This window comes from Pseudomonas sp. PsB, assembly GCF_043658375.1.
Lineage (GTDB): Bacteria > Pseudomonadota > Gammaproteobacteria > Pseudomonadales > Pseudomonadaceae > Aquipseudomonas > Aquipseudomonas putida_Z.
The window spans coordinates 1-56925 of the sequence record NZ_JBIGLU010000024.1; the positions used below are offsets into that span (position 1 = coordinate 1).

Sequence of the window (56925 nt, forward strand, 5' to 3'; positions counted from 1 at the left end):
GGGCAAACCCGCTCCCACAGGGACCGCGACTTCCTCAGGCATGTGCGGTCTCTGTAGGAGCGGCCTTGTGTCGCGAAAGGGCCGCAAAGCGGCCCCGGCGATATGTGCTGCGCAGCTGAAGTCCTGGGGGCGCTTCGCACCCCTTTCGCGACACAAGGCCGCTCCTACAGAACCGCGCAGGGTCAGTAAGCCATGCTCCAGGTCAGGGTGTAGGTACGCCCGCGCCCTTGGTAGTCATACAGGTAAGCCGGCCCGTAAGTCGGCGAGTAGAACAGCGTCGCACGCTGCCCCCAGACCGTGCTGTACTGCTTGTCCAGCAGGTTCTGGATGCCGGCGCTGAAGGTGCCGAAGCCGGTGTCCTGGCTGCCCAGCAGGTCGAAGGTGGTATAGCCGTCGATCTCGTGGTCGGCATCGTCCTTCAGGCTGAAGGCATGGTTGGCCTGCAGCCGTGCACTGCGGCCATCGCCCTTCCAGCCGACGAACGCTGTAGCCTTGGACAACGAGGCATAGCGGGCATCGCGCTTGATCCAGCCACCATCGACATCCTCTTCCTCTGAGCGGGTCAGGTGCAGGGTGCCACCGGCTTCCCAGCCGGTCTGGAAGTGCCGGGTCAGAGCGCCCTCAAAACCGAAGTCGCGGCTTTTCTGGTCTTCCACATTGATGGTCAGGGTCTGCGAGTCGACGTTGATGATCTTGTCCGACCAGATGTAATACAGCGCCGCCTGGGCATCCCAGTCCAGGTCGGCATAACGCCAGCCCAGCTCCACCTGGCGGCTCTTGATGCCGGCCAGCGGGTTGTCGGCCACGCTCAGGCCGGGCTTGCCGTAGTACTTGGCCGGGTCGGGCAGGTCGAAGCCTTCGCCGTAGTTGGTCCATACCTGGTGGCCATTCTTGAAGTCGTAGATGGCACCGACGTTGAACAGGTTGACCTGGTAATCGTTGCTGCCGCCCGGCACACCCTTGAAGTCGCTGACGTCCACGTCCATCTGCTGGCGCCGGGCGCCGCCGGACAGGGTCAGGTTATCGGTGACATGCCAGTCCAGCTGGGCGTACACCGACACGCCATCGACCCGGTAGCTGGGGTAGCGTGCGGCCTTGCTTTCCTTTTCCAGCTCCAGGCCACCCGACTCGGACGACGTCTGGGCGTTGAAGGTGGTCTGTTCGGCATTGAAGCGCTCGCGGTCCAGGTCGACGCCGTAGGTCAGCTTCAGCGCGTCCCACTGCTTGGCGAACAGGCCCTTGAGGCTGGTGACTTCGAAGTTCTGCTGCGAGGCGGCGAAGTACACCCCGCGCGAGCCGGTGGGCGTGGCGCGGTTGTAGTACGGGAACGGGTAGAAGTTGTCGTCTTCCTTGCGGTACGAGGCCTGCAGGTAGAAGTCCTGGCCCAGCACATCGGTGTGGTGGTAGTTGGCGTTCAGCAGCAGGCGCCGGGTGCGCGGCTCCAGGTCCGACGAGTAGCCGCTGCGCAGCTCGGCGTCTTCAAGGTCGGATGGGGCGTTGTGGTTCAGGTTGGGGAAGTAGATACCGGTGCTGCCGTGGTTGCCCGAGTCATAGTACTGGGCCAACAGGTCGAGGCTCTGCTGGTCGTTCAGTTGCATCCCCAAGGTGCCGAGCACGTCGATGGTGCGGTTGTACTGCAGGTCGGTCTGGGTGTTGTCGATGAAGATCTGGTCGCCGGCGCCATCGTAGAAGGCTTCGTTCTGCTCGCCGGAAACCCCCAGGCGGGCGTTGAACCGCTCGTTGCCGCCACTGATCGACTGGGCAAAGCGGGTGGCCAGGTCGTCGCTGTTGTTGAAACCGCTGCTGGCGCCGAGCTGGGTCTCGAAGCGCGCCGGGCCGGGTTCACCCTTTTTGGTCACGATGTTGATGATGCCGCCGGTGGCGCCGCCGCCGTAGATGGCACTGGCGCCAGACAGCACTTCGACGCGCTCGACGTTGAACGGCGAAATGCTGTCGAACTGGCGCGACAGGCCGCGCGAGCTGTTCTGGCTGACCCCGTCGATCATCACCAGCACGTTGCGCCCGCGCATGTTCTGGCCGTAGTTGGTGCGGCCTTCCGGCGCCAGGTCGAGGCCTGGCACCAGCTTGCCGATGGCTTCCTTCAGGCTGACGCCGCTGTCGATCTGCTCGCGCAGCTGCTGTTGGTCGACCACCCACACGGTGCCGGGGATTTCGCTGATCGCGGTGCTGGTGCGCGAGGCCACGCTGACCTCGATCGGCTTGAGGTTGACCGCCTGCGGCGCGGCGTCGGCCTTGCGCAGGGTCACCGTGCGGGCATCGCTGAAGTGCCAGCTCATGCCGCTGCCGGCCAGCAACTGCTGCAGGGCCTGCTCGATGCTGTAGCTGCCCTGCAAGGCCGGGCTGGCCTGGCCGGCGACGTCGCCGGTGGTGTACAGCAGGTGCAGGCCGGCCTGGTCGGCGAAGGTGGTCAGGGCCTGGTCCAGCGGCTGGGCCGGCAGGTCGAGCTGGACCAGGCGGGCCTGGGTCTGGGCCTGTTCGGTGGCGGTCGAGGCAAACGCCTGCAGCGGGCCGACCAGCATGGCCAGGGCACTGCAGGACATCAGGGCATGGTGAAGCGGACCGCGGCGGCGGTGCAAGGGCTTGAGCATCAGAGGCACGAATGAGCTTCCTGACAAGTCGTAAATGAGAATTGGTTGCTGATCAGTCCCACTACGACGATCTGACTTGCAGGAACTTGCAGTGCCAAATGGAAAATATTTTTTATTTCTGTGCCGGCCTCTTCGCAGCACAAGGCTGCTCCTACAGGGATCGCAGTTCGCTGTAGGAGCAGCCTTGTGCTGCGAAGAGGCCGGCACAGGCGAATCAATGAACCACGGCCAACCACGGCAGGTAGGTCACCTTCAGCCCATAGCGCTGCTCAAGGGTCCGCAACAGGGCCTCCGGCTCATCGAGGTCGAACACCCCGCTGACCTCCATCGCCGCCAGCTTGCTATCGGACAACACGATCCGCCCATGCCGGTAACGCTCGAGCTCCGCCAGCAGCTGCCCCAGCGGCTTGCCGTTGAAGATCAGCTTGCCGCGCTGCCAGGCCATCTGCGTGCCGGCATCGGCCGCTACTGCCAGTTCATGCTCGCCAACCTTGGCTTCGCCATGTGCCAATACCACGCGGCCATCGCGACGCACGCTGAAGGTGGCCGCACTCCCCTGCACCCGCTCACCGGCCGTATCGACCACAAAGGGCCGTGAATCATCGGTGGTCTCGAACAAGGCTTCACCAGACTCCAGGACCACCCGCCGCTCACGGTCGCTGAACACTACGCTCAGGGCAGTGGCGCTGTTCAGCGTCACCCGCGTGCCATCGGCCAGGGTCACTACCTGCCGCTCACCCACCCCGGTGTGGTAATCCGCCAGCAGCACCGGCGCCTGCTGCCAACCCGCCACAGCAACGGCCAACACCAGCGCCGCAGCCACGCCCGCCTGTTTGAGCCAGTTGCGGCAATGGCGCAGGGCCTGGCCGATGTATTTCGCCACCATGCTTTCGGAAACCCCCAGGCGTTGCGCGATCTGCGCCTGGGTCAGGCCGTCGACGCGGTTGAGCAACAGCGCCTGGCGGGCATTGTCGGACAGCTGCAGCAGCGCCTGATCGAGGATCTGCAGGCGCTCCCGGGCCAGCAAGGCCGCTTCGGGGGCCGGCGCCGGGCAGGCCACCTCACCTGCCCGCTCGCTGTCGTCGTGGCTGGCGGCAATGCGCTGCTCGCGGCGCAAGGCATCGATCGCCAGGTTGCCGGCCACGCGGAAGATGAAACTGCGCGCGTGCAGCACCGGCACCGCCTGCTGGTCGATGTTCACCAGCCTCAGGTAGGTTTCCTGCGCGACGTCGGCAGCGCGCTGACGGTCGCTCATGCGCCGGGTCAGGAACTGCAGCAGGTCGTCGTAGTGCTCCTGGAAACTTGCCAGCAGGCCCGACGCGGGAGAGGTCAGCATGGGTTTGGGAACGGCCAGTAGGAGAAGTTATCGGGCGTTAATGAGAAACAGTATCTTTCATCTGGGCGGAGACTTTCAACGCCGACGCGTATTTGCCACACTGCCCATTCGCCCACTCTGGCAAGGTCGCACCCCATGGCTGCCCGTCTGCACCGCTACGCCCGCCTGTTCCTGGTCCTGCTGCTGGCCTGCGGCCTGGGGGCCTGTGCGCTGTTCCAGGCACACGACCCGGTCAATATCAGCGTAATCGGTATCGAGCCGCTGCCCGGGCAGGAGCTGGAACTGCGCATGGCGGTGAAGATGCGGGTACAAAACCCCAACGAGGCGCCGATCGACTACAACGGCATCGCCCTGAACCTGGAAGTGAACGGCCAGCCGCTGGCCGCCGGGGTCAGCGACCAGCAGGGGCACATCGGCCGTTATGGCGAAGCGGTGGTCGTGGTGCCGGTGAGCATCACGGCGTTTTCCTTCCTGCGCCAGGCCTATGGGCTGGGCCGGGTGGACTCGTTGCAGGGCCTGCCCTATGTGCTGCGCGGCAAGCTGGCCGGCGGGCTGCTGGGGACCGTGCGCTTTACCGACGAGGGCAAGCTGGACCTGCCCAAGGGCGCCTACTGGTAGGCGCCTGGCGGGGTGTGATCAGCGGTTGGCGCTGGCTGCGGCCATCAGCTTGTTGACTTCGCTGCGCACCATGTTGGCGTATTCGGGCGGCGACATGCCATCCAGCTCGGCGCGCACCCACTCGGCCCATTTGCCTTTGCGCCGTGGTTTCTCGGCGATCAACCGTGCCGCTTCGCCCTTGGCCTTGCCCAGGTTGTTCTGCCACAGCTCGAACAGCCGGGCCTTCTCTGCCTCGATCTGCGCCCGTTCCTCGAAGCTCATGTTGGCCAGATTGAAACTCATGAAGGGTACCTGCAGGTTTGAAAATGGCCGCTATCTTACACCCAGGTACTGCAACAGCCCAAAGCCGCCGCAACTTTCCCGACGCGCCGGCATCCATTGTTCAAACCACACCATCGACGAGGACGAGTTCATGGCCCGGAAAAACGCCGCGCTGGCCGACAGCGATCAAATCAAGGACCAGGTATTCAGCGAACTGCAGGCGCTGATCGAAGAATCGGAAAGGCTGCTGAACGACAGCGCCGCCCTGGTGGGTGACGAGGCGGAAACCCTGCGCGCGCAGGTAAGCCTCAAGCTACGCCAGGCGCGCCATGCCGCCGACAAGGTGCGTAGCAAGGCGCAACCGGTGGTGGAGGCTACCCAGGACTACATCGGCGGCCACCCGTGGCAGACCGTGGCCATTTCCGCCGGCCTCGGGCTGGTGGTCGGCCTGCTGCTGGGCCGCCGTCACTGACGCCTGGGCCGCCTGGTGCGAATCAGGCGGCCTGCGCCATCGGGATACCGCTGTGGAAGCGCAGCTCCTGGTCCGGTGACTGGATCAGCTCCACCTCCGCTGCGCGCACCAGTTCCACCCGGCGGGCGATGTCTGCCTCATCGCCGTAGTTGTGCGCCAGTTTCAGGTACCCCTGGTAGTGGCGCGCTTCGCTCTTCAGCAGGCCGTGGTAGAAGCGGCCCAGCTCCTCGTCCAGGTGCGGTACCAGCGCGGCAAAGCGCTCGCAGCTGCGCGCCTCGATGAACGCCCCCACCACCAGCGTATCCACCAGCTTGACCGGCTCGTGGGCGCGCACCAGGCGCCGCAGCCCCGACGCATAACGCCCCGCCGACACCGGGCGCAGCGGCACGCCGCGGCGCTTCATCAGGCGCAGCACCTGCTCGTGGTGCACCAGCTCCTCGCGGGCCAGGCGCGACATCATGTTGATCAGGTCGAGGTGGGTGTTGTACTTGGCGATCAGGCTCAGGGCGGTGCTGGCAGCCTTGAATTCGCAGTTCTTGTGGTCGATCAGCAGGGTTTCCTGGTCGGCGAGCGCCGCTTCGATCCAGGCGTCTGGTGTCGGGCAACCAAGAAAGGCGTCGATTTCGGGGATCAGGGACATGAGCGTGCAACCACAAAGAACAGGCAGGGCCGGCGATTATACCGGCGGCGGCGGGCGGCGCCAGTGACTATGCTTGATGTACATCAAGCGCCAGCGGGGGAAGCGCCGACTATAGTCAGGCATTGGTCGCCACCTTTGAAGGGAGTTAACGCCCATGCAAGCCGTCCGCAGCATCCTCGTCGTCCTCGACCCCGAGCACGCCCACAGCCGGGCGCTGACCCGGGCCAAGCTGATCGCCGGCCTCACCGGCGCGCGCCTGCACCTGCTGATGTGCGACAAAAGGCATGACCACAGCGCGCTGCTGAGCCTGCTGAGCAGCCAGTTGCATGATGACGGGTACGATAACGTCACCCATGAAGAGGCCTGGCGCGACAACCTGCACGACACCATCATCTACGTGCAGCAGGCCGAGGGCTGCGAGCTGGTGATCAAGGAACACCGCCCGGACAACCCGCTGAAAAAGGCCCTGCTCACCCCCAGCGACTGGAAGCTGCTGCGCCAGTGCCCGTGTGCCGTGCTGATGGTCAAGAGCGAGCGGCCGTGGACCGGCGGCAAGGTCCTGGCCGCGGTGGATGTGGGCAACCAGGACGAGGACCACCGCCGCCTGCATGCCAGCATCATCGACCATGGTTTCGAGATTGCCAAACTGGCCAAGGGCGAGTTGCACGTCATCAGCGCCCATCCGTCGCCGATGCTGTCGGCGTCGGACCCGGTGTACCAGTTGAGCGAAACCATCGAGCAGCGTTACCGCGAGGCGTGCAAGGCATTCCAGGCAGAGTACGACATCAGCGAAGACCGCTTGCATGTGGCCGAAGGGCCGGCGGATGTGCTGATTCCGCATACCGAGAAAATGCTCGACGCCGTGGTGACGGTGATCGGCACGGTGTGCCGCACGGGGATTTCCGGAGCGTTGATTGGTAATACCTCTGAGGTGGTGCTGGATGCCCTGGAGGGGGATGTGCTGGTGCTCAAGAGCGAGGAGGCAATTGCTCATCAGGCGGAACTGGCCCGCGGCTGAGTTTGCCTTCCTCAGGAGGACACATGATTCCTTGAAATTGCAGGGCCCCTGTGGGAGCGGGTTTACCCGCGAAAGCGGCGGTGAGTCCAACGACGCATTCGCGGGTAAACCCGCTCCCACAGGGATTTCTTACAAGAAGTATCTAGGCCAACGCTTCCTGCACCTTCGGGTCCAGCCCCTCCCCTGCATTGGCCTCGATCCATTGCGCCAGCTGCCGGCGCATCGCCGGCGTCCAGAAGCTCTGCAGATGCTGCCGTATCCCTTGCACCGCCAGCGCCCGGTCTGGCTCGCTGTCGAAGTAATGGGCAATCTGGTTGGCCATCTTGACCAGGTTCTCACTGCTCATCGGCGCACCTCGGCTTTTTCCGCAATACGGCGCTCCTTCAGCAAGCGCCGCTGCTCGTCACTGAAGTCCTGGTAGCGCTTCTGCCACTGCGAAGGCTGGAACACTTTCACCACCTCCACCGCCGTCACCTTGTACTCAGGGCAGTTGGTGGCCCAGTCGGAGTTGTCGGTGGTAATCACGTTCGCCCCCGACTCGGGGAAGTGGAACGTGGTGTACACCACCCCCGGCGCCACCCGTGCACTGACCTTGGCGCGCAGCACCGTCTGCCCGGCGCGGCTGCCGATGCCGACCCAGTCACCGTCCTGGATGCCACGGCTTTCGGCGTCGGTCGGGTGGATTTCCAGGCGGTCGGCGTCATGCCAGGCGACGTTGCCGGTACGCCGGGTCTGGGCGCCGACGTTGTACTGGCTGAGAATGCGCCCGGTGGTCAGCAGCAGCGGGTAGCGGTTGTTGACCTTCTCCTCGGTGGGCACGTAGCCGGTAAGCATGAAGCGCCCCTTGCCACGTACGAACTGGTCGATGTGCATGGTCGGCGTGCCATCGGGTGCTGCGTCGTTGCACGGCCACTGCAGGCTGCCGTGGCGGTCGATCTCGGCGTAGCTGACGCGGTGGAAGGTGGGCGTCAGGCGGGCGATCTCGTCCATGATCTCGGATGGGTGGCGGTAGTTCATCGGGTAGCCCAGGGCATTGGCCAGGGCCACGGTCGCCTCCCAGTCGGCCTTGCCGGCCAGCGGCTCCATGACCTTGCGCACCCGCGAAATGCGCCGCTCGGCATTGGTGAAGGTGCCGTCCTTCTCCAGGAACGAGCTGCCCGGCAGGAACACATGGGCGAACTTGGCTGTTTCGTTGAGGAAGATGTCCTGCACCACCACGCATTCCATGGCCAGCAGGGCCGCGGTGACGTGCTGGGTGTTGGGGTCGCTCTGGGCAATGTCCTCGCCCTGGCAGTACAAGGCCTTGAAGCTGCCGTCCAGCGCCGCTTCGAACATGTTGGGGATGCGCAGGCCCGGGTCGGGTTGCAGGGTCACGCCCCAGGCACGCTCGAACTCGGCGCGCACGCCCTCATTGGAAATGTGCCGGTAGCCGGGCAATTCGTGAGGGAACGAACCCATGTCGCACGAGCCCTGCACGTTGTTCTGCCCGCGCAGCGGGTTCACCCCTACCCCTTCGCGGCCGATGTTGCCGGTGGCCATGGCCAGGTTGGCGATGCCCATCACCGCGGTGCTGCCTTGGCTGTGCTCGGTCACGCCCAGGCCGTAGTAGATCGCCGCATTGCCGCCGGTGGCGTACAGCCGGGCGGCGGCGCGGATCTGTTCGGCAGGCACGCCGCAGACCGGGCCAAGCACTTCGGGGGCGTTTTCCGCCAGGCTGACGAAGTCGCGCCAGCGGGCGAAATCTTCGGTTTCGCAGCGGGCATCGATGAAGCGCTGGGCCAGCAGGCCTTCGGTGACGATCACGTGGGCCAGGGCGTTGAGCATGGCCACGTTGGTACCGGGGCGCAGTTGCAGGTGCAGCTCGGCGCGGGCGTGCGGCGAGTCGACCAGGTCGATGCGCCGCGGGTCGATCACAATCAGCCGCGCGCCCTGGCGCAGGCGGCGCTTGAGCTGCGAGCCGAATACCGGGTGGGCGTCGGTGGGGTTGGCGCCAATCACCAGCACCACGTCGGCCTGCATCACCGAGTCGAAGCTTTGTGTACCGGCCGATTCACCCAGGGTCTGCTTCAGTCCATAACCGGTGGGCGAATGGCATACCCGCGCACAGGTGTCGACGTTGTTGTTGCCGAACGCCGTGCGCACCAGTTTCTGCACCAGGTAGGCTTCTTCGTTGGTGCAGCGGCTGGAGGTGATGCCGCCGATGGAATCGCGACCGTACTTCAGCTGGATGCGGCGGAACTCGCTGGCGGCGTAGGTCACCGCCTCGTCCCAGCTGACTTCCTGCCATGGGTCTTCCAGGCGCTTGCGGATCATCGGCTTGGTGATGCGGTCCGGATGGGTGGCGTAGCCCCAGGCGAAGCGGCCCTTGACGCAGGCGTGGCCGTGGTTGGCGCCGCCGTTCTTGTCCGGGACCATGCGCACCAGCTGGTCGCCCTTCATTTCGGCGCGGAACGAGCAGCCGACGCCGCAATAGGCGCAGGTGGTGATGACCGCACGCTCGGGTTGGCCCAGCTGTACCAGGCTCTTTTCCGTCAGGGTCGCGGTCGGGCAGGCCTGCACGCAGGCGCCGCACGACACGCACTCGGAGGCGAGGAAGTTTTCACCACCCGCCGCCGCCACCCGCGATTCGAAGCCGCGCCCGGTGATGGTCAGGGCGAAGGTGCCCTGGATATCCTCGCAGGCGCGCACACAGCGGCTGCAGACGATGCACTTGCTCGGCTCGTAGTCGAAATACGGGTTGGAAACGTCCTTTTTCTCGGCCAGGTGGTTGGCGCCGTCGTAGCCGTAGCGCACCTCGCGCAGGCCCACCTGGCCGGCCACGGTCTGCAGCTCGCAGTTGCCGTTGGCCGAACAGGTCAGGCAGTCCAGCGGGTGGTCGGAGATGTACAGCTCCATCACGTTGCGGCGCAGGCCGGCCAGGCGCGGAGTTTCGGTGTGCACCACCATGCCTTCGCTGACCGGGGTGGTGCAGGAGGCCGGGTAGCCGCGCATGCCTTCGATTTCCACCATGCACATACGGCATGAGCCGAAGGCTTCGAGGCTGTCGGTGGCGCACAGTTTGGGAATGCTGGTGCCGAGCATGGCCGCGGCACGCATCACCGAGGTACCGGCGGGCACGGTGATGGCACGGCCATCGATGCTCAGGCTGACCTGTACCTCGCTGTCACGGGCCGGGGTGCCGAGGTCGCTGCTTTTATCAGAAGCGGGGTCGTAGAAATTGATCACTGCGCGGCCTCCGTGTGGGTCAGCCCAAAATCGGCGGGGAAGTACTTCAGCGCGCTGGCCACCGGATAGGCGGTCATGCCGCCCATGGCGCACAGCGAGCCGTATTGCATGGTGTCGCACAGGTCGCGCAACAACAGGGCCTGGTCATGCCGTTCGGTCATGTCGCTGGTGGCGATCAGCCGGTCGACCACTTCCATGCCGCGGGTCGAGCCGATGCGGCATGGGGTGCACTTGCCACAGGACTCCTCGGCACAGAACTGCAAGGCGAAGCGCGCCATGCTGGCCATGTTCAGGGTGTCGTCGGCCACTACCACACCACCGTGGCCGAGCATCGCGCCCATGGCGGCGAAGGCTTCATAGTCCAGCGGTGTGTCGAAGTGGCTGGGCGGTACCCAGGCACCGAGCGGGCCACCCACCTGCGCGGCCTTCAGCGGCCGGCCGCTGGCCGTGCCGCCGCCATAGCCTTCCACCAGCTCGCGCAGGGTCAGGCCGAAGGCGCGTTCCACCAGGCCGCCCTGGCGGATGTTGCCGGCCAGCTGGAACGGCATGGTGCCCAGCGAGCGACCCATGCCGAAGTCGCGGTAGAACGCCGCGCCCTTGGCCATGATGATGGGTACCGAGGCCAGGGTGAGTACGTTGTGCACCAGCGTCGGCAAACCGAACAGGCCCTGCAGCGCGGGTAGCGGAGGCTTGGCGCGGACGATGCCGCGCTTGCCTTCGATAGATTCGAGCAGCGCGGTTTCTTCGCCGCAGATATAGGCGCCGGCGCCGACCCGCACTTCCAGGTCGAAGGCCTGGCCGCTGCCGGCCACGTCGCTGCCGAGGTAGCCAGCGTCACGGGCGATGGCGAAGGCCTGGTCGAGCACGCGGATGGCGTCGGGGTACTCCGAGCGCACATAGATGTAGCCCTTGTCGGCACCCACGGCGAGGCCGGCAATGATCATGCCTTCGATCAGCAGGAATGGGTCGCCTTCCATCAGCATGCGGTCGGCGAAGGTACCGGAGTCACCCTCGTCGGCGTTGCACACCACGTACTTCTGCCCGGCCCCGGCGTCACGCACGGTGCGCCACTTGATGCCGGCCGGGAACGCCGCACCGCCGCGGCCGCGCAGGCCGGAATCGAGCACGGCGGCGACCACCTCGGCACCGTCCAGGGCCACGGCCGCTTCAAGGCCGGCGAAACCGCCATGGGCACGGTAGTCGTCCAGCGACAATGGGCGGGTGATGCCGGCGCGGGCGAACAGCAGGCGCTGCTGGGTCTTGAGGTAAGGGATGTCCTCGACCGGGCCCAGGGCCAGCGAGTGGCCACCAGATTCACCGGGCTCACCGGTAAAGGCGTCGAGCAAGGACGGCACGTCTTCCGGGGTGATCGGGCCGAAACCCAGGCGCCCTTGCGCGCTGTCGCACTCCAGCAGCGGTTCCAGCCAGTACAGCCCGCGGGAACTGGTGCGCTGGATGTCCAGCGGCAGCTGGCGGCGTTCGGCCTCACGTTGCAAGGCATCGGCGACCTGGTCGGCGCCCACGGCACGGGCTACCGAATCGCAGGGGATGTACAGCTTCAGCATGCTGCGTCCTCCCGGCAGGCGTTGACCAGCGCGCGCAGGCGCTCAGGGGTAAGGCGCGCATGCACCTGGCCGTCCAGTTCCAGCGCTGGCGAGCAGGCACAGGCGCCCAGGCAGTACACCGGGCGCAGGCTGATGGCGCCGTCGGCGCTGGTGCCGTGGTCGTCCAGCGCCAGCTGTTCGCGCAGTTGCGCGGCCAGCACCTCGGCGCCCCGGCTCTGGCACGACTCGGCGCGGCACAGGCGCAGGGTGTGGCGCGCCGGTGGCGTGGTGCGGAAATCGTGGTAGAAGCTGATCACCCCACGCACCTCGGCCAGGCTGAGGTTCAGGGCATGGGCAATTTCGGCGACAGCGGCATCGGGGATGTAGCCGATGTCGTGCTGGATGGCATGCAAGATCGGCAACAGCGCGCCGGGGGTATCCTTGTCACGGGCCAGAATGCGGTGGATCACAGGCAGGTGGAGCAATTCATCAGGCATACAGCGGACCTCGGCATCACGGACCCTGCCTGAATTGTTGTAAGGGCAGGTATCCGGCGTGTTCTGCTGCGGCGCGCCGGCCACGTCACGGTTGCGTGGTGCCAGCGGCCTCCTTGCCTGCGGCCGCACGTCTGCGCGCGCTGGTCCGAGGCATCCTGCAAGCATGGCACTTGTGGCGCCGGGGGGTTGCGTGCGAACGACCAGGCGCATCCTGAAACCGACGCGGGTTGTTTCTGACCTTATACAGTCTGCTGCGCTGTTGCTTAGAGAACTGAATTCGCAAGCGGTCCGCGTACCCTGTGGGAGCGGCTTTAGCCGCGAAGAATTCAACGCGGTGCATGGCACCGGCTACGCCGGTGTTCGCGGGCATGCCCGCTCCCACAGGGTGCACCGGTAGCTCAAGGAATGCGCCATACCTGTGGGAGCGGGCGCGCCCGCGAAGAATCCAACGCGGTGCATGGCACCGGCTACGCCGGTGTTCGCGGGCATGCCCACTCCCACAGGGTGCTCCGGCAGCTCAAGGAATGCGCCATACCTGTGGGAGCGGGCGCGCCCGCGAAGAATCCAACGCGGTGCATGGCACCGGCTTCAGGCCACCGCCTTGTCCACGCTGCGCCCGGCCTCCAGTTCACGCACCAGCGGCAGCACATGTTCGCCGAAGTACGCTACTTCCTCCTGGAAGTGCAGGAACCCGGACAAGATCAGATCCACACCCACCGCCTTCAGCGCAACGATGCGCTCGGCAATCTGCCGCGGTGTACCGATCAGGTTGGTCTTGAAGCCATCGTTGTACTGCACCAGGTCTTCGAAGCTGGACCTGGCCCAGTTACCCTCGCCCTCCGGGCTAGCAGAACCGGCATGCTTCACTTCCTGGCCAAACGCCCGCACCGCCTCGGGGTTGGCCTTGTCGATGATCTCCTGCAGCACCGCACGCGCCTGCTCTTCGGTGTCGCGGGCGATGATGAAGGCATTGACTCCAACCTTTACCGAATGGCCGTTGGCCGCCGCCTTGGCGCGGATATCGTCGACCTGCGCCTTGATCCCTTCCACGCTGTTGCCGTTGGTGAAGTACCAGTCCGACACGCGCGCCGCCATGTCCCGTGCGGCACGCGAGCTGCCGCCCTGGAAAATCTCAGGGTGCGGCTGCTGCAGCGGCTTGGGTTTGAGGTTGTAGTCGCGAAAGCGATAGAAGTCACCGTTGAAGGTGAAGTTGTCCTGGGTCCAGATGCCCTTCAGCGCGCGGATGAATTCTTCGGAACGGCGATAGCGTTCGTCGTGGTCCAGCCAGGGTTCGCCGATGGCGTGGAACTCGCCCTTGAACCAGCCCGAGACCACGTTGATGGCGATGCGGCCGTTGGTGAACTGGTCGATACTCGCCAGCTGCTTGGCCGCCAGCGCCGGGTTCCATGGGCCTGGCAGGATGGCGGCGATGACCTTGAGCTTTTCCGTGGCAGCGAGCAGCGCGTGGCTAATGGTGACCGACTCGTGCTGGTTGTCGGCGCCGTAGCCGGCGGTGAAACGGATTTGCGACAGGGCGTAGTCGAAACCAGCCTGTTCGGCGATTTGCGCGAGCTTGCGGTTGTAGTCGATGTCCCAACTGGTGCGCTGTTCGATGGTGCTGACCACCAGGCCACCACTGACGTTGGGGACCCAGTAGGCGAACTTGATCGGGGCTTGGCTCATGGTAAGGCTCCTTGGTGATCCTCGGGTTCAAGGAGGCAGGAGCAGCAAACATGCCAGGCTTTAAAGTGTTTTTATTTCAATTGGTTAGCTGAAATTGGCGGCGATGTTGGCTGCATGCGGTCGAACAAGCTGCTGGATCGCTGTTGCCTGTACAACATCGCCGCCCCGGGGGCAGGTCAGCGGTTCTTGCGCATGCCCATATGCGCGTCATCCATCAGCGCCTTGGCCATGTCGCAGAGAAAGTGCGAAGCCCAGACCAGCACCGGTTCGTTGTCCATAACCCCGATAAACGATGCTCGCCGAGAGCAATCCATCAACACCGACGCTTGTTCGATGGCATGGTCGCAGCAGTTTCCCGCCTCTACGCGGAACAGTTTCTTGCCGTCCAGCACACCGTCCAGGAACGTGGCCGCACCTACGGTCAGGCCCAGTGTGCCGGTGTCGTCATCCAATTCCTTGTCCATCTGAAACCCTCTTTTGAATCTGCCGGCCAGTGCGATTTCCCGGTTGCAGTCCCTGGCAGGAAAACCACACCGCCCAGGCTGGCAAATTTTGAAAATCAGCTCATCAGTGCAATGTATGCACCGGCTGCCCGTCCCGAAGCTGCACCTGCGCAATCGCCGACTCCAGCAGCGTGCGCACAGCCTCCATTTCATGCATGACCGCCAGGGTCATGATCGTGGCGGGAGATCTGGGGAGCGAGGCTATCGCGTGATGGCCTACGGACAAGGCGCAGAGCACGTATTCCGTGGCCTGGATCAGGGTGTCTTCCAGGTGATGGGGTGACTCAGTGGAGAAAGGTGGATCGGGAACGAGTTTCAGCATGACAGCCTCCAGACAATAACAAGTCGGACCGTCGCCAGATCACTTGCAGATGATAGGGTGGCGGCTACATGCGGGCCTGCAAGACCGGGCTTGGAGGTCGATTCCCGGCTGGCCCGAAGACCACCCGCACGCAGCCACCGTTGAACGAAGCCAACAGCAAACTGAGACCAAACCAAGCATCGGGCTTGCAGACCCGGTCGTTGAATTTGCAACGACAGGGCGAGACTAGGGGGCTCAGGTTTCCATCGCAATGGTGAAACGGCTTGAAAAGGATGATTCAGAAATGGACTACACGGAAGGGGAAAAAACTGATTCGGTCTTGTAGGACCAGCTCACACCGACGCACCAGAACCATACGCTCAACGTTTTTTAGGCTTACAATTTCCAGACTTGGCAGCAATTGACTATCAGGCTTCAACGCCGATAATTGCCCCCAAGTTTTCAGTAATCGCAGCAAAATCCGAGCAGCAAATGGAGGTATTCATGCCAGTCAAAGCAGCAGCACCGGCGCTCATCGTCGCCGCGCTCGCATTGGTGGGTGATTACACAACTCTCTCACTTCAATCACGTGCCGTTGAGGTTCGTGAAGCCAGCGCTACCCCCCCCTCTTCCCCTGACCTGCGCAGCGTAATCGCTGAGCTGACTCATGGCTGGCTGGTCCTGGAGTCGATCTATTCGAGGCGTGTTGTTGCACTCATGAAATCGGATACCTTCGACCAGACCAAATACCTCAAGAATGCTGAGTTGCTCAAAGCGGTAAGGCAGTTGGAGGGCGGACTGCAAGCGGCAAACGTGCCAACCGCTCTTTACGATGAGCACCAGAACCTGCGCCGAGCAGTGGCCAAGGTACGCAGCAAAATGGTTGTCATCGATGGGATCTACCAGCAGTTCTTCCTCACGCCGGATGAGTTCCAGAGCGCACTGAGTGCCCCTGGCCTTCGCGATCTTGCCGATCACACTACCCGCAAGCTCAACCGACTGGCGTAAGGTGACCAATGCCAGTCGAGGTTTCATTTCATCCCGAAACGTTTGAAGAGTTCTTCCTTCCTGTAGATGCGAAACATCCCGGCTTGTCGGAAGTGTTGAAAAGCGAATTCCTACGCTACATCGAATCCAGGCGCCAACTCATCCCCTCGATATTCGGGCGGGACGTACCTTACACGCAGCCGCCACTTGCGTTTCAGGCTAGTCTGATGCACATCCATATCTGCATCCCACCTGCCCTATTCCCCAAAAACGTTCCTCAGCATGACAGAGTTTGCAAGATGGGACGGCCGGGTGATGACGCAGCACTCATCTACGTCCAGGGCGAGTTGTATGAAGATCGCTATCTGATACTGGCCTTTTTATGGCCGGATGCGCACACCAAAGCCCGGGATATTTCGACCATGCAGTATCTGGCTCGACTGGCGAAAGAATGGCGCGATAACAATTGATCGCGATTATCCGAAACGACGGCGTGACTCTCGGATGGCTGGCATAGATTGAGATGTAAGGGCGACCACGCCATCGCAACGGAAACACACACCCACCAGGATATCCTTGACCACCCCTTGACCATCGCTGAACGGTACATCACGACGGGCATAGCCTGTTCGCGGGTAAACCCTCCCCAGGGAACACCTCGCTCAGGCATTCAACTACACGAAATCCGGCGCTGCTCAGCGCCACGGCGGCGGGCGGGCTCTCATAGAGCAGCACATAACTCATTGCATTAGCAGGGAACCTGTGGGAGCGGCTTTAGCCGCGAACACCGGCGCAGCCGGTGCCATGCACCGCGTTGGATTCTTCGCGGCTAAAGCCGCTCCCACAGAGTACGCGCCAGCACAGGCCAAGCGGTGAAGACTTCTTCCGGCTGCTAAAGGATGCTTTCGACCTGTTGTGGCAGGAGGGCGCGCACCACCCGAAGATGATGAGCGTGGGCCTGCATGGATGGATCAGTGGCCATCCTGGTCGTGCGATGGCGCTGGCGCGCTTTCTCGATTACGTGCAGGGCCACGAAGGGGTGTGGGTCTGCCGGCGCGAAGAGATTGCCAGGCACTGGATAGCCCAGTTCCCCGCCTGAGCGGTCAGTCGTTCGCAACGGGACGCGCGCCCGGTAGTCCTGGGGAGAAGCGGACAGTAAAGAACAGCCCGGCAGCAAACCACCGGGCCGGAAGCCATCAACGTTGCGAATCGAGCATTTCGTGCTCCGTCACTACCTGCTGGGCCTTGGCGTAGCTTTCGATCAGCAGGCGGTAGTGCGGGAAGATCAGGCTGTAGGCCTCGGCCCATTGCGCGGCGTCCGGGCGGTTCCAGGTGCGCTGGATTTCCGAGGCGACTGCGGCGGTATCCATAGGCACCACGCCGGCCTGTACGACGCGGGCCAGGGTGATTTCCTGGGCCGCCTTGGAATAGGTGCCGGAGGCGTCGATCACCGCGAACACCCGGTAACCGGCATTTACCGCTGCGATCGCCGGGAAGGCCATGCACACGCTGGTGATGGTGCCGGCGATCACCAGGGTCTTCTTGCCGGTGGCCTCCACGGCGGCGACAAATTCGAGGTTGTCCCAGGCGTTGATCTCACCCTTGCGCGCCACGTACTGCGCATGGGGTGCAGCCTCGTGGATCTCTGGGATCAGCGGGCCGTTGGGGCCCTGCGGCACCGAGGCGGTAGTGATCACCGGGATCTTCGCCAAAGTGGCGATCCTGGCCAGCGTGACGGCGTTGTTGCGCAGTTCGGTCATGGGCATGTCCTTGACCGTCTGGAACAGGCCGCTCTGGTGGTCGATGAGCAGCATGGCGGTGTCGTCGGGGTCGATCACCGGGCGCTGGCCGTTGAAGTTGGCAATCTGCGAGAAGTTGGTCATGTCGGTTCTCCTGACAGGGCATCCGGGCCGGGAAACCCGCGCCTCCTGCGCGGGCGTTCATCCGGACCAGGCGAAGCCTGAGTCCGGGGTGTGACATAACGGGCAATCTGCCCGAAACGTCCGCTCTGTTATGGAGGTCACGATACGGATGGAACAATTGCCTCGGTAGTTGGCAAAAATTACTATCAGTGTTCTGCCAGAGGAACACTGAAATGGAAGACCTCAACGACCTCTACTATTTCGCCCAGGTGGTGGAGCACGGCGGTTTCAACCCGGCCGGCCGCGCACTGGGTGAACCCAAGTCGAAGCTGAGCCGGCGAATCGCCGGGCTGGAGGAGCGCCTGGGCGTGCGGCTGATCCAGCGTTCGACGCGGCACTTCTCGGTGACCGAGATCGGCCAGGTGTTCTACCGGCACTGTGTGGCGATGCTGGTGGAAGCGGCGGCGGCCACCGAGGCCGTCGAGCAGCACCGCGCCGAGCCGCGCGGGGTGGTGAACCTGAGCTGTCCCACGGCGCTGCTGAACTTCTGGGTCGGCCCGATGCTGGCGCGATTCATGGTGCGGTACCCGCTGGTGGCGTTGCATGTGCAAAGCACCAACCGCCAGGTGGACCTGATCCAGGAAGGCATCGACATCGCTTTGCGGGTGCGCTTCCCCCCACTGGAGAGCAGTGACCTGGTGATGAAGGTGCTAGGCGAAAGCCGGCAGCATGTGGTGGGCGCCCCGGCATTGCGCGAGCACCTGCCGGCAAGGCCGACCCCCGCTGATATTGCCGCCCTGCCGACGCTGCACTGGGGCGCGGTACAGCGCGAATATTACTGGCAACTGGACGGCCCCGAGGGCGCCAGCACGCAGGTGCGCTATCAGCCGCGAATGGTCACCGACGACCTTGTCGCCCTGCGCCAGGCCGCGCTGGCAGGTGCCGGCGCGGTGCACATGCCCGCCGTGGTGGTGCGTGAAGACCTGGAGGACGGCAAGCTTGTGAATCTGCTGCCGGACTGGGCGCCCCGTACCGGGGTTGTCCATGCGGCCTATGCGTCCCGTCGCGGCTTGCTGCCGTCGGTACGGGCACTACTGGACTTTCTTGGCGACGAATTTGCCAACAGCGGGATCAGCTAGCGGCCTGCCCTGCCGGACGCGCCAAGCACAGCCTTGCGCTGGCATTTCACCAGGACCTTGCGGCCTGTTTCGACAAAGGGCGTGACAATTAGGCTATAGACCGTCAGGTAACGCTGGTGGTCTTGCTCGCCGGTGCCGAAGCGGATGCTTTCGGGCGTTGATGTGGTGACATAGAGCGTGCCGAACATCCAGTCCCAGAGGGACAGGTTGGTGCCGAAGTTACGGTTGAAATGGCGCGGGGCGTCACTGTGATGGATCTGGTGCTGGGCCGGGCTGTTAAACACATGTTCCAGCTGCGGGCCGAACGACAGCCAGACATGGCTATGCCGCAGGTTGGCCGCCAGGCTGTTGAAGATGAACACCAGGTAGGTCACGCCGAACAGGGTGTAGCGGCTGACTTCACCGCCGCAAAGGTACCAGAAGCATCCGGCGTAGAAGCCGATGCAAATGCCGGTGCTCAGTTTCTCGACGATCTTTTCCACGAAATGCACCCGGCTCGCCGTCGCCGGCACCAGCACAGGCGCCGAATGATGGACCTTGTGAAAGGCCCAGAGCCAGCGGGAGTGAAAGGCCCGGTGCGCCCAGTAATGGATGAAGTCCTTGAGCAGGAACACCCCCAACCCGTAGAGCAGGGACAGTGCAAGGTTCTCGCCCAGGCGCGGGCGCGCGCCCCAGAGGTTGCTGAAAAAGGCCAGGTAATCGCCGGAGCGCAGGATGTAGGGGTCGACCAGATGGATGACGGGCAGCACCAGCGCAACCTTGAGGATGGCCCGCACGAAGTAGTAGCGGTAGTCCAGCAGCGCCGAGGGATGCAGATGTACCCGGGCGCCACCGATGAATTGCCAGAACGATTGGGCGTCGCTCAGGCCGCGCTGCTTCCTGAAGCGGAACAGGCCATAGGCTGCGCCATAGGAGATGCAAAGGAACAAGGCCCCGAAACGGCCGTTCAAATTGAAAATGCCGAGAAACTGGTCGGTAACGGGCGTGATCACCCAATCGGTCACGTGCTCATAGACAAGCGACAGGGCATCCACGGAACGTCAGCCTCGGCAAAAGGGACGCAATTGTAAATCAGATTGATTTACTCGAGTGGCTTTCTGCATGAAGTGGTGCTTCAAGCACCGGGTAATCGATTGCCCCCCACCCGCAAAACACAACACACCGATTGACAACTGCAGGAGGAAGGACAACTATCCGGCCGCCTTTATGCGAAGCTTTATCATTATCAATACGCTTCTCATCATTGCGCCCGCATAGTCCATCGAAAGGAGCCAATGGATGTCCGCCTGTTTTTCTCCCCCCGCCTTCAGCATTCGCCAAGCCGCACTGGTAGCAAGCCTTTCTGGCTCGCTGCTGGCCAGTGCCAATGCCTGGGCCGTGCCTGTCAGCTACAGCATCCCGGCGGGGCCGCTGGGGGCCGCAATCAATCAGTTCGCCACGGCAAGCGGGGTGACTGTCAGCGTCGGCAACGAAGAAATCGCTGGCCTGCGCAGTGAGGGACTGCAGGGCAGCTACGAGCTGGAGCAAGGCCTCGCGCAACTGCTGCAAGGCAGTGGCCTGCAGGTGCTGCAAGCGGGAGACAAGCACTACATGTTGGCCCGCCCGAGCCAGGATGGCACGATGGAACTCGCTGCAACGACGGTCTCCAGCGTGGGGCTGGGTGCCACCACCGAAGGCACCGGCAGCTACACCACAGGTTCGGCCAATACGGCAACCGGGCTGCGCCTCTCGGCACGCGAGACACCGCAGTCGATCAGCGTGGTGACCCGCCAGCAGATCGAAGACCAGAACCTGAACGATGTTGCCCAGGTACTGGAACAAACCCCAGGCGTGGTCGTCGACAGCATGGGGCCGGCCGGCAGCGACGCCAATCATATCTACGTACGTGGTTTCGAGGTCGGCACCATCCAGGTCGACGGCCTCAACCGGCCTGACAGCTTTGGCTTTCGCGATGACCTTGCCGACATGGTGTCGTATGACCGGGTCGAGGTGGTACGCGGGGCCACGGGGCTGATGTCCGGCACCGGTGACCCCGGTGCGACCGTCAACCTGATCCGCAAGAAGCCGACCTTTGAAACGCAACGCAAGCTGACCCTGAAAGCAGGCTCGTGGGACACCTACCGCACCGAGCTGGACGTGTCCGGCAAGCTGTCGGAAAGCGGCAATGTACGCGGGCGCCTCGTGGCCTCGAACACCGACAGCCAGAGCTACGTCGACCGCCAGTCCCTGGAGCGGCAGGTGGGCTATGGGGTGCTGGAATGGGACATCACCGACAGCACGATGCTGACCGTGGGGGCGGAGTATCAGGAAATGGACAACGACGGCGCCGGTAACCACGGCTTCCCGATGTTCAACTCCGATGGCAGTCACTTCAGCCCTTCCCGCTCGTTCAACTCGGCCTCGGAATGGAGCTACCACAAGCGTCGCACCAAGACCCTGTTCACCACCCTGGATCACGACCTGGCCAACGGCTGGCACCTGAAATTCAATGCTGAGCACAGTCGCCGAAGCTATGACGACGTATTTGCCACCGCCGCCAGCGGCACCGTCAAACCTGATGGCAGCGGCATCCAGACCTGGACTGGCCGTTGGGCAGGCGAACCTCGGCAGACCTCGTTCGACCTGTCGGCTACGGGCCCGTTCGAAGTGCTGTCGCGGGAGCACCAGGCGTACGTCGGGCTCAGCCACTACCGGGCCTACTACCGCAACGACGGCTACCATCTGTGGACCAGGCAAGATATCGACAACATCCATGAATGGGATGGCTCGTTGCCAATACCTGACGCCATCCACAACAAGACGACGGAAAATGCGCTGGACGAAACCCAGGACGGCCTGGTGGCTTCGGTGCGCTGGAGCCTGGCCGATGGCCTGTCACTGATTACCGGCGCACGGGTGATCGACTGGCGACGTGACGAAACCGAGGAGCAGTTGGCGAGCGGCGAAACCAAACCCTCGCGCAGCGAAACCGGGGTCGTCACCCCTTACATCGGGCTGGTTTACGACATCAATGACAACTGGTCGGCCTATGCCAGCTACACCACCATCTTCAACCCGCAAGACAAACAGACTGCATCGGGCAGCTACATCGACCCGTTGGAGGGCGTGAACTACGAGCTAGGCCTGAAGAGCGAGTTCTGGGACAAGCGCCTGACTGCTGCACTCAGCGTGTTCGAAGTGCACCAGGACAACCTGGCCGTGAAGGACGGTGCCAACAAGGCGCCAGACGGCAACCAGGCCTACCGGGCCGAGTCCGGCACCAAGACCCGCGGTTTCGAAATGGAAATGGCGGGCGAGATCCTGCCTGACTGGCAAGTATCGGCCAGCTACACCTATGCCGTGAGCAAGAACTCGGATGGCGACCGCCTGCTTACCGAAGTGCCCCGCGACACCCTCAAACTGTTCACCAGCTACCGCCTGCAGTCACTGCCGCAACTGAAAGTGGGCGGCGGTGTGCGCTGGCAAGGATCGGAGTACGAGAAAAACGCAGGCCCCAACAAGGAGACCTTCACCCAGGGTGCCTACAGCGTGGTCAACCTGATGGCGCAATATGCCTTCACGCCGCAAACCAGCGTCTCGCTGAACCTCGACAACGTTTTTGACAAGACCTACTACACGGCGATCGGCTCGCGTGGCTGGTACGGCAGCCCACGTAGCGCCACGGCCACGTTGGTATACGCGTTCTGACCCAGCCGGCGCTCGCTGCCGATGCCCGGCAGCGGCGCCGAACAAGTATCCATATTTGGCGCAGCCAGTAACACATGCGCACAATATATGTGTACAAATTTCCCACCTCCAGGCTCGCATCAGAGGTGACGGCGACCAATAAAGAGGATACAAAAGCCCGAGAACCGCCAACTCCAAATGCTCGGCGGGTTGGTACGAATCTTGTTTGTATACAAAACCAAAAATAAAAGTACACAAGAGTTACGGAGTCCCGATGGCGTCAATTTCACGTTCCGGTGTCAGCCAGCTTGATGTTCTCCCTGCCGAAACGGCTGGGCCCACTCAGTTGGAGTTGAGCCTGCGCCTTTACAGTGCCGACCTTGCACCGACCCGTGCGGCAAATCGCACCTGGGGCCGCTACAGCCTGTTTGCACTGTGGACCAACGATGTGCACAACATCGCCAACTATTCCTTCGCCATCGGCCTCTTCGCCCTGGGCATGAGCGGCGCACAGATCCTCGCAGCCTTCGCGCTCGGCGCACTGGTGATCTACGGCCTCATGAACCTGTCCGGCTACATGGGGCAGAAGACCGGCCTGCCCTACCCCGTCATGTGCCGGATCAGCTTCGGCATCCATGGTGCGCAGATCCCGGCATTGATCCGCGCGGTAATCGCCATCGCCTGGTTCGGCATCCAGACATACCTCGCTTCGGTAGTGCTGCGCGTGCTGCTTACCGCCATCGCTCCCGACCTCAAGCCCTACGACCAGAACTCGATCCTCGGCCTGTCGACCCTGGGCTGGATAACCTTCCTCGGCATCTGGTGCGTGCAGGTGGCGATCTTTGCCTATGGCATGGAGATGGTGCGCCGCTACGAATCCTTCGCCGGGCCGATCATCCTGGTCGCCTTCGCAGGCCTGGCGGGCTGGATGTACTGGCGCAGCGGCCTGTCGATTTCCTGGTCCAGCGGCAACGCGCCGACCGGCTCCACGATGTGGCTGAAGGTGCTGGGTGCCGCCGCGCTGTGGGTCTCGCTGTACGGCACCATGATCCTCAACTTCTGCGACTTCACCCGCAACTGCCCGGACAAACGCACCATCAGCGTGGGCAACTTCTGGGGCCTGCCGGTGAACATGCTTGGTTTCGCACTGATCGCCGTGGTGCTCGCCGGTGCGCAGTTCAGCATCGACGGCAAGCTGGTGCAGGGCCCGACCGAGATCGTTGCAGCCATCCCGAACACCGCCGGCCTGGTGCTGGCCTGCCTGGCCTTCCTGATCGTCACCGTGGCGGTGAACATCATGGCCAACTTCGTCGCCCCGGCCTACGTACTCACCAACCTGGCCCCGAACCTGCTGAACTTCCGCCGCGCTGGCTTGCTCAGTGCCGCCATCGCCGTGCTGATCCTGCCCTGGCACCTATACAACAGCCCGTCGGTGATCGTGTATTTCCTCGGCGGCCTGGGCGCCCTGCTCGGCCCACTGTACGGGATCATCGTCACCGACTATTACCTGGTTCGCCGCAGCCGGGTGAACCTGCCGCAGCTGTATAGCGAAAGCAGCGAGGCCGCCTATCACTATCGCGGCGGGGTCAACCTGCGCGCCGTAGCGGCATTCATCCCGGCGTCGCTGATCGCCATCGTGCTGGCGCTGGTGCCGGCGTTCGAAACGCTGTCGCAGTTCTCCTGGTTCTTCGGCGCGGGCCTGGGCGGGCTGATCCACTATGCCCTCGCCAACCGCAGCGCAAGGTACCTTGAGGTTTCCGGCGAAAGCATCGCAGTGGATAGCACGCACCACTGACCGGGGCTGCCAGCGCGCCCTGATCACGGCCAGCGCGGGCCCCTGTAGGAGCGGCCTTGTGTCGCGAAAGGGCTGCGCAGCAGCCCCAGCAATTTGTGCCTCTGCGCTGAACCCCTGGGGCTGCTACGCAGCCCTTTCGCGACACAAGGCCGCTCCTACAAGGGGCTCAGCAGCCAGCTGAGATGCCCGCTCGCTCGGCAGGACCATCCGACCTGTTTCCAGACGCATGCCCTGCTCTCTTGGTAAACTAGCCGCCTGCCCTGGCAATCACCGATCTCCTGCCGCCGACTTTTGCTACGTCGCGCCCTCGGTTTGCTACAAACACCCTCGAAATTGCTGAATTTGGTACAAGACACGTTGAACGATATGACCACAAACCCAGGCTCTAACCCAGCAACCACGCGCCCTGAGCCTTCCCGTCGCTTCAGCGTTGCACCGATGATGGACTGGACAGACCGCCACTGTCGCTTCTTCCTGCGCCTGCTCTCCAAAAACACCCTGCTCTACACCGAAATGGTCACTACCGGTGCCCTGCTGCACAACGACGCCCACCGTTTTCTGCGCCACGACGTCTCCGAGCACCCGCTGGCCCTGCAACTGGGCGGCAGTGTGCCGGCCGACCTGGCTGCCTGTGCCCGCCTGGCCGAGGAGGCTGGCTACGACGAGGTCAACCTCAACGTCGGCTGCCCGAGTGACCGGGTGCAGAACAACATGATCGGCGCCTGCCTGATGGCCCACCCGGCGCTGGTGGCCGATTGCGTGAAAGCCATGCGTGACGCGGTGTCGACCCCGGTGACGGTCAAGCACCGCATCGGCATCAATGGCCGCGACAGCTACGCCGAGCTGTGCGACTTCGTCGGCCAGGTGCGCGAGGCAGGTTGCCGGAGCTTTACCGTGCATGCGCGCATCGCGATCCTGGAAGGGCTGTCGCCGAAGGAGAACCGTGAGATTCCGCCGCTGCGCTATGACGTGGCGGCGCAGTTGAAGGCGGACTTCCCCGACCTGGAGATCGTGCTCAACGGCGGGATCAAGACCTTGGACGAGTGCCAGGCACACCTTGAAACCTTCGATGGGGTGATGCTGGGGCGCGAGGCGTACCACAACCCTTACTTGCTGGCCGAGGTGGACCAGCAGTTGTTCGGCAGCGAGGCGGCGGTGGTCAGCCGCAGCGAGGCGCTGGCGCAGTTGCGGCCTTATATCGTCGCGCACATGGAAAGTGGTGGCGCGATGCACCACGTTACCCGGCATATTCTGGGGCTGGCCCAAGGGTTCAAGGGGGCGCGGCGCTTCCGTCAGCTGCTGTCGGCGGATATCCACAAGGCGGCGGAGCCGCTGGCGGTGTTCGACCAGGCGGTGGAGCTGTTGCAGGGGCGGTAACCCGGCCCAAGCATCTGACGCGGTCGGGTGTAGGAGCGGCCTTGTGTCGCGAAAGGGCTGCAAAGCAGCCCCGGCAATTTGTGCATCAGCGCTGAAGCCCTGGGGCTGCTTTGCAGCCCTTTCGCGACACAAGGCCGCTCCTACAAGGGGTCGCGACAGCTTCAGACGTGTGCATACGGAACCTCGGGGCCGCTTGCGACTCGAATCCTCACCTTTCGCACCGCGCTTCGCGAGCCCTTGAGTGGCCGTCGGGGCTCGGGTAATGTCGAGTCATTGCACAGGACAGAGCACGCCCATGACCTCCAAGCTGGAACAACTCAAGCAGTTCACCACCGTGGTCGCCGACACCGGGGACCTGGACGCCATCACCCGCCTGAAACCGGTCGATGCCACCACCAACCCGTCGCTGCTGCTCAAGGCGGCGGCTATCCCGGGTTACGCCGAGCTGCTCAAGCAGGTGAAGGCCGATGCCAAGGGTAATGTCGACCTGGCCTGCGACAAGTTCGCAGTGGCCGTGGGTTCGGGCATCCTCAAGGTCATCCCGGGGCGTATCTCCACCGAGGTCGATGCCCGCCTGTCGTTCGATGAACCCGCCCTGCTGGCCAAGGCGCGCAAGCTGATCGAGCTGTACGAAGCCGCTGGCATTGGCCGCGACCGCGTGCTGATCAAGCTGGCCTCCACCTGGGAAGGCATCCGCGCCGCCGAAAAGCTGGAAAAGGAAGGCATCCAGACCAACCTCACCCTGCTGTTCTCCTTCGCCCAGGCCCAGGCCTGCGCCGATGCGGGGGTGTTCCTGATTTCGCCGTTCGTGGGCCGTATCTACGACTGGTACAAGAAGAGCACCGGCAAGGAATACGTGGGCGCCGAAGACCCGGGCGTGCAGTCGGTCACTCGCATCTACAACTACTACAAGGCCAACGGCTACAACACGGTGGTCATGGGTGCCAGCTTCCGCAATATCGGCCAGATCGAGCAACTGGCCGGCTGCGACCGCCTGACCATCAGCCCAGAGCTGCTGCAGCAGCTCAGCGATGACCAGGGCGACCTGCCACAGGTGCTGAAGCCGGGCAATGCCGGCGAGCCCAAGCAACAACTGAACGAAAGCCAGTTCCGCTGGGCCATGAACGAAGATGCCATGGGTACCGAGAAACTGGCCGAGGGCATTCGCCAGTTCGCGCGGGACCAGGAGAAGCTGGAGAAGTTGATGGCTGAAAAAGCCTGATACATTTCGGGATTGCCTGACGGGCGGGAAGTGTTCAGCATTTTCCGCCCGTTTTGTTTTACCGAGTCGTAGTTGTGTATTTGTTTCTCGGGCCTCTTCGCGGGCACGCCCGCTCCTACAAGCGCCGCCATGCCTGTGGGAGCGGGCGTGCCCGCGAAAGGGCCCGCATAGCCACCTGAGCTGTCGATGACCTCCTCTACCCCATTGCCCCTCGTACTCGCCGGCCCGGTACCGCGCCGCCTGGAACCCCAGCGCCTGGCCATCTGGCTGGTCGCCACGCAACCGCTGCAACCCGAATTCATCTTCCCGGCAAGCGAGGCCCAAGTCGATTGCCAGGTGGTCGCGGTGGGCCAGCACGCCTTCATCCACCTGCTGGACATCCACTTCGCCCAGCCGCTGCCCTGCAACCAGCTGCTCGACTATGACCTGCTCATAAACGGCCAGGGCATCGCCGGCTGGGCACCGCACCTGCTCTACCCCGGCGCCCGGCGCCCAAGCCTGGTGCTGCGCGATCGGCTCGACCACCTGCTGCACGGCTCCTGCCGCAAGCCGCATTTTCCGGCCGCCGATGGCCTGCTCTGCGCCGACCGCCTGCTGCAGGCCTGCGAAACCCCCGCGGACCGCCCCGCCGTGCTGCTGATGACCGGCGACCAGGTCTATGCCGACGACGTCGCCGGCCCGATGCTGCGCGCCATCCACAGCCTGATTGCGCGCCTGGGCCTGTTCGACGAGCAACTGGAGGGCGCGGTGGTGCCCGACAGCCAGGCGCTGTACCAGCACCCGGCCTGCTATTACCACCGCGCCGACCTGCTGCCGGCGCAGGAACGCAACGAAACCCTGCGCGAGCGCTTTTTCGGCGGCAAGCGCAAGCCGATTTTCTCCTCCAGCAACGCCGACAACCATCTGGTGACCTTCGCCGAGGTCATGGCCATGTACCTGCTGGTGTGGTCACCGGTGCCCTGGCAGCTGGTGAACCTGGACATGCCCAACGGGCTCACCGCACCGCGCCAGGCCCGTTACCGGCAGGAGCTGCCGCTGATCCAGGCGTTTGCCGACAACCTCGGCCAGGTAGCGCGAGTGATGGCCCACCTGCCGTGCCTGATGATCTTCGACGACCACGACATCACCGACGACTGGAACCTCTCGGCGCTGTGGGAAGAAACCGCCTATGGCCACCCCTTCTCACGGCGGATCATCGGCAATGCCCTGCTCGGCTACCTGCTGTGCCAGGCCTGGGGTAACGACCCGCAGGGCTGCAAGCCCCTGGTCGGGCAATGCCAGGCGTTGAACAGCCAGACCCAGGATGAGCTGATCGGCGCACTGCTGCGCTTCCAGGGCTGGCAGTTCAGCCTGCCCACCAACCCACCCTTGCTGGTGCTGGACACCCGCACCCGCCGCTGGCGCAGCGAAAGCAGCCTGGCCAAGCCGTCCGGCCTGCTCGACTGGGAGGCGCTGAGCGAGTTGCAGCAAGCATTGCTGGACCACCCGTCGGCGATCATCGTGTCGCCTGCGCCGATTTTTGGCGTGAAGCTGATCGAGACGGTGCAGAAGCTGTTCAGCTGGCTGGGCTACCCGCTGCTGGTGGATGCCGAGAACTGGATGGCCCATCGCGGTGCAGCACAGGTCATCCTCAACATCTTCCGCCACTCGCGCACGCCGGGGCACTACGTGGTGCTGTCCGGCGACGTGCATTACTCGTTCGTCTATGAAGTGCTGATCCGCCACCGCCAGCGCAGCCCGCACTTGTGGCAGGTGACCAGCAGCGGGATCAAGAACGAATTCCCGCGGCGCCTGCTGGATGTGCTCGACCGGCTCAACCGCTGGCTGTATGCGCCGCGCTCGCCGCTCAACTGGTTTACCAAGCGGCGGGAAATGGAGGTGGTGCCGCGTACGCCCAGCCATAGCAAGGCTGGCGAGCGGTTGTGGAATGGCGCGGGGTTGGGGCAGGTGTTCTTCGATGAACAGGGGCGGCCGGCGCGGGTGTATCAGCTGGATGCGGGTGGGGGTGAGGCTACCGAGTTTGCGCGGCGGGGGTGATCAGGCAGGTAATGCTTGTGTTGGCCTTGCCGGCCTCTTCGCGGGCACGCCCGCTCCTACAGGTAGAGTGCATGACTCAAGACTGGTGCATAACCTGTGGGAGCGGGTTCACCCGCGAAGAGGCCGGTACAGGCTGAAGATCAGGTCCGCTCCAGCGCATTGACCAGGTCATGGAAGGCTTCGCGGTTGGAGTCGTTCAGGCCCATGAGGATCTTGTGCGCCTCCAGCACCTTGGAGCGCACCACATCTTCGTTCTGGTCCTGGGACGGCAGGTCGGTCAGGCATTCCGGGCACGGGATCGGCCGATCGACGATGTTGAACACCTGATCGAAGCCCATCGACTGCAACAACCGGGAAATGTCCGGGTTGGTGGTGACCACGGTCGGCAACAGGCCCACCTTCTGGCGCGACAGGATCGACAGCTTGGCCAGCAGGCCCAGGGTGGTGCTGTCGATGCTCTCGGTTTCGGTCAGGTCGATGACAATCGCCGAGAAGTTCAACGCGGTGAAAATCTTCTCGATCGTCGCATCCAGCGCCGAACACAGGGTCAGGCGCACTTCACCGACGAATTTCAGGACGAAGGTACCGCTCTGCTCGGCGAACTGGATTCTACCGGTACTCATTGAAGGTTCCTGCTCAACACCAATAGGGCGATATCATCCGGCATCTCCCCAAGCGTAGCCAATCCAAATCGTTGACGCAGCCCATCCAGGCTGCCACCTGCTGCCCTGACGATTTCCGGCAGGGCGGTTTCTTTATCTTTGAGCGTGTCACCCGGCAAAAGGTCCAGAATGCCATCGGACATCAGGCTGAGGCTGAACTGCGGCGGCAGCTCCACCACCAGGTCCTGGTAGGTGGCCTCGTCGAACAGCCCCACCGGCAGGCCGCGGCCTTCCAGGTAGCGGGTGTGCTCTGGGGTGTGCAGCACCGGCAGCGGCAGATGGCCGCCAACGGCGTAGGTCAGCAGTCCGGTGTCTTCATCGATCACCCCGCCAACCATGGTCACGTGCTTGCCCAGCTTGCAGTTGATCAGCCCGCGGTTGATGTGGCTGAGCACCTGCGAGGGTTTGAAATCGCGCATCTTGCTGCCGCGCTTGAATTCGAACAACAGCCGCGTGGTCATGAACTTCAGCAACACAGTGACGAACGCTGACGACGCGCCATGCCCGGAGACGTCGGCGAGATAGAAAGCGATGCGCCGTTCGTCCACCCGGAAGTAATCGGCAAAATCACCCGACAGGTACAGCGATGGGATGATCTGGTGCTCGAAGGCGAACTCGCCGGCCACCCAAGGGCTTTCCGGCAGCATGTTCATCTGCACCTGGCGACCGGCGGTCTGGTCCTCCTGCAGCAGGTGCAGGCTGGCTTCCAGTTCGCGGTTGGCGGCTTCGAGCTTGTCGCGGTAGCGCTGGTTTTCCAGCACCAGGCGCGAGCGGTCGAGGGCGCGGCGCACCGAATGCTCGAGCACGGCCAGGTCTTCCAGCGGCTTGATCAGGTAGTCGGCAGCGCCCAGGCGCAACGCTTCCACCGCATCGCTCATGACGCCGGCACCGGACACCACGATCACGGGTAACTGCGGCGCGCGCTCGCTGACCTGGCGGATCAGTTCAAGGCCGCCCATCTGCGGCATGCGCAGATCGCAGATCACGAGGTCGGGCTGGTGTTCTTCGAAGACCTGAAGCCCCTGCTGGCCATTGCCGGCCTGGAGGACGCTGAAGCCACTGTCTTCAAGATAGGCGGCGAGGCTTGCACGGACCACGTCGTCGTCATCGATGATCAGCAGCGTTGCACTGGTTTTCTGCATGTGGGCGAACGGCGCCGATTTGGGTTGGTGCAGCGGTGTCGGCAAGGCAGACGGCCAGCTACGGGAATTCTTTGTGGTCACACTCTACTTGAGTTGTAGGACAAGAACACTTGCCCGGCAACTGTCAGAGGGACCTTGTAAGGCGCAGACGGTACTCCCATCCGGCAGGCGTTTCAAGCATGCAAAGGTTCACCTCGACGCACTTTACAGGCCAAATCACCGGGAGTTATAAGAAAGTCGACCAGCGCAACCGATGGGAAGGATGCAGCATGCCTCATACGCCCTCCAGCCATGACGAGAAACGCGATTTCATCCGCATGCGCATCGACACCGAGGTCAGCCTGCTGCACGCAGGCCAGGTGATCGCGGCAGTGTGCCTGGACCTGTCCAGCGGCGGCATGCAGGTGCAGGCACCGCAGCGCTTCCATGTGGGGGACCATATCGAGGTACGGATCGAGTCCGACCACCCGGCGCTGAAGGGGCTGCACGCCAGCACCGAAGTGGTGTGGATTGCCGACCAGCCGGGCGGGCAGCAGAAGTTCGGTTTGCGGATTCTGGCGATGCATTGATGGGCCTGCTGGGCACCCCTGTAGGAGCGGCCTTGTGTCGCGATGGGCTGCGCAGCAGCCCCCGGCTTCAGCTTCGCCGCATGAATTGCCGGGGCCGCTTTGCGGCCCTATCGCGACACAAGGCCGCTCCTACACGGGGACTGTGCAGGACCAAGCACGCGCAGGATCAGAAGTCGTCTTCGACCTCGCCATCCTTGACCTTGAACTCGCGGTTCTGCAGGTAGGCGTTGCGAATGAAGATGTACTTGTCACCCTGGATCAGCTTCTCTGCCGACAGCAGGTCGGCGCGGGTGTCGATGATATCCAGGGCGAAGATCGAATTGCGCGTCGGCACATGGTCGATGTAGCGGTAGGGCTTGGTGTAGGTATCCGGGTACTTGGCCACGCCGTCACGCACGGTGCTCGGGCCCAGCAGCGGGATGACCACGTACGGGCCGCTCGGCACGCCCCAGTAGCCGAGGGTCTGGCCGAAGTCCTCGTCGTTGCGCTGCAGGCCCATCTTGGTACCCACGTCGAAGAAGCCGCCCAGGCCGAAGGTGGTGTTGACGATCAACCGCGCCGTGTCCACGCCCGCAGCATGGGGCTTGAACTGCAGCAGGTCGTTGGCCAGGTTGGTCACGTCACCCAGGTTGCGGAAGATGTTGTGGATGCCATCTTCGAGGAACTGCGGGGTGACCGCCTGGTAGCCCTTGGCCAATGGCTTGAGGGCATAGGTGTCGAGGGTATCGTTGAAACGGAAGATCGGGCGGTTGACCGCTTCCCAGGGATCTTCCTCGGTGGCGGCCTGGGTGGCTGCCACGGGCGCCAGCAGCATGCTGGCGCAGACACAGGCCTGGGTGACTCGTTCGATCACACTGGCACCGATCCTACGCATAGGTGTTTCTCCATCGAATTTCTCGGCCGCAAGCGCAAACGGGTGCGCTGCTGTACGGCGGCAGTATAGAGGCTTGCGGGCTGATAAACAGCTTTACACATCTCTGCTCAATATTTTGTGAACAGCTGTTGCGCGGCGCCCGCTGTCACAGGGCGGTAACAATCGCCGAATAGCCTGCGGACTATTTGAGGGAAGTTGCCATGGACGCTGCACCCGCCTTCACCGCTGTGCTGTTCGGCTTGCGCGGCTGCCTGGTGCAAGCCGCCAATGGCGCCCCCTCGCCCGCCCCCGGCGCCCTGGCCACCCTCGCCAGCCTGCGCCAGCGCCAGGTGCCGTGCATCTGGCTGGACGACCTCGACGCCACCCAGAGCAAGCGCCTTGCGCACGTACTGCCCGCCTGGCTGCCGGGGCATTCGGTGAACGGCGTGCGCTGGCCGGCGCCGAATGCCTGCTGGCAGGCCCTGATGACGCTCGACAGCCAACGCCTGGACGGCTGCGTGCTGGTCAGCGGCGACCCTCGCCTGCTGCAATCTGGCCTGAACGCGGGGTTGTGGACGGTAGGGCTGGCAGCCTGCAGCCCGTTTTGCGACCGCAGCTCGCGGCAATGGCAAGCCATGACTGCGCAGGAACAGGACCTGGCCCGTGGCAAGGCGACGCTGGAACTGTTCAGCCTGGGCGTGCACTCGGTGATCGACCACCTGGAAGCGCTGGACACCTGCCTGCAGGACATCGCCCAACGCCGGCGTAAGGGCGAAAAACCCTGATACAGCACCTTTGACGCGGATCATGCAAAGCAACGGCAGGTGGATTACGCTGAAGACAGGCCAGAACCTTTGCCGCTTCGCTGAGGTCCATGGCTTGCCAAGCCATTGATGGAGAACTGCCAATGCCTGCCCGCGAATTGCAAGAGCGCCTGAACAGCTTGCGCGAGCAACTGGACCGCAACGTGCCGCTTTCTGACGAGGAACTGGCCGCGCTGCACGAAGAAGCGCGCCAGATCGAGGCGCAACTGAAGCTTGAGGAAGCCACGCCAGACAACAACCTGGTGGACGGCGTGAACCTGGCGATCGAACGCTTCGAGGCCGACCACCCCGACCTCACCGCCACCCTGCGCAGCATTGCCAACTCGCTGCACAGCATGGGGATCTGAAAAAGCCGGGGCTGCTTCGCAGCCCATTCGCAGCACAAGGCTGCTCCTACTGGGGTTATGCGTTTCCCTGTAGGAGCAGCCTTGTGCTGCGAATGGGCCGCAAAGCGGCCCCGGCGCACTTGAACTTACTGCCGAACCAGGCGCTTGTTGTCCGGGCTGATCGCCCCCGTGCTGCGATAAGGGTTGATATCCAGCCCACCCCGGCGCACATAGCGCGCATACACCGTCAAATGCTCCGGCTGCAGCAGGTTCTTCAAGTCCAGGTAGATCCGCTCCACACACTGCTCGTGGAAGTCGGCATGCTGGCGGAAGCTGATCAGGTAGGTCAGCAGGCTGGCATGGTCCAGCGCCCTGCCCTTGTACTCGACCACCACGCTGCCCCAGTCCGGCTGGCCGGTGACCGGGCAGTTGGACTTCAGCAGGTGGCTGTGCAGGGTTTCTTCCACCTGCCGCTCCGGGTTGCAGTGCAGCAGCTCTGGCTGTGGCTGTTCGTAGTTGCTGATGGCAACCTCCAGCGCATCGATGCAATGCCCCGGCAAGGCCACCACGCCTTGGGCCTCGACCTCGGCCAGGGTGCGCACTTTCACGCCGACCGGCTTGCCAGCGGCGGCGGACAGGTCTTTCTCCAGGCACGCCTGCAGTTCGCCAAGCGAGGCGAACACCGTCTGGTTCAATGAGTTCAGGTACAGCTTGAACGACTTGGACTCGATGATGTTCGGCGAATCGGCGGGGATGGCGAACTCGCCGATCGCCACCACCGGCTTGCCCGACGGCAGCAGCCAGCTCAGCTCGAAGCAGTTCCAGTAATCCACACCCTGCCACGGCAAGGTCTGGGCGGTAACGCCCAGCTCGGCCCACTTGGCGGTACGCGGGATCGGGAACAGCAGCTCCGGAGAATAGGTGGCAATGTATTCGCTGGACTTGCCCAGCGGGGAATGTTCGGCAGCGGGATGCATGGAAACTGACCTGAAGGTTCGAAATTGCCCCTAGTCTACCGGTTTTGCACCCTGCCTTGGAGCGCAAGTCAGCGGGATTACATCTTCGTCAGTTTGGGGCGAGCGGGTGCATCGTCACGTATCATCTCAGCATCACCCAATCCCTGTGGGAGCGGGTTCACCCGCGAACACCGGCAAAGCCGGTGCCATGCACCGTGTTGAATTCTTCGCGGGTAAACCCGCTCCCACAGGGTTTTGTGCCGTTTGCTGGAGTCAATTCACCCAATGAAACTGCTGATCGTCGAAGACCAGGCCCGTACCGGCCAGTACCTGAGCCAGGGCCTGAACGAGGCCGGCTTCGCCACCGAACTGGCCACTGACGGCGAGACCGGCCAGTTCCTCGCCCTGACCGGCGACCACGACCTGCTGATTCTGGACGTGATGCTGCCCGGCCGTGACGGCTGGCAGATCCTCCAGGCCGTGCGCCAGGCCGGCCTGGACACCCCGGTACTGTTTCTCACCGCCCGCGATGCCGTGGAGGACCGGGTGCACGGCCTGGAATTGGGCGCCGATGATTACCTGGTCAAGCCGTTCGCCTTCTCCGAACTGCTGGCGCGGGTGCGCAGCCTTCTGCGCCGGGGCACCAGCCCCAGCCAGGACACCACCCTGGGCCTGGCCGATCTGCGCCTGGACCTGATCCGCCGCCGCGCCGAGCGCGCCGGCCAGCGCATCGACCTGACCGCCAAGGAGTTCGCCCTGCTTGAACTGCTGCTGCGCCGCCAGGGCGAGGTGCTGCCCAAATCGCTGATCGCCTCGCAGGTGTGGGACATGAATTTCGACAGCGACACCAATGTGATCGAAGTGGCGATCCGCCGCCTGCGCCTGAAGATCGACGACCCGCACCCCAACAAGCTGATCCATACCGTACGCGGCATGGGCTATGTACTCGAAGAGCGCGCTGAGTGATGCGTCGGGTCTCCCTCGGCAGCCGCCTGGCCCTGCTGTTCGCCGCCTGCACCGCCGCTGTCTCGCTCGGTGCCGGCCTGATATTCAGCCGGGCCAGCGAACAGCATTTCGTCGAACTGGACCAGCAACTGCTGGACTCGCGCCTGTCGCTGTTCCGCACCCAGCTGGCCGGCATCACCACCCCGGCCGAGCTGCAGGCGCGCCTGCCCGCCTTGCGCGATGAACTGGGCCACCAGGCCGACCTGGCCCTGCGCATCAACGGCAGCGACGGCGCCACCTGGTTCGAAAGCCGCACAGGCCTGCCGCGGACGCCACTGCCCGACGGGCTGGCAACCCTGCATGCGCAAGGCACCGACTACCGCAGCCTGGCCGTGCACCTGGCGCAAGACGCCCCGCAGTCGCCACAACTGACCCTGTACCTCGACATCACCCATCACCAGCACTTCCTGCAGGGCATGCAACGGCTGATCTGGCTGACGGTGGGCCTGTCGGCGCTGGCCACGGCGCTACTCGGTGCCTGGGCTGCACGCCGCGGGCTGCGACCGTTGCGGCAGATGGGCCAGGTGGCTGCCAGCGTATCGGCGCGCTCGCTCACCACACGCCTGCCGGTGGCACAGATGCCCGAAGAGCTGGCCGAACTGGCGACGGCCATGAACGCCATGCTGCAGCGCCTGGACGATGCCTTCCAGCGCCTGTCGGCATTCTCCGCCGACATCGCCCACGAGCTGCGCACGCCGCTGTCCAACCTGCTGACCCACACCCAGGTCACCCTCACCCGCCCGCGCAGCCTCGAAGAGTACCGCGAAGCCCTGCACGGCAACCTCGAGGAGCTGCAATGGATGGCGCAGATGATCAACGACATGCTGTTCCTGGCCAAGGCCGACCATGGACTGCTGGTGCCGGGGCAAGCACCGCTAGTGCTGCATGAGGAGGTGGATGCACTGCTGGAGTACTACGCGCCGCTGGCAGAGGACAGCGGCGTGCAGATGCTGCGCGAGGGTGAGGCGCTGCTGCAGGGCGACCGGCATATGCTGCGCCGGGCGCTGTCCAACTTGCTGGACAATGCCTTGCGCTTCACCCCGGCGGGTGGGCAGATAAAGGTGACATTGGGGCCAGGGCCGAGGATTGGCGTGGCCAATACCGGGGCGGCTATCGAGCCGGCAGTGTTACCACGGTTGTTCGACCGCTTCTACCGGGTGGACCCGGCGCGGCGGGAAGGCAGTAGCGAGCATGCCGGGTTGGGGTTGGCGATTACCCGGTCGATCGTGCAGGCCCATGGTGGGAGCATTCGGGCGCAATGCGAGGATGGGTGGACGCGGTTTTTGATCGAGTTCACTCAGGGTCGGTGAAACTGGGGCTGCTTCGCAGCCCATCGCGACACAAGGCCGCTCCCACAAGGATCGCGTCAGCTTGGCCAATTCGCGATCCTTGTGGGAGCGACCTTGTGTCGCGAAAGGGGCGCAAAGCGCCCCCAGACTCTCAGGTAAACATCAAACTGCCAGGCCAATCGCCGGCTGCACCTGCGATGCCCGATAAGCCGGGTAAATGGTCGCCAGGAAGCTCATCACCAACCCGGCAGTGCAGATGATCGCCACATCGCCCCACTGCAACTGCGACGGCAAGCTGCTGACGAAGTACACATCCGAAGTAAAGATGTGCTGCCCGCTCACCCGCTCCAGCCAACCGACGATCTGGCTGACGTTGAACGCCGCAATTACCCCAAGCACGCCACCGATCAGCGTCCCGACAATGCCGATCAGGCTGCCCTGGACCATGAACGTGCCCATGATCTGCGCAGGCGTGGCGCCCAGGGTACGGAGGATGGCGATGTCCGGGCCCTTGTCGTTCACCACCATCACCAGGGTGGCGATGATGTTGAACGCTGCCACCGCGATGATCATCAGCAACAGCAGGCCGATCATGGTCTTTTCCATCTTCATGGCGCTGAACAGGCTGCCCTGGGTATGCGACCAGTCATCGGCACGGTAGGCATCGCCCAGCCCGGCAGCGATGGCCTTGGACACCTGCGGTGCGGCATACAGGTCGTGCAGTTTCAGGCGCACGCCCTGCACCTGGCCCGGCGCCCAGCGCTGCATGGCGCCGGCATCGTCGACGTGGATGTAAGCCTGCGAGCCGTCCAGCTCGGCGCCGACCTTGAAGATGCCGACCACGGTCAGGCGCTGCATGCGCGGGGTGATGCCACCCGGCTCCTTGCTGATTTCCGGCACGATCAGGGTCAGTTTGTCGCCGGTATTCAGGCGGAAGCGTCGCGCAGTCAGCTCACCGATGACCACGCCGAACTCACCTGGCTGCAGGTCCTGCAGGCGGCCCTGGACGATATGCTGGCCGACGATCGAGACCTTGCCCTCTTCAGCCGGGTCGATACCGCCTACCTGGATCGGCTGCATCGCGCCCTTGTACGACAGCATGCCTTCCATTTCGGTAATCGGCGCTGCCGCCATCACCGCCGGGTCGCGCATGGCCGCGTCGGCCACCTTGTGCCAGTCGTCCAGCGGCTGCACGCCGAGGATGGCGGCATGCGGCACCAGGCCGAGGATGCGCGAACTCATTTCGCGCTGGAAGCCATTCATCACCGACAGCACCACGATCATTGCCAGCACGCCCAGCGACAGGCCGATCATCGAGGTCATCGAGATGAACGAGATGAAGTGGTTGCGGCGCTTGGCTCGGGTGTAGCGCGCGCCGATGAAGATGGGCAAGGGTCTGAACATGTACGAAATCACCCAATGAAAACAGGAAAACGGGGCGGCACCGGCCACCCCGTGCAGTCGATCAGATCGCCACCAGGTGGCCGTCGTCGAGCTTCAATACACGGTCCATCTGGCGCGCCAGGTTGAGGTCGTGGGTGACCACCAGGAACGCCGTGCGCGACGCGCTGGACAGTTCCTGCATCAACTCCTGGATGCCCTGGGCGGTGTGGTGGTCGAGGTTGCCGGTCGGCTCGTCGAGCATTACCAGGCCGGGGCGGTTGACCAGTGCCCGGGCAATCGCCACCCGCTGGCGTTCACCACCGGACAGTTCGGCCGGCTTGTGGTTGAAGCGGTGGGCCAGGCCCACGCGCTTGAGCAGCGCCTCGGCACGCTCACGGGCCTCGGGGATGGGCGTGCGGCCGATCAGCAATGGCATGCACACGTTCTCGATGGCAGTGAATTCCGGCAGCAGGTGGTGGAACTGGTAGACAAAGCCCAGCTCGCGGTTGCGCAGCAGGCCACGGGCACGCTCGCCCAATGCCGACAGCTCCTCGCCGGCCAGCCAGACGCTGCCCTGGGTCGGCCGGTCGAGGCCGCCCAGCAGGTTGAGCAAGGTACTCTTGCCCGAGCCGGAGCTACCCACGATGGCTACCCGCTCACCGGCATGCAGCTCGAGGTTGAGCCCCGACAGCACCTGCACCGATTCCGGGCCCTCGTCGTAGGACTTGCCCAGGTTGCGGCAACTCAGAACGGCTTTATCACTCATGCGCGACTCACTCATAACGTAGCGCCTCTGCAGGCTGGGTGCGGGCCGCACGCCAGGCCGGGTACAGGGTGGCGAAGAAACTCAGGACCAGCGCCGCACCGCAGACCATGTACACGTCCTGGGCCTGGATCTGCGACGGCAGGTAATCGATGAAATACACGTCGGCGTTGAGGAACTTGTGCCCGATCAGTTTCTCGATGCCGGCGATCACCGCGCTCACGTTCAGCGCGGCGACGATCCCGACCACGGCGCCGATCAGGGTACCGATCACCCCGATCACCGTGCCCTGGACCATGAAGATGAGCATGATCTGCCCGGGCGTGGCGCCCAGGGTACGCAGGATGGCGATGTCGCCACGCTTGTCGTTGACCACCATCACCAGGGTGGAAATGATGTTGAACGCCGCCACCGCCACGATCAGCAGCAACAGCAGGCCGATCATGGCCTTTTCCATGCGGATCGCCTGGTACAGGTTGCCGTGGGTACGGGTCCAGTCACGGCTGTAGAACTCCTGGTCACCCAGGCGCTGGGCGATGTCCCAGGCCACCCGTGGCGCCTGGAACAGGTCATCGAACTTCAGGCGCAGGCCCTGGACCTGGTCGGGCTTCCAGCGGTGCAGGCGGGACAGGTCGCTGATGTTGGTCAGGCCCAGGTAGCCGTCGATCTCGCCCGCGCCCACGTGGAAGGTGCCGACCACGGTGAAGCGCTTCATGCGCGGGAACATGCCGGCCGGGGTCACGCTGACCTCGGGGGCGACGAAGGTGAGCTTGTCGCCGATGCCCACGCCCAGCTTGGCCGCGGCCTTGTCGCCGATCATGATGCCCCACTCGCCCGGCGCCAGCTGGTCGAGGCGGCCTTGCAGGACGAACTTGTCGATGATCGACACTTCGCGCTCGCGGGCCGGGTCGATGCCGTTGAGCAGCACCTTCTGCACCTTGCCCTCATGGGTCAGCAGGCCCTGCATCTGGGTGAAGGGTGCAACCGCCACCACCTGCGGATTCTGCTTTACTTGTTGGGCAAGGGCCGGCCAGTCGGCAATGGGCTGGCCGCTCTCCAGCGTGGCATGCGGGATCATGCCCAACACGCGGGTGCGCATCTCGTGGTCGAAACCGTTCATCACCGAGAGCACCACGATCATCACCACCACGCCCAGGGCGAGGCCGATCATCGAGGTCAGGGAAATGAACGAGACGAAGTGATTGCGACGTTTGGCACGGGTATAACGCGTGCCGATGAATGCGAAAAGAGGTCTGAACATGTCGGGGCTTGTTCGGATGAAAGGGAACGTCCTTGTGGCGAGGCGCCTACGGCGGCTTTACACTCGGACCACCGCCGCTACCTTGGGTTCGCCATGACGACATTAGACGAAGAAGATCGCCGCGAATACTACCGCATCGAAGATCGGATCGCACTTCAAATCAGCCCCCTCAGCGCGGCCGAAGCCCTTGACCCAGATGTGTTGCAAGATGATTCGCCACTATTCAACCTGCTCAGCGAACTGCACCTGTCCGACTTCGAGTCGCAACACCTGCTGCGCCAGCTGAGCGAAAAGGACCGCACCCTCGCCGCCTTCCTGCGCGCGCAGAACAAACGCCTCGACCTGCTTAGCGCGGTGGTTGCCCAGACCCTGATCGGCGAAGTTGGCCAGCCCCAGCCGGTGGTCATTTCCGAAGGCGGCATCGAATTCGCGCAAGCCACAGCGGTGGCCCCCGGCACCCGAGTGAAGGTGAAGATGGTGCTGATGCCGCGCGCCCATGGCCTGCTGCTGCGCGGCAAGGTCACCCATTGCGACCCGCGCCCGGAGGGCGGCTTCGAGGTCGGCACCGAATTCACCGACATGACCGACGCCCAACGGCAACTGCTGGCTCGCTACATCCTGCAGCGCCAGCAGCAGCAACGGCGCCACCAGCTGGAACAGAACGACCCCGCCTCCTGAGCCCATTTTTCTCTGATTTGAAGGAACGAACGTGACCCTGATCTACGGCCACCGCGGCGCCAAGGGCGAAGCGCCCGAGAACACCCTGAAGAGCTTCCAGCAATGCCTCGCCCATGGCGTGACCCGCTGCGAGCTGGACCTGCACCTGTCGGCCGACAACGAGCTGATGGTGATCCACGACCCCACCCTCAAGCGCACCACCGGCAAACGCGGCAAGGTGGTCGAGCACCCGGCCGCCGAGCTGGTCAAGATCGATGCCCGCAAAGGCGGCCCGGGCCACGTCCAGCCCTGCCCGATCCCGAAACTGGAAGAACTGTTCGAGAAATGCCCGTTCGAGCACTGGCAGCTGGAGGTGAAAAGCGCCTCGCGCACCCGTGCCGCCACCACCGTGCTGGCAATCCGCGAACTGGCCCAGCAGTACGGCCTGCTGGACAAGGTGACCATCACCTCCAGCTCACGCGAAGTGCTGGGTGCCGCCCTGGAGCTGGTGCCGGACGTCAAGCGCGGGCTGGTGGCCGAGTACGCCTGGCTCGACCCGCTGAAAGTGGCACAGAACTACGGCTGCGAGCTGCTGGCATTGAACTGGACACTGTGCACCCCCGAGCGCCTGCTCAAAGCCCAGGGCCAGGGTTTGCACGTGTCGGTGTGGACGGTCAACGAACCGGCACTGATGCGCCGGCTCGCTGATTTTGGCGTGGACAGCCTGATTACAGACTTTCCCGGTTTGGCCAAGACCACCCTCGGGCAGGGTTGAAATCGGTCTCTCCGACCGGCTCAGGCCACCGGTCGGAGCCGCTCAAAAAAGCCGGTTCAGGCCGTCGTAGGCAGCTACCCGATAGGCTTCGGCCATGGTCGGGTAGTTGAACGTGGTGTTGACGAAGTACTTCAGGTTGTTCTGCTCACCCGGCTGGTTCATGATCGCCTGGCCGATGTGGACGATCTCCGAAGCCTGGTAGCCGAAGCAGTGCACGCCAAGGATTTCCAGGGTTTCGCGGTGGAACAGGATCTTCAGCATGCCCTGCGGCTCACCGGCGATCTGCGCGCGCGCCATGCCCTTGAAGAAGGCCTTGCCCACTTCGTACGGCACCTTGGCCTGGGTCAGTTCCTGTTCGTTGCGGCCGATCGAGCTGATCTCCGGAATGGTGTAGATGCCGGTCGGCACGTCGTTGACGAAGCGCCAGCTGCCATTATCGACGATGCTGCCAGCGGCAGAGCGGCCCTGGTCATGAGCGGCACTGGCCAGGCTCGGCCAGCCAATCACGTCGCCGGCACCGTAGATGTTCGGCACGCTGGTGCGGTAGGCCTCGTCGACCTCGATCTGGCCGCGGCTGTTGACCTTGATACCGATGTTTTCAAGGCCCAGCTTGTCGGTGTTGCCGGTACGGCCGTTGCACCACAGCAAGGCGTCGGCCTTGATCTTCTTGCCCGACTTCAGGTGCAGGATCACCCCGTTGTCCAAGCCTTCGACGCGCTCATACTCTTCGTTGTGGCGCACGGTGATGTTGTTGTTGCTGAAGTGGTAGCTCAGCGCCTGGGAAATTTCCGAGTCGAGGAAGCTCAGCAACTGGCCACGGTTGTCCACCAGCTCTACCAATACACCCAGGCCGCTGAAGATCGAGGCGTATTCGCAACCGATCACGCCGGCACCATACACGATCAGCTTGCGTGGGGTGTGGCTGAGGCTGAGGATGGTGTCGCTGTCGTAGACGCGCGGGTGGTGGAAGTCGATGTCGGCCGGGCGATACGGGCGCGAGCCGGTGGCGATGATGATGTGCTTGGCGTTGAGCTTTTCCACCACACCGTTCGGGCAGACCACTTCGACGGTCTGCTCGTCGGCGAAGCTGCCGGTGCCGAAGAACACGTCCACGCGGTTACGCGCGTAGTAGCCGGTGCGCGACGCTACCTGCTTGGCGATGACCTTTTCGGCGCTTTTCAGCACGTCCGGGAACGAGAACCAGCGCGGCTCACCGATGGCACGGAACATCGGGTTGGTGTTGAACTGCATGATCTGCCGCACCGAGTGACGCAGTGCCTTGGACGGGATGGTGCCCAGGTGGGTGCAGTTGCCCCCGACCTGGCGACGGCTATCGACCATCGCCACCTTGCGCCCTGCTTTGGCGGCGTTCATTGCCGCACCTTCTCCGGCCGGGCCGGAACCCAGCACCACTACGTCGTAGTTGTAGACAGCCATGCGTACTCCTTCAGAACTGGCCCGCAAGCCACGGTCGCTCGCGGGGCGCGATCATGCCGCCGGGGCGTCATGAGAAAATTCGGGTGCAGTCTAATCAAGCGTGAACGCCGCGCACATTAACCCTTGGTCGCGTCGTAGGCCAATTTTGCCCGCACTACATGTGTGAACCATTCCCTGGCGGCGATCATCCCTGCTTGTGCTTTCATTCGCCTTTCACTGCCCGTTCGAATGCGGGCGTAGCTCGGGAGACGAAGCCACCCTCGGCCCGAGTCACCAATACCGCGGCCAGGCCATGCGCCACGGCAAAATCCCAGCCACGTTCCGGGCCCAGGATCAACAGCAGCGTCGAATAGCCGTCGGCCTGCAGCGCCGAGGCATCGAGCACGGTGACCGCGGCCAGGTCGTGCTGCACCGGGCGCCCGAGGCGGGCATCGAAGGTGTGCGAATAGCGCCGGCCATTCTCCTCGAAATAGTGCCGATAGTCACCCGAGGTTGATACTGAAAGGCCATTGACCGGGATGATCTGGCGGGCTATCTGGCGATCTTCGCGGGGCAGCTCCAGGGCGATGCGCCAGGGGCTGCCATCGGGCTTGCGGCCGGCGGCCTTGAGCTCGCCGGTGGCTTCGGCGACAAAGCTGGCCACGCCCATGGCCTGCAGGCGCGCGGCGATCAGGTCGACGGCATGGCCGGCGGCGATGCTGTTGAAGTCGAGTTGCACCGGGGCGTCCTTGCACAGGGCCTGGCCGTCGATATGCAAGTGCCGGTAGCCCACGCGCTGACGCACCTGGGCCAGGGCCAGCGGGTCGGGCACCTGCTCGTGACGGGCCTGGGGGCCGAAGCCCCACAGGTCGAGCAACGGTTCGACGGTAAGGTCGAAGGCGCCGCCGCTCTGCTCGGCCAGGTGCTGACCAAGGCTGACCAGTTCGAGCATGTCGGGCGGCAGGACCTGGCACTGGTTGGCGGGCAACTGGTTGAAACGGCTGACGGTGGAGTCGCCGCGGTAGGTCGAGTAATGCTGGTCGATGTCGTGCAGGATGGTTTCGACCGCCGCCTGCACCTGGACCGGCGCCGGGCCGCCGGGTTCGCGCACGTACTGGATGCTGTAGCTGCTGCCCATGGTCGGGCCGCCCAGGCGCTCCAGGGTGGGGCCCTGGTTGCAGGCGGTGAGCAGCATGAGGATGAACAGCAAGGCTGTGCGCAAGGTTCGGGCTCTCGGTTGCCTGTACTGGCCCTGTGGGAGCGGCCTTGTGTCGCGAAAGGGCTGCGCAGCAGCCCCGGCATTTTCAGATGTGACGCTGACAACCGGGGGCTGCTGCGCAGCCCTTTCGCGACACAAGGCCGCTCCCACAATGACCGCGCCAGCACAGAAAATATCAGGCGAAAAAAAACGGGAACCCGAAGGTTCCCGTTTTTTCATTGCCTTACAAGCGTATCAGTGCGGAAACGCTGGCGGGTTCACACCGGCCATCTCTTCCATCACACGAACCACCTGGCAGCTGTAACCGAATTCGTTGTCGTACCAGACGTACAGAACAACGCGGTTGTCGTTGCAGATGGTCGCTTCGGCGTCAACCACACCGGCGTGGCGCGAACCGACGAAGTCGGTCGAAACCACTTCCTGCGAGCTGACGTAATCGATCTGCTTGTGCAGTTCCGAGTGCATGGCGGTCTGGCGCAGGTACTCGTTGATCTCGTCGCGGCTGGTGGCCTTCTCGAGGTTCAGGTTGAGGATGGCCATCGAAACGTTCGGCGTCGGTACGCGAATGGCGTTGCCGGTCAGCTTGCCCTTCAGCACTGGCAGTGCCTTGGCGGCAGCAGTGGCGGCGCCGGTTTCGGTGATGACCATGTTCAGCGGCGCGGCACGGCCACGGCGGCTGCCCTTGTGGAAGTTGTCGATCAGGTTCTGGTCGTTGGTGAACGAGTGAACGGTTTCGACGTGGCCGTTGACGATGCCGTACTGGTCGTTGATGGCCTTGAGCACCGGCACGATGGCGTTGGTGGTGCAGGAAGCGGCCGAGATGATCTTGTCATCGGCAGCGATGTCACCGTGGTTGATGCCGTGCACGATGTTCTTCAGCGCGCCCTTGCCAGGTGCGGTGAGGATCACGCGGGCAGCGCCCGGGCAGGCCAGGTGCTGGCCCAGGCCGTCGGCATCACGCCATACGCCGGTGTTGTCGACGATCAGCGCGTTTTCGATGCCGTACTGGGTGTAGTCGACTTCGCTCGGGCTCTTGGCGTAGATAACCTGGATCAGGTTGCCGTTGGCGGTGATGGTGTTGTTGGCTTCGTCGATGGTGATGGTGCCATCGAACGGGCCGTGCACCGAGTCACGGCGCAGCAGGCTGGCACGCTTGACCAGGTCGTTCTCGGCGCCCTTGCGCACGACGATGGCGCGCAGGCGCAGGCCGTCGCCGCCACCGGTCTTCTCGATCAGGATGCGCGCCAGCAGGCGGCCGATGCGGCCGAAGCCGTACAGGACAACGTCGGTGCCCTTGCGCGCCGAAGCGTTCTGCTGGCCAACCACCTCGGCCAGTTCTTCACGGACGAACTGCTCGGCAGTGCGGCCATTGCCTTCCTGCTTGAACTTGTTGGCCAGCTTGCCCAGGTCGACCGAAGCGGCGCCCAGTTTCAGCTCACTCATGGCCTTGAGCAGGGGGAATGTCTCGTGGACGGACAGTTCGGTTTCGTCGGCTTGACGATGACGCGCAAAGCGGTGCGCCTTGAGGATCGAGATAACCGAACGGTTGATCAGGCTACGGCCATAAATCGAGCTCACCACGTTGTTGTTGCGGTAGAGCTGACCGATAAGCGGGATCATCGCTTCAGCCAGGGCTTCACGATCGATCCACTCACCAAGACACTGGTCGGGCTTCTGAGTCACGGGAACCTTCCACATGTAGGGACAGAAAAAAGGGGCTACATTATGACGCCCCAACGCGTTACGGGCAATGAGCGCCTGTCGCGGCCACGCAAGCCAGCGTTCACGCCCTTTCGAACCTGACAGCCGGCACCGTCACCGGTACAATTGATCTCTTTGCCGCAACGCTTGGAGTGCAATCTCCCGTGTCAGTTCTGCGCCTACCGCAAATGTCGGCCACGGCCGGCAAACAAACCTGGGGCAATCTACCCGGTGCCACCCTCAGCCTGGCCATCGCCGAGGCCGCCAGCAGCGCGGGCCGCTTCACTTTGCTGCTGACTGCCGACAGCCAGGCTGCCGATCGTCTGGAACAGGAACTTCGCTTCTTTGCCCCGGACCTGCCGGTGCTGCCGTTCCCCGATTGGGAAACCCTGCCCTACGACCTGTTCTCGCCGCACCAGGACATCATTTCCCAGCGCATCGCCAGCCTCTACCGCCTGCCGGAGCTGAGCCACGGCATCCTCGTGGTGCCGATCACCACCGCCCTGCACCGCCTGGCGCCGACCCGCTTCCTGCTGGGCAGCAGCCTGGTGCTGGACGTGGGCCAGACCATCGACGTGGAGCAGATGCGCCTGCGCCTGGAGGCCAGTGGCTATCGCTGCGTCGACACCGTTTACGAGCATGGCGAGTTCGCCGTGCGCGGCGCGCTGATCGACCTGTTCCCGATGGGCAGCAAGCTGCCCTACCGCATCGACCTGTTCGATGACGAGATCGAGACGCTGCGCACCTTCGACCCCGAGACCCAGCGCTCGATCGACAAGGTAGATTCGGTGCGCCTGCTGCCGGCGCGCGAGTTCCCGATGCAGAAAGAGGAAGTGACCCGCTTCAAGGCGCGCTTCCGCGAACGCTTCGATGTCGATTTCCGCCGCAGCGCGATCTTCCAGGACCTGGCCAGCGGCATCATCCCCGCCGGCATCGAGTACTACCTGCCGCTGTTCTTCGAAGAAACCTCGACCCTGTTCGACTACCTGCCGGCCGACACCCAGGTGTTCTCGCTGCCCGGCGTGGAACAGGCCGCAGAACACTTCTGGAACGACGTGCGCGGGCGTTATGAAGACCGCCGTGGCGACCTGAGCCGGCCGCTGCTGCCACCGGCCGAACTGTTCCTGCCGGTGGAAGACTGCTTCGCCCGGCTCAAGCAATGGCCACGGGTAGTGGTCAGCACCGAAGACCTCGACCCGGGCGTGGGCCGCGAGCGCTTCCCGGCGCGCCCCCTGCCCAACCTGGCAATCGAGGCCAAGGCCAACCAGCCCCTGGCCGAACTGGCCAATTTCCTCGACCAGTTCCCTGGCCGAGTGTTGTTCACCGCCGAATCGGCAGGCCGGCGCGAAGTGCTGCTGGAGCTGCTCGAACGGCTGAAACTGCGCCCGCATACCGTCGACGGCTGGGCCGACTTCATCACCGGCAACGAACGCCTGGCAATCACCATCGCCCCGCTGGACGAAGGCCTGCTGCTGGACGACCCAGCCATCGCCCTGGTCGCCGAAAGCCCGCTGTTCGGCCAGCGGGTCATGCAGCGCCGGCGCCGCGACAAGCGCGGCGAAACCGCCAACGACGCAGTGATCAAGAACCTGACCGAGCTGCGCGAAGGCGCGCCGGTGGTGCACATCGACCATGGCGTGGGCCGCTACCTGGGCCTGGCCACCCTGGAAATCGACGGCCAGGCCGCCGAATTCCTCACCCTGGAATACGCCGAGGGCGCCAAGCTGTACGTGCCGGTGGCCAACCTGCACCTGATCGCCCGCTACACCGGCAGCGACGATGCCCTGGCACCGCTGCACCGGCTGGGCTCGGAGGCCTGGCAGAAGGCCAAGCGCAAGGCCGCCGAACAGGTGCGCGACGTGGCCGCCGAACTGCTCGACATCTATGCCCGCCGCGCCGCGCGCAAGGGCTATGCATTTGCCGACCCGTCCGCCGACTACGCCACCTTCAGCGCCGGCTTCCCGTTCGAGGAAACCCCGGACCAGCAGGCTGCCATCGAAGCGGTGCGCGCCGACATGCTGGCGCCCAAGCCGATGGACCGGCTGGTGTGCGGCGACGTCGGCTTCGGCAAGACCGAAGTGGCCATGCGTGCGGCATTCATTGCCGTGCACAGCGGCCGCCAGGTGGCCGTGCTGGTGCCCACCACCCTGCTCGCCCAGCAGCACTACAACAGCTTCCGCGACCGCTTTGCCGACTGGCCGGTGACCGTGGAGGTGATGAGCCGCTTCAAGTCGGCCAAGGAAGTGGCCAACGCCGCCGCCGATCTGGCCGAAGGCAAGATCGACATCCTCATCGGCACCCACAAGCTGCTGCAGGACGATGTACGCTTCAAGGACCTGGGCCTGGCCATCATCGACGAAGAGCACCGCTTTGGCGTGCGCCAGAAGGAACAGCTCAAGGCCCTGCGCAGCGAGGTGGACATCCTCACCCTCACCGCCACGCCGATCCCGCGTACGCTGAACATGGCGGTGGCGGGCATGCGCGACCTGTCGATCATCGCCACGCCGCCGGCGCGCCGCCTGTCGGTACGCACCTTCGTCATGGAGCAGAACAAGAGCACGGTCAAAGAGGCGCTGCTGCGCGAGCTGCTGCGCGGTGGCCAGGTGTACTACCTGCACAACGATGTGAAAACCATCGAGAAATGCGCCGCCGACCTTGCCGAACTGGTGCCAGAGGCGCGCATCGGCATCGGCCACGGGCAGATGCGCGAGCGCGAGCTGGAACAGGTGATGAGCGACTTCTACCACAAGCGCTTCAACGTGCTGGTGGCCTCGACCATCATCGAAACCGGTATCGACGTGCCCAGCGCCAACACCATCGTCATCGAGCGTGCCGACAAGTTCGGCCTGGCCCAGCTGCACCAGCTGCGCGGCCGTGTTGGCCGCAGCCACCACCAGGCCTACGCCTACCTGCTGACGCCAACCCGACAGAAGGTCAGTGCCGACGCCGAAAAACGCCTGGAGGCGATCGCCAACACCCAGGACCTCGGCGCCGGCTTCGTGCTGGCCACCAACGACCTGGAGATTCGTGGCGCCGGCGAGCTGCTGGGCGAAGGCCAGAGCGGGCAGATCCAGGCGGTGGGCTTTACCCTGTACATGGAAATGCTCGAGCGCGCGGTCAAGGCGATCCGCAAGGGCACCCAGCCCAACCTTGAGCAGCCGCTGGGCGGCGGCCCGGAAATCAACCTGCGCCTGCCGGCACTGATCCCCGAGGACTACCTGCCCGACGTGCATGCGCGGCTGATCCTGTACAAGCGCATTGCCTCGGCTGCCGACGAAGAAGGCCTCAAGGACCTGCAGGTGGAAATGATCGACCGCTTCGGCCTGCTGCCCGAGCCGACCAAGAACCTGATGCGCCTGACCTCGCTCAAGCTGCACGCGGAAAAGCTCGGCATCAAGAAAGTCGACGCCGGCCCCAACGGCGGCAAGATCGAGTTCGAGGCCGAGACCCCGGTCGACCCGCTGACCCTGATCAAGCTGATCCAGGGCCAGCCCAAACGCTACAAGTTCGAAGGCGCCACCCAGTTCCGCTTCCTGGTACCCATGGAACGCCCCGACGAACGCTTCAATAACCTGGAGGCGCTGTTCGAGCGCCTGACCCCACAGCCTGCCTAAGGAAGATCCATGCGTGCCATCCGTTGCCTGACCCTGCTGCTGGCGCTGTTCGCCCCGGCCGCCTTCGCCGAAGGCCTGTATCAGGTAGAAATGATCCTGGTGCGGCAGAACAGCGTGCCCGCCTTCACCAGCCCGTTCGCCCCCGAAGACTGGAGCGCTGGCGCTCCACGCCTGGAAAAGGACGCCGAGCGCCGCCTGGCGCTGGAAGATGAAGCCACCCGCCTGGAAGCCACCGCCGACTACACCGTGCTGCTGCACAAGGCCTGGCAGCAGCAAGTGGGCAGCGAGCCCAGCCGCATCGCCCTGGGCGAAGGCACCGAGCAGTTCGGCCACTTCCCCATCGAAGGCAACCTGAGCATCGCCGAGGGCCGTTTCATTGCGGTCGAGGCCAACTTCTGGGTCAACCAGCTGGACGGCAACGGCAGCGTGCTGCAAAGCGAGCAGTTCAAGCAGAGCAACAGCAACGTCAAGGGCGGCCAGCTGACCTTCCTCGACGGTGGGCACCTGGCGGTGCTGCTGAAGGTGACACCACCAGGTACGCCTAAAATGCCGGTAATGGACCCGGAGATGATGGAGCAGTGATGTGAGCGACGGTGATGCGCAGCAACTGCTAAGAGCCTATCCGGACTGGGTCGACTTCTTCGAGGCCGGTGCACTGGCACGAGGCCGCAATTATGCGGCGCAAGAGCGGACGCGCATCCTGTCGAAGCATGGCCCGAAGGTCGAGGCAACCTGCAAGGGCTCGGCAGGCCAGACTTACCAGCAGAACATCCAGCTGGTGGTCAACCACGGTGACTTGCGCGTGTTCGGACGCTGCACCTGCCCGGTCGCGCTCAACTGCAAGCACTGCGTTGCGGCGCTGCTGCAACTGCAGGACGGTAACGATGGCCTTGACGCCGCGGCCCCGCCGGAGCAAGCCGCGCTGTCGCTGCCACCGGACCTCAACCTGTGGGTCCAGGCACTCGAGTCACCGTCGCAACCCGCAGCCCCCCACGAGCCCGCGCGCAAAGGCCCGGCAATCTATTACCGTATCCACATGGATCATGAGCACTGTCGGCTCGAACCGATCAAAGGCACCCGGCAAACAGACGGCAGCCTGAAGATCGGTCGCATCACTTCGATGCCCGAGATGATCTACTACACACCCCGTTACGTCACCGAGGACGATGCGCGGCTGTTGCGCCTGATCGATGCCCGCAGCAAGACGATGACACCCATTGTGCAACTGGAAGGCAAACAGGGCGCGGAGCTTTACGGCTACGCCCTGGCCACTGGTCGCCTTCTGTTCGAAGACGATGCTGCGCCACTGTCCCCCGGGCCGGAGCTGCATGCCGAGTTCCGCTGGGTCAGGCTGGACAATGGCAGCTACCGAGGCGCCTGGTACCACAATGGTCACCAGCAGCTACAGGTGCTGCCCATCGAGCCCATGCACTATGTCGACAGGCATTCGCACCAGACCGGCAAGCTGCGCCATGACCTCGACCCTTTCATTGCCAGCCAGCTCGCGCGCGCGCCTATTGTTCCCGAGCACCTGGTCGTCCCCTTGAGTCATCGATTGAACGCCTTGAACCGCCAGGTTCCCACCCCCACAGCCGTGAGCACCAAGCAAATCGACGACCTCGCACCAAGAGGCAGACTGACCCTGGGCAGTCTCGAATTCAGCGCCTACATGCCCAAGACCGGTCGCATGCAACGGCAGATGCAACACCGTGCCGCGCTGGCATTCGACTACGACGGCCTGCGCGCCACCGGCAGCGACGACAAGCCGCTGACCCGCCTGGTCGACGACACCAGCCAGCGCATCCGTCGCCAGCCCCAGGCCGAGCAGGTGCTGCGCAAGGCCCTGCGCGACCTCGGCTTCAAGGCGGCCACCCGACAGAGCAAGGCGCTACCCGACAGCGCCGGCGAAATGTACCAATTGCCCGACGACGAAGCCTGGCTGCGCTTTGCCCGCGAAGGCCTGCCGCGCCTGCGCGAAGCCGGTTGGAACATCGACATCCACCGCGACTTCGCCTTCAACCTGCAGGAAGTGGACGACTGGTACGCCACCATCGACGAAGCGCCCGGCCATGAATGGTTCGACCTGGAGCTAGGCATCGTGGTCGATGGCCAGCGCCACAGCCTGCTGCCGATCGTGCTGCAACTGCTGCGCAGCAACCCGGAGCTGCTGCGCCCCAGCGAACTGGCCCGGCGCAGTGACGACGAGCACCTGCTGATCGACCTCAACCGTGGCCGCCTCGATGCCCCGGCCCTGCGCGTTGCCTTGCCCTATGGCCGCATCAAGGCAGTGATGGGCACCCTGGGCGAACTGTACCTGCACGAAGACGCCGCAGGCCCGTCCCTGCGCCTGGACCGTGCCGATGCCTCACGCCTGAACGACATCGACGGCCTGCCCCTGCATTGGGAGGGTGGCGAGCATGTGCGCGACCTGGGCCGTCGCCTGCGCGATGCCCGTGACTTGCAGGTAGAACCGCCGTCCGGGCTACAGGCCAGCCTGCGCCCTTACCAGCAACAAGGCCTGAACTGGCTACAGGCGCTGCGCGAGATGGGCACCGGCGGCATCCTCGGCGACGACATGGGGCTGGGCAAGACCCTGCAGGCCCTGGCACACCTGCTGCTGGAGAAACAGTCCGGGCGCCTGAGCGCACCGGCCCTGGCGGTTATGCCGACCAGCCTGGTGCCCAACTGGCTGGACGAAGCCCAGCGCTTCGCCCCCGGGCTGCGCGTGCTGGCCCTGCAAGGCCCGGGGCGCAGCAAGCATTTCGCCAAACTGCACGAATACGACCTGGTCCTGACCACCTATGCCCTGGTGCCGCGCGACCTCGAGCACCTGCGCGCCCAGGCCTGGCATGTGCTGGTGCTGGACGAGGCACAGAACATCAAGAGCAGCACCAGCAAGGCCGCCCTCGCGGTTTGCGAGCTGCGGGCCAATCAGCGCGTCTGCCTGACCGGCACGCCAATGGAAAACAACCTGGGCGAGCTGTGGTCGATTTTCCACTTCCTCATGCCTGGCTGGCTGGGTGACCTGAAGCGCTTCAACCAGGACTACCGCACACCGATCGAGCGTCACGGCGACAGCGAGCGCATGGCCCACCTGGCCAGCCGCATCCGCCCGTTCCTGCTGCGCCGCACCAAGGAGCAGGTAGCCACCGAGCTGCCGGCCAAGACCGAGATGGTGCACTGGGTCGAGCTTAGCGATGCCCAGCGCGACACCTACGAGGCCGTGCGGGTGGCCATGGACAAGAAAGTCCGCGATGAAATCGCCCGCAATGGCGCCGCGCGCAGCCAGATCATCATCCTCGACGCCCTGCTCAAGCTGCGCCAGGTATGCTGCGACCTGCGCCTGGTCAAAGGGGTAGAAAGCAAAGGCAACCAGGCCGACAAGGGCAAACTGGGCGCGCTGCTGGAAATGCTCGAAGAGCTGCTGAGCGAAGGGCGCCGGGTGCTGTTGTTCTCGCAGTTCACCTCGATGCTGGCGTTGATCGAGCAGGAGCTGGAGAAGCGCAAGATCCGCTACAGCCTGCTGACCGGCGACACCCGCGACCGGCGCACGCCGGTGCAGCAGTTCCAGCAGGGTGATAGCGAAGTGTTCCTGATCAGCCTCAAGGCGGGTGGCGTGGGCTTGAACCTGACGGCCGCAGACACGGTGATCCACTTCGACCCCTGGTGGAACCCGGCCAGCGAAAACCAGGCCACCGACCGCGCCTACCGCATCGGCCAGGACAAGCCGGTGTTCGTGTTCAAGCTGATCACCCGGGGGACAGTGGAAGAAAAGATCCAGCTGTTGCAGCAGGAGAAGGCGGCGCTGGCGGCGAGCCTGCTGGATGGCGGGCAGGCCGGGCAATGGCGGCTGGGGGATGAAGAGATCGAAGCGCTGTTTGCGCCGCTGCCGGGGAAGCGCGGGCGGTAGCCTAGAATCCTTCGCTGCCTGTACCGGCCTCTTCGCGGGCACGCCCGCTCCCACAGGTACAGCGCTGCTTTTCAGGCTGTTGTGCTGCCTGTACCGGCCCCTTCGCGGGTAAACCCGCGAAGAGGCCGGCACAGGTACAACACTAATTTCGAAACCCGCGCTGCACCTGTGGGAGCGGGCGTGCCCGCGAAGGGGCCGTCGCGGTCAATCGACCAACTGCGCCTCCCGCAACGCCCCCAACGCCTCCAGCCACCGCGGCTGCTGGCGATAATCCGTCCGCGCAAACCCTTGCCCACGCATCCGCGCAATCCGTGGCGAGGGCTTAACCTTCATCCGCTGCGCCGCACTCAACGCCAGCTCCGCCGCCGCCCGGTCATTGCACACCAGGCCCATGTCGCAGCCAGCGCTCAACGCCGCCTCGATCCGACTGGCCGCGTCCCCGACCACATGCGCACCCGCCATTGACAGGTCATCACTGAAGATCACCCCGTCAAAGCCCAGCTCGCCACGCAGAATGTCCTGCAACCAGCGCCGCGAGAAGCCAGCCGGCTGGTTGTCGACCTGCGGATAGATGACATGCGCCGGCATCACTGCCGCCAATTGCCCGCTCAGGCGGGTGAACGGCACCAGGTCGGCCTGGCGCAGCTGTTCGAGGCTGCGCTCATCGGTGGGAATGGCCACATGCGAATCCGCTTCGGCCCAGCCATGCCCCGGGAAGTGCTTGCCACAAGCCGCCATGCCCGCCGCATTCATGCCACGGATGAACGCCCCGGCCAGTTGCGTGGCACGCAGCGGGTCACCCTCGAAGGCGCGGCTGCCCACCACGGCGCTGCGCTGGTGGTCCAGGTCGAGTACCGGGGCAAAGCTGAGGTCCAGGCCAACCGACAGCACCTCGGTCGCCATCAACCAACCGCACTGCTCGGCCAGGTACTCGGCGTTGTCATTGTCGGCCAGCGCACGCATTGCCGGCAGGCGCACAAAGCCCTGGCGCAGGCGCTGCACGCGGCCGCCCTCCTGGTCCACCGCCAGGATCAGGTCGGGGCGGATGGCGCGGATCGACGCGCACAGTTCACGCACCTGGCGCGGGCTGTCGATGTTGCGGGCAAAGATGATCAGGCCGGCCACTTCAGGCTGGCGCAGCAGGTGACGGTCTTCGGCGGTCAGCCATTTACCGGCGATATCCACCATCAGAGAGCCTTGCAGGCTGACAGTCATGGGTAATCCTTCATTGAAGACTGAGAGAAGCCCACTGGGGGCAGGCGGCCTGCTCGATGCGCACCGGGCAATGGGCCGGCACCTGCTCGAACAGGCTTAGCAAATCGGTGTTGCGCAGGCGTATGCAACCATGGGACAGCGCTACGCCCATGGGTTCCGTATCCGGGGTGCCGTGCAAGTAGATATAACGGCGGAAAGTGTCGACCGCACCCAGGCGGTTGACACCCGGCTCGCAGCCACTGAGCCAGAGAATGCGGGTAAGGATCCAGTCCCGGCCGGGGCATTGCGCATGCAAGGCCGGCGACCACACCTCGCCGGTCCAGCGCCGTCCGGCCAATACCGCATTCAGCGGCAAGCCCGCGCCGATCTTCGCCCGCACCTGGTGCAGGCCACACGGCGTGCAACCCGAGCCGTTGCGCTCGCCGGCGCCGTTGCGCGCCGTGGAAACCGGCACGCGCAAGCGCAGCTGGCCATCGGCAAAGCCATAAAGGCACTGGTCAGCGAGGGAAATGTGCAGGAAGTCGAGGTCGGGCATGGGCGCTAGCTTAGCCGAAGCGCCCTGCCCCGCCCAGCCTTCAGGCCTTGGCGGTGGAGGCGCCTGCGCTGGTCTTGGTGCGCGGGCGCAACTGCGCGGTGGCCATGGCGTCGTCGGTAACACCGCTATCGGCACGCATGCCCGCAGCCAGGAACGGCACCATCAGGCGCATTACCTGCTCGATTGAGGTGTTGATGCCGAAATCGGTCTCGGCAATCGCCCGCAGGGCCTTGATGCCGGACATGCTGAAGGCGGCGGCGCCAAGCATGAAGTGCACGCGCCAGAACAGCTCCAGCGGCGGGATGCGCGGTGCAGCCTCGTTGACCAGCAGCATGTAGCGGCGGAACACCTTGCCGTACATGTCTTCCAGGTAACGCCGCAGGTGGCCCTGGCTCTGGCTGAAGGCCAGGCCCAACAGGCGCATGAAGATCGACAGGTCGTTGTTGCTGCGCGGCTGCACGGCTAAAGCCTGCTCGACCAACATTTCCAGCAGCTCTTCGAGGCTCGGCTTGTGCTCCGGCTTGGCCTGGCGCCGCTCCAGCTCACGTTCGAGGCTGGCGCAGAACGGCCCGAGGAAGCGCGAGAACACTGCCTGGATCAGGGCCTTCTTGGAGCCGAAGTGATAGTTGACCGCCGCCAGGTTGACCCCGGCCTTGCTGGTAATCAGCCGCAACGAGGTTTCTGCGAACCCCCTTTCCGCGAACAGCTGCTCGGCAGCATCGAGAATGCGTTCAACGGTTTCCGATTGGGCCATGACTACTCCGACTACTCCGCCAGACAAACAGGTGTTTGAAACATACGTTTCAGCCCTGCTTCTGTCAAGGCTCGGTGACCGGCCGGTCGCCATTTAAAAGCGCCATGCGGGCGGCTGCAAGCGCCATTGCTGCTGTTTATTGCAGGTTTTGGCTTGCAGCGCATCCAGTACTGTATATAATCCCAGTCACTGTACAAAAAGACAGAGCGCTCACCATGTTGAAACTGACGCCACGCCAAGCCGAAATTCTCGCGTTCATCAAGCGTTGCCTGGAAGACAACGGCTTCCCGCCGACGCGCGCCGAGATCGCTCAGGAGCTGGGCTTCAAGTCGCCCAACGCCGCCGAGGAGCACCTCAAGGCCCTTGCCCGCAAAGGCGCGATCGAGATGACCCCGGGCGCCTCCCGTGGTATTCGCATCCCCGGTCTGGAAGCCAAGGCCGAAGAAAGCGGCCTGCCAATCATCGGCCGGGTTGCCGCCGGTGCGCCGATCCTTGCCGAACAGCACATCGAACAATCCTGCAACATCAACCCCGACTTCTTCCACCCCCAGGCCGACTATCTGCTGCGCGTACACGGCATGAGCATGAAGGATGTCGGCATCTTCGATGGCGACCTGCTGGCGGTACACACCTGCCGCGAAGCCCGCAACGGCCAGATCGTCGTAGCCCGCATCGGCGACGAAGTCACCGTCAAGCGCTTCAAGCGCGAAGGCAGCAAGGTCTGGCTGCTTGCCGAAAACCCCGAATTCGCCCCCATCGAAGTCGACCTGAAAGAACAGGAGCTGGTGATCGAGGGCTTGAGCGTCGGCGTCATTCGCCGCTGATCCAGGAGGCGTCATGCAGCAGTTCATTCACGCACCCGAGCAAGCCCAGTTGCCATTGTTCGAAGCATTCCTCGCCCAGCCCGTACTGCCTGGCCTGAAAACCAGCGAAGTGGCGCGCAAGAGCAGCCAGCCCGAGCTGTTCAGCGAACTGTCGCTGCGCGGAGCCCCCGGGCACTGCCAAAGCCTGCTGGCACCCGTGCTGCGCGAACTGAGCGAAGAGGACGAGACCCGCTGGCTGACCCTGATCGCCCCGCCGTCAAGCCTGACCCAGGCCTGGCTGCGCGATGCCGGGCTCAACCGTGAACGCATCCTGCTGCTGCAACCTCGCGGCAATCAGAGCCCGCTTCAACTGGCCTGCGAAGCCTTGCGCCTGGGCCGCAGCCACACCGTGGTCAGCTGGCTGGGCAACGTCAACGCCACTGCCCGCCAGCAATTGCTGCGCGCTGCCGGTGCCGGAAACGCACAAAGCCTGAACATCCG

The 56925-nt window shown here is 64.1% G+C and carries 49 protein-coding genes and 1 pseudogene (1 of these 50 only partly in view); 24 read left to right on the forward strand and 26 right to left on the reverse strand.

From position 1 onward, the window contains the following. Window positions 1-182 precede the first annotated feature (182 nt). Both ACGLHT_RS22770 and ACGLHT_RS22775 read right to left on the reverse strand, forming a co-directional pair. Window positions 183-2609 carry a TonB-dependent receptor gene (locus ACGLHT_RS22770; RefSeq protein ID WP_137164778.1) on the reverse strand — a complete coding sequence of 809 codons (2427 nt, stop codon included), beginning with the start codon at window positions 2607-2609 and terminating at the stop codon, window positions 183-185. Between the two features lie 214 nt (window positions 2610-2823). Beyond that, window positions 2824-3945 (reverse strand): sigma-70 family RNA polymerase sigma factor, encoded by a 1122-nt coding sequence (locus ACGLHT_RS22775; RefSeq protein ID WP_274079646.1) that lies wholly within the window; start codon window positions 3943-3945, stop codon window positions 2824-2826. A 135-nt stretch (window positions 3946-4080) separates the two neighbouring features. On the opposite strand from ACGLHT_RS22775, the gene ACGLHT_RS22780 reads away from it, so the two are divergent. Further along, a complete protein-coding gene (locus ACGLHT_RS22780) occupies window positions 4081-4563 on the forward strand; it encodes an LEA type 2 family protein (protein ID WP_137163417.1) in 483 nt (160 codons plus the stop codon). A gap of 18 nt (window positions 4564-4581) precedes the next feature. Here ACGLHT_RS22780 and ACGLHT_RS22785 read toward each other — a convergent pair whose 3' ends face one another. Next, window positions 4582-4845: a hypothetical protein gene (locus ACGLHT_RS22785; protein WP_025338356.1), complete on the reverse strand. Its 264-nt coding sequence runs from the start codon at window positions 4843-4845 to the stop codon at window positions 4582-4584. Window positions 4846-4975: 130 nt separating this feature from the next. On the opposite strand from ACGLHT_RS22785, the gene ACGLHT_RS22790 reads away from it, so the two are divergent. Continuing rightward, window positions 4976-5296, forward strand: a complete 321-nt coding sequence (locus ACGLHT_RS22790; protein WP_025338355.1) for a YqjD family protein — start codon at window positions 4976-4978, stop codon at window positions 5294-5296. 22 nt (window positions 5297-5318) lie between these two features. On the opposite strand, the gene ACGLHT_RS22795 is transcribed toward ACGLHT_RS22790, so the two are convergent. After that, complete coding sequence (locus ACGLHT_RS22795; protein WP_085665501.1) at window positions 5319-5936, reverse strand: tRNA-(ms[2]io[6]A)-hydroxylase; 618 nt, start codon at window positions 5934-5936, stop codon at window positions 5319-5321. A gap of 154 nt (window positions 5937-6090) precedes the next feature. Between ACGLHT_RS22795 and ACGLHT_RS22800 the strand changes: the two genes are divergently transcribed. Then, window positions 6091-6954 carry a universal stress protein gene (locus ACGLHT_RS22800; protein WP_274120831.1) on the forward strand — a complete coding sequence of 288 codons (864 nt, stop codon included), beginning with the start codon at window positions 6091-6093 and terminating at the stop codon, window positions 6952-6954. A 142-nt stretch (window positions 6955-7096) separates the two neighbouring features. Here ACGLHT_RS22800 and ACGLHT_RS22805 read toward each other — a convergent pair whose 3' ends face one another. The 7 genes from ACGLHT_RS22805 to ACGLHT_RS22835 form a co-directional block, all read right to left on the reverse strand. Beyond that, the gene (locus ACGLHT_RS22805; RefSeq protein WP_274120832.1) at window positions 7097-7300 is read right to left on the reverse strand and encodes a formate dehydrogenase subunit delta; all 204 of its coding nucleotides are present in this window, start codon (window positions 7298-7300) and stop codon (window positions 7097-7099) included. Beyond that, entirely contained in the window at window positions 7297-10179 is a 2883-nt protein-coding gene (gene fdhF / locus ACGLHT_RS22810) for a formate dehydrogenase subunit alpha (RefSeq protein ID WP_137163415.1), read from the reverse strand. The genes ACGLHT_RS22805 and fdhF overlap by 4 nt, the downstream gene beginning before the upstream one ends. Then, complete coding sequence (locus tag ACGLHT_RS22815) at window positions 10176-11744, reverse strand: NADH-quinone oxidoreductase subunit NuoF (RefSeq protein ID WP_137163414.1); 1569 nt, start codon at window positions 11742-11744, stop codon at window positions 10176-10178. The genes fdhF and ACGLHT_RS22815 overlap by 4 nt, the downstream gene beginning before the upstream one ends. After that, the gene (locus ACGLHT_RS22820) at window positions 11738-12220 is read right to left on the reverse strand and encodes a formate dehydrogenase subunit gamma (RefSeq protein WP_137163413.1); all 483 of its coding nucleotides are present in this window, start codon (window positions 12218-12220) and stop codon (window positions 11738-11740) included. Before ACGLHT_RS22820 ends, ACGLHT_RS22815 begins: the two co-directional genes overlap by 7 nt. Before the next feature lie 588 nt (window positions 12221-12808). Further along, on the reverse strand, window positions 12809-13903 hold the full coding sequence (sfnG, locus tag ACGLHT_RS22825; protein WP_085617269.1) for a dimethylsulfone monooxygenase SfnG: 1095 nt from the start codon (window positions 13901-13903) through the stop codon (window positions 12809-12811). A 176-nt stretch (window positions 13904-14079) separates the two neighbouring features. Further along, the gene (locus ACGLHT_RS22830) at window positions 14080-14367 is read right to left on the reverse strand and encodes a DUF3077 domain-containing protein (protein WP_039614149.1); all 288 of its coding nucleotides are present in this window, start codon (window positions 14365-14367) and stop codon (window positions 14080-14082) included. A gap of 103 nt (window positions 14368-14470) precedes the next feature. Further along, the gene (locus tag ACGLHT_RS22835; RefSeq protein ID WP_274079415.1) at window positions 14471-14728 is read right to left on the reverse strand and encodes a hypothetical protein; all 258 of its coding nucleotides are present in this window, start codon (window positions 14726-14728) and stop codon (window positions 14471-14473) included. A 483-nt stretch (window positions 14729-15211) separates the two neighbouring features. Here ACGLHT_RS22835 and ACGLHT_RS22840 point away from each other — a divergent pair, with 483 nt between their 5' ends. From ACGLHT_RS22840 to ACGLHT_RS22850, 3 genes and pseudogenes are all read left to right on the forward strand, one after another. Next, the gene (locus ACGLHT_RS22840) at window positions 15212-15715 is read left to right on the forward strand and encodes a hypothetical protein (RefSeq protein WP_054572328.1); all 504 of its coding nucleotides are present in this window, start codon (window positions 15212-15214) and stop codon (window positions 15713-15715) included. An 8-nt stretch (window positions 15716-15723) separates the two neighbouring features. Next, window positions 15724-16164, forward strand: a complete 441-nt coding sequence (locus ACGLHT_RS22845) for a type II toxin-antitoxin system YafO family toxin (RefSeq protein ID WP_137163409.1) — start codon at window positions 15724-15726, stop codon at window positions 16162-16164. A gap of 398 nt (window positions 16165-16562) precedes the next feature. Next, a pseudogene (locus ACGLHT_RS22850) lies at window positions 16563-16793 on the forward strand (chitin deacetylase); the annotation flags it as partial. Window positions 16794-16890: 97 nt separating this feature from the next. Here ACGLHT_RS22850 and ACGLHT_RS22855 read toward each other — a convergent pair. Beyond that, the gene (locus ACGLHT_RS22855; protein WP_274120833.1) at window positions 16891-17577 is read right to left on the reverse strand and encodes a hydrolase; all 687 of its coding nucleotides are present in this window, start codon (window positions 17575-17577) and stop codon (window positions 16891-16893) included. A 212-nt stretch (window positions 17578-17789) separates the two neighbouring features. Here ACGLHT_RS22855 and ACGLHT_RS22860 point away from each other — a divergent pair, with 212 nt between their 5' ends. Further along, window positions 17790-18695 carry a LysR family transcriptional regulator gene (locus ACGLHT_RS22860; protein ID WP_085617257.1) on the forward strand — a complete coding sequence of 302 codons (906 nt, stop codon included), beginning with the start codon at window positions 17790-17792 and terminating at the stop codon, window positions 18693-18695. Here the strand turns inward: ACGLHT_RS22860 and ACGLHT_RS22865 are convergent. Further along, entirely contained in the window at window positions 18692-19729 is a 1038-nt protein-coding gene (locus ACGLHT_RS22865; protein WP_274120834.1) for a sterol desaturase family protein, read from the reverse strand. The genes ACGLHT_RS22860 and ACGLHT_RS22865 overlap by 4 nt on opposite strands. 244 nt (window positions 19730-19973) lie before the next feature. On the opposite strand from ACGLHT_RS22865, the gene ACGLHT_RS22870 reads away from it, so the two are divergent. From ACGLHT_RS22870 to ACGLHT_RS22890, 5 genes are all read left to right on the forward strand, one after another. After that, window positions 19974-22382 (forward strand): TonB-dependent receptor, encoded by a 2409-nt coding sequence (locus ACGLHT_RS22870; RefSeq protein ID WP_274120835.1) that lies wholly within the window; start codon window positions 19974-19976, stop codon window positions 22380-22382. 253 nt (window positions 22383-22635) lie between these two features. Beyond that, window positions 22636-24156 carry an NCS1 family nucleobase:cation symporter-1 gene (locus ACGLHT_RS22875; RefSeq protein ID WP_274120836.1) on the forward strand — a complete coding sequence of 507 codons (1521 nt, stop codon included), beginning with the start codon at window positions 22636-22638 and terminating at the stop codon, window positions 24154-24156. Between the two features lie 366 nt (window positions 24157-24522). After that, window positions 24523-25533, forward strand: a complete 1011-nt coding sequence (gene dusA, locus ACGLHT_RS22880; protein WP_085617249.1) for a tRNA dihydrouridine(20/20a) synthase DusA — start codon at window positions 24523-24525, stop codon at window positions 25531-25533. A gap of 295 nt (window positions 25534-25828) precedes the next feature. Further along, complete coding sequence (gene tal, locus ACGLHT_RS22885) at window positions 25829-26755, forward strand: transaldolase (RefSeq protein ID WP_075044231.1); 927 nt, start codon at window positions 25829-25831, stop codon at window positions 26753-26755. Between the two features lie 186 nt (window positions 26756-26941). Next, on the forward strand, window positions 26942-28792 hold the full coding sequence (locus tag ACGLHT_RS22890) for an alkaline phosphatase D family protein (RefSeq protein ID WP_274120837.1): 1851 nt from the start codon (window positions 26942-26944) through the stop codon (window positions 28790-28792). 140 nt (window positions 28793-28932) lie between these two features. On the opposite strand, the gene rssC is transcribed toward ACGLHT_RS22890, so the two are convergent. Then, the gene (rssC, locus tag ACGLHT_RS22895) at window positions 28933-29415 is read right to left on the reverse strand and encodes an anti-sigma factor antagonist RssC (protein WP_013971741.1); all 483 of its coding nucleotides are present in this window, start codon (window positions 29413-29415) and stop codon (window positions 28933-28935) included. Further along, window positions 29412-30596, reverse strand: a complete 1185-nt coding sequence (gene rssB / locus ACGLHT_RS22900) for a two-component system response regulator RssB (protein WP_274120838.1) — start codon at window positions 30594-30596, stop codon at window positions 29412-29414. Before rssB ends, rssC begins: the two co-directional genes overlap by 4 nt. A 269-nt stretch (window positions 30597-30865) precedes the next feature. On the opposite strand from rssB, the gene ACGLHT_RS22905 reads away from it, so the two are divergent. Next, entirely contained in the window at window positions 30866-31165 is a 300-nt protein-coding gene (locus ACGLHT_RS22905; protein WP_085601673.1) for a PilZ domain-containing protein, read from the forward strand. 166 nt (window positions 31166-31331) lie between these two features. On the opposite strand, the gene ACGLHT_RS22910 is transcribed toward ACGLHT_RS22905, so the two are convergent. After that, entirely contained in the window at window positions 31332-32039 is a 708-nt protein-coding gene (locus ACGLHT_RS22910) for a VacJ family lipoprotein (RefSeq protein WP_015269550.1), read from the reverse strand. A gap of 200 nt (window positions 32040-32239) precedes the next feature. Here ACGLHT_RS22910 and ACGLHT_RS22915 point away from each other — a divergent pair, with 200 nt between their 5' ends. Together ACGLHT_RS22915 and ACGLHT_RS22920 are read left to right on the forward strand one after the other, a co-directional pair. Then, window positions 32240-32803: a hypothetical protein gene (locus ACGLHT_RS22915; protein WP_025338338.1), complete on the forward strand. Its 564-nt coding sequence runs from the start codon at window positions 32240-32242 to the stop codon at window positions 32801-32803. Window positions 32804-32925: 122 nt separating this feature from the next. Beyond that, entirely contained in the window at window positions 32926-33189 is a 264-nt protein-coding gene (locus tag ACGLHT_RS22920) for a DUF4404 family protein (protein ID WP_004376395.1), read from the forward strand. Between the two features lie 125 nt (window positions 33190-33314). On the opposite strand, the gene queF is transcribed toward ACGLHT_RS22920, so the two are convergent. Next, on the reverse strand, window positions 33315-34145 hold the full coding sequence (gene queF / locus ACGLHT_RS22925) for an NADPH-dependent 7-cyano-7-deazaguanine reductase QueF (protein WP_137163347.1): 831 nt from the start codon (window positions 34143-34145) through the stop codon (window positions 33315-33317). Between the two features lie 264 nt (window positions 34146-34409). Between queF and cinR the strand changes: the two genes are divergently transcribed. Further along, entirely contained in the window at window positions 34410-35090 is a 681-nt protein-coding gene (gene cinR / locus ACGLHT_RS22930; protein WP_015269546.1) for a two-component system response regulator CinR, read from the forward strand. Then, the gene (locus ACGLHT_RS22935) at window positions 35087-36439 is read left to right on the forward strand and encodes a heavy metal sensor histidine kinase (RefSeq protein WP_137163346.1); all 1353 of its coding nucleotides are present in this window, start codon (window positions 35087-35089) and stop codon (window positions 36437-36439) included. Before cinR ends, ACGLHT_RS22935 begins: the two co-directional genes overlap by 4 nt. Window positions 36440-36580: 141 nt before the next feature. Here ACGLHT_RS22935 and ACGLHT_RS22940 read toward each other — a convergent pair whose 3' ends face one another. From ACGLHT_RS22940 to ACGLHT_RS22950, 3 genes are all read right to left on the reverse strand, one after another. After that, complete coding sequence (locus ACGLHT_RS22940) at window positions 36581-37822, reverse strand: lipoprotein-releasing ABC transporter permease subunit (protein ID WP_085589453.1); 1242 nt, start codon at window positions 37820-37822, stop codon at window positions 36581-36583. A gap of 61 nt (window positions 37823-37883) precedes the next feature. Continuing rightward, window positions 37884-38567 carry a lipoprotein-releasing ABC transporter ATP-binding protein LolD gene (lolD, locus tag ACGLHT_RS22945; protein WP_169774647.1) on the reverse strand — a complete coding sequence of 228 codons (684 nt, stop codon included), beginning with the start codon at window positions 38565-38567 and terminating at the stop codon, window positions 37884-37886. A 7-nt stretch (window positions 38568-38574) separates the two neighbouring features. Beyond that, a complete protein-coding gene (locus tag ACGLHT_RS22950) occupies window positions 38575-39825 on the reverse strand; it encodes a lipoprotein-releasing ABC transporter permease subunit (RefSeq protein WP_015269543.1) in 1251 nt (416 codons plus the stop codon). A gap of 93 nt (window positions 39826-39918) precedes the next feature. On the opposite strand from ACGLHT_RS22950, the gene ACGLHT_RS22955 reads away from it, so the two are divergent. Together ACGLHT_RS22955 and ACGLHT_RS22960 are read left to right on the forward strand one after the other, a co-directional pair. After that, window positions 39919-40503: a PilZ domain-containing protein gene (locus tag ACGLHT_RS22955; protein WP_274120839.1), complete on the forward strand. Its 585-nt coding sequence runs from the start codon at window positions 39919-39921 to the stop codon at window positions 40501-40503. A gap of 31 nt (window positions 40504-40534) precedes the next feature. Continuing rightward, window positions 40535-41257, forward strand: coding sequence for a glycerophosphodiester phosphodiesterase (locus ACGLHT_RS22960; RefSeq protein WP_015269542.1), 723 nt, complete (start codon window positions 40535-40537; stop codon window positions 41255-41257). Between the two features lie 42 nt (window positions 41258-41299). On the opposite strand, the gene sthA is transcribed toward ACGLHT_RS22960, so the two are convergent. The 3 genes from sthA to ACGLHT_RS22975 form a co-directional block, all read right to left on the reverse strand. Then, entirely contained in the window at window positions 41300-42694 is a 1395-nt protein-coding gene (gene sthA, locus ACGLHT_RS22965) for a Si-specific NAD(P)(+) transhydrogenase (protein ID WP_015269541.1), read from the reverse strand. A 202-nt stretch (window positions 42695-42896) separates the two neighbouring features. Then, the gene (locus ACGLHT_RS22970; RefSeq protein ID WP_274120841.1) at window positions 42897-43895 is read right to left on the reverse strand and encodes an FAD:protein FMN transferase; all 999 of its coding nucleotides are present in this window, start codon (window positions 43893-43895) and stop codon (window positions 42897-42899) included. Between the two features lie 231 nt (window positions 43896-44126). After that, window positions 44127-45590 carry a glyceraldehyde-3-phosphate dehydrogenase gene (locus ACGLHT_RS22975; RefSeq protein WP_031324543.1) on the reverse strand — a complete coding sequence of 488 codons (1464 nt, stop codon included), beginning with the start codon at window positions 45588-45590 and terminating at the stop codon, window positions 44127-44129. Window positions 45591-45757: 167 nt separating this feature from the next. Here ACGLHT_RS22975 and mfd point away from each other — a divergent pair, with 167 nt between their 5' ends. Genes mfd through ACGLHT_RS22990 form a run of 3 tightly spaced genes read left to right on the forward strand, consistent with a single transcriptional unit; the run spans window position 45758 to window position 53117 of the window. Continuing rightward, window positions 45758-49207, forward strand: a complete 3450-nt coding sequence (gene mfd / locus ACGLHT_RS22980) for a transcription-repair coupling factor (protein ID WP_025338331.1) — start codon at window positions 45758-45760, stop codon at window positions 49205-49207. A 9-nt stretch (window positions 49208-49216) separates the two neighbouring features. Continuing rightward, window positions 49217-49789 (forward strand): CsiV family protein, encoded by a 573-nt coding sequence (locus tag ACGLHT_RS22985; protein WP_004376408.1) that lies wholly within the window; start codon window positions 49217-49219, stop codon window positions 49787-49789. Between the two features lies 1 nt (window position 49790). Next, window positions 49791-53117 (forward strand): DEAD/DEAH box helicase, encoded by a 3327-nt coding sequence (locus ACGLHT_RS22990; protein ID WP_274079402.1) that lies wholly within the window; start codon window positions 49791-49793, stop codon window positions 53115-53117. 204 nt (window positions 53118-53321) lie between these two features. Here ACGLHT_RS22990 and nagZ read toward each other — a convergent pair whose 3' ends face one another. From nagZ to ACGLHT_RS23005, 3 genes are read right to left on the reverse strand one after another with little or no spacing between them, the layout of a single operon-like run. Then, the gene (gene nagZ / locus ACGLHT_RS22995) at window positions 53322-54320 is read right to left on the reverse strand and encodes a beta-N-acetylhexosaminidase (RefSeq protein WP_170978891.1); all 999 of its coding nucleotides are present in this window, start codon (window positions 54318-54320) and stop codon (window positions 53322-53324) included. A 22-nt stretch (window positions 54321-54342) separates the two neighbouring features. Further along, a complete protein-coding gene (locus tag ACGLHT_RS23000; RefSeq protein ID WP_025338328.1) occupies window positions 54343-54867 on the reverse strand; it encodes a L,D-transpeptidase in 525 nt (174 codons plus the stop codon). Between the two features lie 40 nt (window positions 54868-54907). Continuing rightward, window positions 54908-55621, reverse strand: a complete 714-nt coding sequence (locus tag ACGLHT_RS23005; protein ID WP_025338327.1) for a TetR/AcrR family transcriptional regulator — start codon at window positions 55619-55621, stop codon at window positions 54908-54910. A 215-nt stretch (window positions 55622-55836) separates the two neighbouring features. On the opposite strand from ACGLHT_RS23005, the gene lexA reads away from it, so the two are divergent. Continuing rightward, window positions 55837-56445: a transcriptional repressor LexA gene (gene lexA, locus ACGLHT_RS23010; RefSeq protein WP_004376420.1), complete on the forward strand. Its 609-nt coding sequence runs from the start codon at window positions 55837-55839 to the stop codon at window positions 56443-56445. A gap of 13 nt (window positions 56446-56458) precedes the next feature. Beyond that, window positions 56459-56925, forward strand: the 5' portion of a protein-coding gene (gene sulA, locus ACGLHT_RS23015; RefSeq protein ID WP_025338326.1) for an SOS-induced cell division inhibitor SulA. It continues 10 nt past the right edge of the window; only the first 467 of its 477 coding nucleotides appear in the window; the start codon lies at window positions 56459-56461; the stop codon falls past the right edge of the window.

Coding starts and splice junctions, on each gene's coding strand:
- ACGLHT_RS22800 (WP_274120831.1), top strand. CDS start 6,091: ATGCAAGCCGTCCGCAGCATCCTCGTCGTCCTCGACCCCGAGCACGCC.
- lexA (WP_004376420.1), top strand. CDS start 55,837: ATGTTGAAACTGACGCCACGCCAAGCCGAAATTCTCGCGTTCATCAAG.
- ACGLHT_RS22940 (WP_085589453.1), bottom strand. CDS start 37,822: ATGTTCAGACCCTTGCCCATCTTCATCGGCGCGCGCTACACCCGAGCC.
- ACGLHT_RS22870 (WP_274120835.1), top strand. CDS start 19,974: ATGTCCGCCTGTTTTTCTCCCCCCGCCTTCAGCATTCGCCAAGCCGCA.
- ACGLHT_RS22840 (WP_054572328.1), top strand. CDS start 15,212: ATGCCAGTCAAAGCAGCAGCACCGGCGCTCATCGTCGCCGCGCTCGCA.
- ACGLHT_RS22875 (WP_274120836.1), top strand. CDS start 22,636: ATGGCGTCAATTTCACGTTCCGGTGTCAGCCAGCTTGATGTTCTCCCT.
- ACGLHT_RS22780 (WP_137163417.1), top strand. CDS start 4,081: ATGGCTGCCCGTCTGCACCGCTACGCCCGCCTGTTCCTGGTCCTGCTG.
- sfnG (WP_085617269.1), bottom strand. CDS start 13,903: ATGAGCCAAGCCCCGATCAAGTTCGCCTACTGGGTCCCCAACGTCAGT.
- ACGLHT_RS22955 (WP_274120839.1), top strand. CDS start 39,919: ATGACGACATTAGACGAAGAAGATCGCCGCGAATACTACCGCATCGAA.
- ACGLHT_RS22950 (WP_015269543.1), bottom strand. CDS start 39,825: ATGTTCAGACCTCTTTTCGCATTCATCGGCACGCGTTATACCCGTGCC.
- ACGLHT_RS22860 (WP_085617257.1), top strand. CDS start 17,790: ATGGAAGACCTCAACGACCTCTACTATTTCGCCCAGGTGGTGGAGCAC.
- sthA (WP_015269541.1), bottom strand. CDS start 42,694: ATGGCTGTCTACAACTACGACGTAGTGGTGCTGGGTTCCGGCCCGGCC.
- ACGLHT_RS22915 (WP_025338338.1), top strand. CDS start 32,240: ATGGACGCTGCACCCGCCTTCACCGCTGTGCTGTTCGGCTTGCGCGGC.
- ACGLHT_RS22910 (WP_015269550.1), bottom strand. CDS start 32,039: ATGCGTAGGATCGGTGCCAGTGTGATCGAACGAGTCACCCAGGCCTGT.
- cinR (WP_015269546.1), top strand. CDS start 34,410: ATGAAACTGCTGATCGTCGAAGACCAGGCCCGTACCGGCCAGTACCTG.
- ACGLHT_RS22855 (WP_274120833.1), bottom strand. CDS start 17,577: ATGACCAACTTCTCGCAGATTGCCAACTTCAACGGCCAGCGCCCGGTG.
- ACGLHT_RS22890 (WP_274120837.1), top strand. CDS start 26,942: ATGACCTCCTCTACCCCATTGCCCCTCGTACTCGCCGGCCCGGTACCG.
- ACGLHT_RS22775 (WP_274079646.1), bottom strand. CDS start 3,945: ATGCTGACCTCTCCCGCGTCGGGCCTGCTGGCAAGTTTCCAGGAGCAC.
- ACGLHT_RS22975 (WP_031324543.1), bottom strand. CDS start 45,590: ATGTGGAAGGTTCCCGTGACTCAGAAGCCCGACCAGTGTCTTGGTGAG.
- rssC (WP_013971741.1), bottom strand. CDS start 29,415: ATGAGTACCGGTAGAATCCAGTTCGCCGAGCAGAGCGGTACCTTCGTC.
- ACGLHT_RS22820 (WP_137163413.1), bottom strand. CDS start 12,220: ATGCCTGATGAATTGCTCCACCTGCCTGTGATCCACCGCATTCTGGCC.
- queF (WP_137163347.1), bottom strand. CDS start 34,145: ATGCATCCCGCTGCCGAACATTCCCCGCTGGGCAAGTCCAGCGAATAC.
- ACGLHT_RS23000 (WP_025338328.1), bottom strand. CDS start 54,867: ATGCCCGACCTCGACTTCCTGCACATTTCCCTCGCTGACCAGTGCCTT.
- ACGLHT_RS22830 (WP_039614149.1), bottom strand. CDS start 14,367: ATGGACAAGGAATTGGATGACGACACCGGCACACTGGGCCTGACCGTA.
- ACGLHT_RS22795 (WP_085665501.1), bottom strand. CDS start 5,936: ATGTCCCTGATCCCCGAAATCGACGCCTTTCTTGGTTGCCCGACACCA.
- ACGLHT_RS22790 (WP_025338355.1), top strand. CDS start 4,976: ATGGCCCGGAAAAACGCCGCGCTGGCCGACAGCGATCAAATCAAGGAC.
- lolD (WP_169774647.1), bottom strand. CDS start 38,567: ATGAGTGATAAAGCCGTTCTGAGTTGCCGCAACCTGGGCAAGTCCTAC.
- ACGLHT_RS22785 (WP_025338356.1), bottom strand. CDS start 4,845: ATGAGTTTCAATCTGGCCAACATGAGCTTCGAGGAACGGGCGCAGATC.
- ACGLHT_RS22845 (WP_137163409.1), top strand. CDS start 15,724: ATGCCAGTCGAGGTTTCATTTCATCCCGAAACGTTTGAAGAGTTCTTC.
- ACGLHT_RS23005 (WP_025338327.1), bottom strand. CDS start 55,621: ATGGCCCAATCGGAAACCGTTGAACGCATTCTCGATGCTGCCGAGCAG.
- tal (WP_075044231.1), top strand. CDS start 25,829: ATGACCTCCAAGCTGGAACAACTCAAGCAGTTCACCACCGTGGTCGCC.
- ACGLHT_RS22770 (WP_137164778.1), bottom strand. CDS start 2,609: ATGCTCAAGCCCTTGCACCGCCGCCGCGGTCCGCTTCACCATGCCCTG.
- ACGLHT_RS22905 (WP_085601673.1), top strand. CDS start 30,866: ATGCCTCATACGCCCTCCAGCCATGACGAGAAACGCGATTTCATCCGC.
- dusA (WP_085617249.1), top strand. CDS start 24,523: ATGACCACAAACCCAGGCTCTAACCCAGCAACCACGCGCCCTGAGCCT.
- ACGLHT_RS22835 (WP_274079415.1), bottom strand. CDS start 14,728: ATGCTGAAACTCGTTCCCGATCCACCTTTCTCCACTGAGTCACCCCAT.
- ACGLHT_RS22920 (WP_004376395.1), top strand. CDS start 32,926: ATGCCTGCCCGCGAATTGCAAGAGCGCCTGAACAGCTTGCGCGAGCAA.
- ACGLHT_RS22985 (WP_004376408.1), top strand. CDS start 49,217: ATGCGTGCCATCCGTTGCCTGACCCTGCTGCTGGCGCTGTTCGCCCCG.
- ACGLHT_RS22805 (WP_274120832.1), bottom strand. CDS start 7,300: ATGAGCAGTGAGAACCTGGTCAAGATGGCCAACCAGATTGCCCATTAC.
- ACGLHT_RS22815 (WP_137163414.1), bottom strand. CDS start 11,744: ATGCTGAAGCTGTACATCCCCTGCGATTCGGTAGCCCGTGCCGTGGGC.
- rssB (WP_274120838.1), bottom strand. CDS start 30,596: ATGCAGAAAACCAGTGCAACGCTGCTGATCATCGATGACGACGACGTG.